The following is a 57,671-nucleotide window of genomic DNA, read 5'->3' as shown; positions in this document are numbered from 1 at the left end:
AACGGGCACCCGGCGATGGTGGTCGCCTCGGGTGCGACCCGTACAAGGGTGCGCGTTGATTGATAAAGGCTAAGAAGCCGCGGCAACTCGCGCTCGGCCCAGCCAGGGCGGGCCGCGTCTTGCCAGTTGCGGGGTGGTCCGGTCAGCAGACCGTAGAGTGCAAAAGCAACAGACTGCGTGGCCGAGTTCGAGCCCACTAGAATTCCCAGAACCAGATACCTTGCGTCAAGCCCCGCAGGCAGATCGGAGCGCCGCCGATAGAGATACTCGATCAGCGTTTCGGGCTTGTCGGGGCTTTGATGCTCTGAAGGATCGGGAAAGGTGCGGATCAACAGACCCACCGCATGTTCGAGTTTGCGCAGAGTGGGCACGGAAAGATAAGGTTCGGTCAGCCGCTGAACCGTCTCGATGGCCCTGAAATGCGCCTCACTTTCGTCGATCTTGAGGCCAAACATCTGCGGCATGACCCGCAAAAACAACGGGATCGTGAAATTGGTGACCAGATCGGGCTTGGGCGCTGCTGCAAGCTGTGCAAGCGCATGGGAAACCCCAGCGTCCAGCATATCTGCCCAGTGCTTCAGCCCGTCTTTGCTGAAAAAGGGCGCAATGACGCGGCGTGTCTTAAGATGATCGTCACCCGTCATGGCAACAAGCGTATTTGCTGACAGGCGGTTGAGGTTTTCGAGCTTGATATCGCTGTTGTCTGACAGGGCTGCAAGATATTGGTCGATCCGAGGCAGCTCTAGGTCCCGAAGCACTGCTGCCGCATCCGATGGGGTGCTGAAAAACGAGGTAGGATCTGCCCAGATGTTGCCGCGCATGGCCGTTATTCCCGCCTGAGAACATCGTTTGGGTTGGCGACATAGGTGTCTGCCAAAACTTGACGGCGTATCTTTCCACTGCTTGTCCGAGGTAGCTCGCCCCGTGGCAGAATACGAATATCATCAAGTTTTATGCTGTACGTGCCAGTAACCGAGCGGCGGATAGCCGACACAAGCTGACGGTGGTCGCGCTGCGGCGTCATGCCTTGCCGAACCTCGATAAACAAAGCTGCATGGCCATTTGGCGCACCGGGCGGCACAAAGATGGCGGCCCCCATCGGATTAAGCGCGGTATCCTCTTTCGCCGCCAACCATTCAATCTCTGCTGCGGCGACATTCTGGCCGTTCGTGATGATGATGTCTTTCAGACGCCCGCTGATAAGAAGAAACTGCCCCGAGACCCGTCCGAGATCCCCCGTGCGCAGCCACGATTCGCCATCCGCCGTTTGCACGAAGGTTTGCGATGTGTCCTTAGTCTGGCCAATATATTCCGCAGCGGCAGATCCCCCGCGCAACCACAACTCTCCTGTCGCACCCTCGGGCAGGACATGGCCACTATTTGGATCGCAAATCCGGATGTTCGCGCGCGTTTCCGCAGATAACAGACAAGGCGCGACGGTGGAGTTGGAAAGCGTGGCCTCGGTTGCCGGGATACCCGGCTCTCCGGCGATGAAGAGCGTGTATTCTGCCATGCCATAGCAGGCAAAGGCGGCTTTTGGATCAAGTCCTTGCTTTGCGAACCGGGTCGAGAAGCGCCCCAAAAGGTCTGCGGGGATGGGTTCTGCGCCGCAAAACGCGCGTTTCCAGCTTGATAGGTCAAGAGTATCGCAGGCGCCTTCAGGAACACGATTCAGGCATTCCTGAAACGCAAACGCAGGCCCGCCACTGAAGGTTGCACGATAGGTTGAAATCGCCTTGAGCCAGGAGAGCGGGCTGCGGATCATTTCAAACGGGCTCATCTGCAGTGATTGCCCGCCGCTGAGAAGGGTGTAAAGAATACCCCCCATCAGCCCCATGTCGTGATAATGCGGCAGCCAGTTGACTGTAACAGTTTCCGCGTTCACGCCCCAAAGCCGTTGAAGCATCGCGCAGTTGGCGCGGATCTGTTGAGAAGTGATCGGAACGGCCTTAGGAAAACGGGTTGAGCCAGACGTGTGCTGTATGATCGGAGCCGCTATCTTGGGTGCGCTATTGAACGTTGCCAGCGGCACATTCGGGCCGTCCACCACATAGACCGGACAAATCTGATTGCCCTCATCATCACACAGCTGGGCAGCAACAGCCGCTTGATGGGCGCTTGTGCATAAAACCACCGTCGCGCCGCAGGTTTGCACAATATGGCGCATCCGGCCCGGTGCATCTGATGGTCGCGGTGGCGCGATGGGCACCAGACAGCCTTCGCCGATCAGCGACGCAAGCAGCGGGAACAAAAACGCCTCGCCAAAAGGGAGAGCGGCGATCATCACCTGCGGCCCGTTCCCCAGACAGGTGGCCCAGTCTTTCAAGCAGTTTTCTGCTTCTTCCAGTAACTGGGATCCGGTGTAGTGGGTTGCGCGATCACCACGCCCCAGCACACTGATCTGGCGCGCATCTGCACGCGCAGTCAGAACATCCAAGATATCCTGTCGCAGACTGACGGTCGTTCCATCGGTGGACTCCCGTCTCGCAAGACGGCCGCCCTGCGTCGCACGTTCCATATCAGGAGACGCGATCAAGCTGAGATGAGCGTATCATGGAGGATCGCTTGATGGCGAAATAGGTATTCAGATATTTGACCAGGATTGGCGAGAGATCCCATGCGATTTCGGGGCGCGCACGTGTCATTTCGTTCACTGCATCAATGACGCGTCTGGCGTTGGGGTCCTTGGCCCCAGACCGCATGAGTTTCAGCATGACACCGGAACCGGCAATCTTTGCCTTTGACTGGCGTCGCAAATGTTCGGGCGCGGGCTTCAAAAGTTTAGCGACATGCTCAAACCGCTTGATCACATTGTCTGGCTCAAAAAGCGCGTCCACAAGCCAGATTGCGCCCTCGGCCAATTGCTTGCGGGTCATGTTCTTGGGGATGATATTGGTCCAGCAATCCGTGCCAGCAAAGCTGATTTCATTGCCGTTCTGAATAAGGCGTCCTTCGGCCTCCATTGTTGCGTAAAGAGGTGTTGCAACCGGCGCGACCAAAACAGTTACCCTGATCGTCACAACCGGAAGGGCCATGCCAAATTCGAACTGGCGTTCAAAGCAGCTAAGATCATCGCTGTCAAAACCGATCATCATCCCAGAGGACACCACGATGCCGGATTCCACCACAGTCTGGGTTTGTTTGACGAGATCCTGCTTCAGGTTCTGACGCTTTTTTGACTCTTGTAGTGCCTCGTCGCTGTTGGTTTCGATGCCAATGAAGATGTCTCGTACGCCAGCTTCGTTGCACAAATCCATGATGCCCTGGTCGCGTGCGATATCTATGGATGCCTGTGTTGAGAATTGGACAGGCTCCCGACCGTCACGCCCATTCCAAGCTGCCAGCACCTCCAGCAACTCTCGCGTTCTTTTGCGATAGACCGTAAAGTTGTCATCCGAAAGGCTGATGTTTCTATAGCCGTGATCATAGAGCAATTGGCATTCTTCGATGACTTTTTCGGGCGGTTTGTGTCGCTGGGTTCGCCCCAGATACTGGATCACATCGCAAAAATGGCATTCAAACGGGCAGCCGCGACTGGTTTGAATAACTCCGGTGACGACACGCTCATTTCGATAAAGATCCCAGCGCGGCAAAGGAGAAAGCGCCATATCCGCCTTGCCACCTACATATCGCGGCTTGAGCGCGCCATTCCGCAGGTCGCGCATGAATTCCTCTGCCGAAGTTTCGAACTCTCCGATCACGAGGCAATCAGCGTCGGCTTCGAAAACCTCTGGGGCCAGTGAAACATGTGCGCCCCCCATGACGACAGTTCGCCCCATTTTCTTGAATTCCTGAGCGATTTCGATGCCGCGCCTTGCTTGGGAAACATTCATGCTGATGCAAACGATCTGTGCGGGATTGGTGAAATCCACATCTTCAATCAGTTCATCACACAGCGTTAAATTTACATCCGGGTCAAAGAACGCGGCGACGGTCACAATGCCCGCAGCAGCCATAAGAGTGAACCGCTCGTCCAGATTGAGGGATGCGTCGGAAATAAGCGTGTCGCGTCCAAATTCCGGTGTTGGAGCAATAAGGTAAACGTCCATTTCAGAAGAACCCCATTTTAACAGACCACCCAGCAAACGGTGGCGTGTCGCCCGACAGGGCTCGATCTCGTTGTTGACCCTAACGGCAGGGTTTGTAGCCTTGGGTTTGTGGGATGCTTCAGCGACATGTGGCCACGAGGTATCGTGGCTTTAATCGGACGATCTGCACCAACCAGAACCTAAGAAATTACGGGTACTTACGAGATAACTAGCAAAGCTATAGTGCGACGATAGCCGCGCGCGCTCAGCATATATAGCTGCTACAATCCCACCAACCCATCCATGAGAGGTAGTAACATCCTCCGGAAGATCGGTTTAAGCTCCATACTCAGTGGTCAACTCAAGCGACTGTACATCTTGACGCGTGGGGCTTGGTTTTTCACGATCTTCAAGGTCGAATTGTGATCGCAGTCCCCACAGCATCTCTCATCTGCGGATGACCCAGCGTAGCGGTCTTGGCGACAAATGTCATCCCTCAAGCGGGCATGGCGCGCTAGAACAGCAGGGGCCACCCCTGCACTGATTCCACCTTGCGCGCCGCAGTTCAGTCGTTTAAACGCCGCTTCGCGTTGCCTCGATTGATCTGTGGGTGGAGCATGTCGTTCGAAATTTGCGGGTCCGCTCGTGAATGACTTGCAAAACCATAGGGTTCAAGGCAAATGAGAAGAACCAGTAGGGCCATAGTAGCGCCCTCAAAGCCCCATTAGCTCAGCTGGTAGAGCAGGTCCTTCGTAAGGACAAGGTCGGCGGTTCGAGTCCGTCATGGGGCACCAGCCTTATTCGCCATTGCCAAATCACCCTCCGGTGGGGCAATGTGACGAACAAAAGCGGAACACGAAGGCAGCAGGCATGAGGCGATGAGCGCGTATGATCCCAGAACAATCGCGAACCTCATGCTGGATGAAGCAGATAAGCGCGGCTGGAAGATCACGAACCTTGCGCTCCAGAAACTACTCTACTTTGCCCACGGCATACATCTGACCCGCAACAAGCGCCCGCTCGTGTCGGGCTACTTCGAGGCTTGGCAGTACGGCCCTGTGCATCCGGCCGTATATCGTGCGTTTAAGCCCTCGGGGGCTGCACCGATCGTCAATCGAGCGGTAGCGAAAGACCCTCTCACTTGCAAGACGCGCGAACTGCCGAAGCCGACAGACGTGGAAATCATTGACCTCGTGTCTGACGTGATGAGGTCATACGGGCATCTGCCACCTGGACGGCTCGTGGACCTCTCGCACGCGAAGGACTCACCTTGGTCGGTAATCGTGGACAAAGCAAGAACAGGCGTTGCTTTTGGGATGCAAATACCGAATGATGTGATCATTGACCGATTCCGCCACCACAAGGTGTCTGTAGGCACCAGCCCTCGTGCAGGAGAACCACCTAGTGACGATACGCCTTTTGCCTGACATTGACCTTGCGCGCATCGCGCCCCAGCGGGATGACATCAAGCGCAAGAGCTTGGAGCAGATGAAGGGAGGTTTCTCGACCTTCTCCTACAAGCCGGTTCGCGCTTGCTTCTCCGACATCTTCAACATCCAGCCCGATCTCGACTTAGGCGCAGCCAAGCCGACGCCTTGGGCTGTGATAGAGGCCGAGTTGCGCAAGCGCAGCCGGTCGGATGAGGAGTTCACCTATAACTTGCGCGTTGCCCGTGGCCTGCACGACTTTGCGTCGTCTGGCCGGGTGTATGGGCGGCGGCAAGAGTTCTATCCGCTGTCGATGGGCATCGGTCAGAAGATCACCCTCTGGCTCCCCATGATCCTCGCCATCGACGAGCAGGCGAGCGCCCTGTTCATCGAACCGCGCCGCACGAGAGGCTTGACCGCTGAGGGCCGCCGGTTCACTTTCTCGATGATGCATGAGCGCATCCGTGCGGCTGACGAGGACTTTGCCAACGTGCGGTTGACTATTGTCCAATTTGGCGACCCCTCTGACGGTCGGCGCGCGGTCAGGCTTCACACGGACGAAGGCGTCGAACTCTACACCCGCGAAGAATTGGAGCAGATGGTGGCGTCGACCTATGAGATGTGGCGCGAGGTGCTGGAAGAACGCGGGCGCAAGGCGCGCGGTCGCGCGACCGGGACCGGCCCACTGATCTGATGCAGTCTTGCAACATCCTTGCAACGCGGCAGATGACCTAGAGAAAACGCTTAGTTGTCAGGTTGGTCAGGCACTTCCCCACGTCATTCGTAATGATGGGGTCGTATGTTCGGGTCCTATCAGCGCACCAGTTCTCTCGGGCAATGCGCTAAATTCTAACCAAAAATCGGCTGATGGCTGCCTCTTTGGGTTCATGTTCGGGTTCTCGGGATCAAAGCGGGGCTTCGGCCAGGCCGGCGCGGTGCAACAGAATTTCCGCACTGTCGTTCCAAACATTCGTTGACGTTATTTTGCCATCCCGCACCACGAACATATCAATGTAACGGTTGGTTTCGAACGGCGTGCCATCCGGCCATTCGCCGTATAGAAACCCAGTGTTGTAGACGTATACGGACCCTGTTTCGGCGTCGTAGGCGGCGTCTGTTCGCAAAAAGCGCTTTTTCACCCATTTGTAGCGTTTGGCGTTAAACGCAGTTGTATCCGCCGGGCCGGTAAACTGACGCCCACCGGTAAAGATGACCTCGAAATCATCAGCGACATAGGCGGCGGCCCCGATAGGGTCTGGCACCATGGAGCGTTCTAGGTAGGCCTCAACGATTTCTTTGGCGGCGGTAACGGGGTTTGACATGGGGTATCTCCAGGTGGGCTTGGTTCGGTAACTTGTGAGGGCGCGATCAGGGGGCGACGCAGCCTTTGATCTGACAGAGGTCTTTTGCGCCAAATATCAGCCGATTGAGAGGGCCGTTCGCCTGTCCGCCCAATCTGGGCCTGTCTCTAAAGGCGCCTGGGCGATCCTCCATCCTCAACGCTTAATGGCTGTGCAATTCAGGCAATGCATGGGTAAACACGGGCTTGCCGCGTTTGAACCCGTACATTGGCTGAGCAAGCTCGGCCACGGCCATTGTCGCATCCCGGGCATCAATTACGACCAGATCTGCGGGTGCGCCTTTCTGGATCCCGTAGTCTTTCAGGTTCAGAAGTTTGGCGGAGCGGGAGGACACCATATCAAGGCATCCGGCCATATCTTCGCGTCGTCCGATCTGTGCGATATTGGCGTAGAGGTTGGCCATTCGGATCAGGGAGCAATCGCCAAACGGAGTGAATGGGTTGAGCACATTGTTTGTGGACAAAGAGCAATTTACCCCTTCGGCGGCCATCAGATGTATTGGCGTTACGCCACGCGGCACGCTCAGATTTTCTGTGTGGTCGCGATGCATCAGGAAAAGATCGGTGGACGGAAGAACCGTGACGGCGACACCTGCATCCGCAAGGCGCCGTGAAAGCGCGGTAAGCCGATGGGCAGACATGTTTGCGAATTTGGTGACATGGCCCACCGCAACCCTGCCGCCCCAGCCATATTCATCCGCCTTTCGGCAGACATAGTCCACGTCGAGGGACGTGGCATCGGACCCGAAATCGAGATGCATGTCGATGTCTACGTCGAAGTCGCGGGCCATCTCGAAAACGCGGTCAATCTGGCCATGTGGGTTCGTGTCTGTGTAGGGTGCTGCCCCTACCGAGCCTGCGCCGTCCTTTAGGGCTGCGACCATCAATTCATCCGTGCCGGGGTTATTGAGCAGCCCATCCTGTGGAAAAACGCAGATTTCCACATCAATGGCCCATGCAAATTCCGCAATTGCATGTTTCACGCCCTCAAACCCCCGCAGACCAACGACAGGATCGACCTCGACATGGGTGCGCATCTGCGTGGTGCCCTTGAGCACACATTTTCGCAGCGTCTTGGCCGCGCGGAAAGCCACATCTTCTTCGGTAAAAGCGGCTTTCAGGCCAACGACCTCGGCGATGGCTTCCTGCAGGCCGCCTTTCATCTGACACCGGTCAAGAATGCATGATTTGTCGAGATGGATATGCGTCTCGACAAAGCCGGGGAGAACGATCCGACCGTTCAGGTGGAGGGCTTTGTCGCCTTGTTCCAGCGTGCCCGCCGCTTTCATCTCGACAATCTTGCCACCGTGCACACCCAGATCAAACGCCTGACCTGGCTCTGAGGGCAGGGTGATATTATGAAATGTCAGATCCATGAGGCTCCCTTTCTTCTCATTGCGCAGCCACCTCGGCACCGAGGTAGGCTTGCTCGATTGATGCATCCTTTTGCAAATCCACCGATGTTCCCGATTTCACGACTTGTCCGCTTTCCAACACATAGGCGCGGTCGGCAATGGCCAGCGCCAGCGTTGCCATTTGGTCCACAAGCAAAACAGTGACCCCTTCGTCACGCAGATCGGCGAGCACATCGTAGAGCTCTGCTATGATAGACGGCGCCAAACCCAGCGATGGCTCGTCCAGCAAAAGAATGCGCGGGTTTGCGATCAGGCCGCGGGCAATCGCGAGCATCTGCTGTTCCCCACCCGAGAGAACGCCAGCGGGCGCGTCGATCCGATCGCGCAGCCGCGGAAAGCGCTGAAGCAGTCTGTCGATCTCTGCCTCGGCGTCAAGATCGGTCCGGTTATAAGCGCCCATCAGAATATTGTCGCGTACGCTCATCAGTGGAAAGACCTGCCGTCCTTCTGGAACAAGCGACAAGCCCGCGCGTGCGATCTGGTGGGCTGGCCGCTCTTCAATGGGCACCATATCAAGCAGGATCGCCCCCGAGACAGGCCTGTGCAGCCCTGCAAGGGATCGCATCATCGTTGATTTTCCGGCACCGTTTGCCCCCAACACGGCGACCATCTCGCCGGGCTGAACATCCATGTCCAAAGAGTCGAGCGCTGCGGCGGCCCCATATCCCGCGGTCAAACTGCGTGTGCTGAGCACGTCCTTTTTGCCGCCTCGTATCCAAGGTGTGCTGCGTTCGCGGCCTTGATAGGCGCTGTCGCCAAGATAGGCCCGACGCACGGCGGGATCATTTTGAACATCACTCGGCGCTCCGGTTTTGATTGGAACACCGGCATCCAGAACGATAATCTCGTCTGAAATGCGCATGATCATCGACATATCATGTTCGACCAGAACAACGGCAACGCCAGCCTCTGCAATCTTGCGGATCAGCAGGCTTAGCGCCTCTTTGTCGCTATGCATCAAGCCAGCCGCAGGTTCGTCCAAAAGAAGAACAGAAGGTTTCGTGGCCAAGGCGCGGGCGATTTCCACCAGACGCTTGTCAACATGGGGCAAATCGCCGGATCGGCGCGCCACGGGGCCTTTGTATCCCACAAAGGCAAGTAGGTCGTCGGCGAGGGCGATCTGAGCATCGCGAGGCGGGCGTCCCAGCAACCAGCCAAGGTGCCCGGTGCCTAGGGCGATCAGGATATTCTCACGCACACTCAAGTCTTCAAAAAGCTGTGTGGTCTGGTAGGTGCGTGCAATGCCAGCGCGCGCTGTGCGCCATGCCGGGCGGCCTGCGATATCCTCTGACATTTCGATGCGGCCGCTGTCAGGTTTGTAAAACCCGCTGATCATGTTCAGCACGGTTGTCTTGCCCGCGCCATTTGGCCCGATCACACTGGTTATGCGCCCTGCGGGGGCGGTGAATGACACATCCTTTGCCGCCTGAACCCCACCAAACTTGATCCCAAGGTCAGTTACCTTTAATCCGCCGGTGTTTTCGTTCAGGCCTGAGAGAAAGTCACCAAGGGCTTTGCCGGATGCCTTTGCTGTGGTTGGATCTTCGGCGCTTAGGTATCCCATCAGCCCACCGATGATCCCTTTTGGTGCCAGCAGAAGCACGCCCATCATGATGCCGCCAAAGATGAGCAATCGGTATTCCGCGAGGCCTGATAAAACCTCGGGCAACAAAACCACGATCAGGCTGCCTATGACTGGCCCCAAAAGACGCCCGGTTCCGCCGACAATCACAGCCAGAAGAAACAGAATTGACTGGAAGAAAGGGAAGGAGCCTGGGCTGATGAAGAGTTGTAGCGGTGTGAAAAGCGCCCCTGCGAGCCCGGCCAAAAGCGCAGAAAGAACAAAGGCCGTGGTCTTGATCGCAAAGGGGTTAAGACCGATGGACTGTGCCGCCACGTCGCTGGAGGCCACTGCGCGCATCGCCATGCCCCACCGGCCCCGTGACAGTTGCAGAAACAACAGCAGGGACACTCCGGCAAGCAGCACCGCAGCAATCGCCACCTCGGTTTCAAAGAATATGCGCCCAGCAAATTCAGGCGACCGGAAGCCCATCAGGCCATTATGCCCACCGGTAAGATCCCGTAATTCGATCGCAGCATGTTCGACGATAAAGGCGAAGGCGATTGTCATCATCGCAAGATAGGGGCCCGCGACACGCAGGGCTGGCATAGCCAGCAACATGCCCGCAAAGCTGCTTATGATGCCAGACACGATGAAAGCCAGCCAATAATCAAAGCCTGCGATCACCATGATCGCCGTCGTGTAGGCACCGATCGCGAAGAACCCGACATGACCAAAGGAAATCTGTCCGGAAAGCCCCAACAGAATGTTGAGACCGACACCAACGACGACATTCAGCGCAAAAAGGGCGAGGATGAAGACAAGGTAACCATTGGCATTGAGTGCCAGCATGATCGTGATGGCGGTCAGAGCCACTATTCCCAAGATTGACGTGCCCGGATGCGCCAAAAGCCGGGTCAAGCGCAGCCGTGCGGATACGTATTCTTGTTCAGCCATGGATCAGACTTTCTTGAGTTCTGCGCGACCGAACAGGCCGTTCGGCACCGTCACCAGCACCAGTATGACAACACTGAATGAGACGATCTGCGTATAGCTCGAACCAATGTAAGCGGTGGTCAGGGCCTCGACGCAGCCATAAAGCACGCCAGCAATCATGACGCCCCAAGCGCTGCTGATCCCGCCGAGAATAGCAGCCGCAAACGCCTTGATACCAAAGACGACACCCATGCCTGCCGACACGTTGAAAAGCGGAGCGATCAGCAATCCCGCGACACCGGCAAAAACTGCCGAAATTGCAAAGGATGCTGCGATAACCGCTTGTGTATTCACGCCTGTCAGACGTGCCGCCTCTGGTCGTTGCACAGAGGCCAGCATGGCTTTGCCAAGTCGGGTTTTGGTCGTCACAATCGTCAAGGCCATTGCAATCGCAAGACCGACGACCGGAATGATCAGCTGCAACGGATAGGCGCCAGCGCCAAAGATATCGATCGCATTTTCAACAAACGGTGACGGCAGGCTGCGGGGTTCTTTGCCGAAGGTGAACAGAATGATGTTATCAAGGACAATCCCGCCTGCAACCGTCGCCATGAGCCAAGCGTCAGAGCCGCGCGCGGCGAAAGGGCGAACCAAGAACCGTTCCACCGCGAGACCCAGTATCGCACAACAGGCCAAAGCCGCCGGAATTCCAATCCAGAACGGCCAACCCAGCGTCACCATGAAAGTATACCCCATGACAGCGCCGAACATCATCGATGAACCCTGACTGAAGTTGACTGTTTTTGACACCGCATAGGTAATGTGAAAGCCCAGAGCCATCAGCCCGTACATCGAGCCAAGCGCCAGTCCGGTAATGAGTGTGGACGCGATCATGATCCTCTCCCGCAAGTGATACGGAAGGCCCTTTGGCCTTCCGACGTTTTGTTTCGGGGGCGTTACTTGATGGGGATGATCTCGCCGTCAATAAATCGCGTGAACACGTAGTCTTCTGCTCCAAGCGCGTCGTGCTGCTCTGGCGTGAAGGGGGTGGAATAGGTTTTGATCAACCCGTCATAGCTGTCGATGTCATAGAACCCTTGGCGAATTGCCGGACCGTCCGTTGAACCTGCGTTCTGAATGGCAAGAGCCGTAAGATGCATCGCGTCATAGGCATTCGCGATGCCCACTGCCGGGGTGACATCCGCCGGACCTTTGATTTCGGGAAACTTGGCCATTAGCGCGTCCAGAGTTGCCGCAGCTTTGGGCGAGTCGTTGCCTGAGAAGGTGAAGGTTTGGATCATTTCCACGTCTTTGGCACGCGGCCCGGCCAGTTCAGAGAAGCGGCCTCCGGCTGGTCCCCAATGGGATATGACCGGAACGTCCCAGCCCATGCGCTCCAGTGATTTCATGACCTGCGCAGACGGGCCCACATTGGCAACCATAAAGATCGCATCGGCACCGGCCTCTTTTAGTCGGGTCAACTGTGGAACGACGTCGATATCGTTTGCTTCAACCCGCTCAATCCCGGCTGTGGGCATTCCCTTTGCCTCAAGGGCGGCGGTCAATCCTTTCTCGTTTGACTCGCCCCAAGGGTTGTTGATCAGCATCATGCCGGGGTTTTTTGACCCATGAACTGTCACCGCGCGTTCGACGAGAGCGACGTCTACCATTTCATCCACGGCAGACACCCGGAAGACATAGTTCTCTTCGGCACCGTTTTGGGTGATTGGGGTGCCAGCGGCCCATGGCCCCATGAACGGAACTTTGGCTTGGTTCATGTAAGGCACCAAGGCGAGTGAGACAGGCGTTTGCAGGCCGCCAAACAACACCACGACCCCTTCGCGCTGGACCAGTTCACGCGCTGCGGTCAGACCTTTGCCGGGGTTGTCCTCGTCATCGCGGCGGATCATCTCGACCTGTTTGCCCAACAGCCCGCCGGCTGCGTTGATCTCATCAATCGCCAGCGCCATACCTCGGGTGATTGCTTCGCCGGACTTGGCAGAGGGGCCGGAGAGAGAGGCGATCAGCCCGATCTTGATGGTATCCTGCGCCAGGCCGGGTGTAGCAAACGCTGTGACCGTGGCGAGCGCAAGCCCGGCAAAGGAGCGGCGCGTGAACTTTTGGTTCAGAATGGTCTTCATGTGGTTTCCTTTCGGGTCTGGTTGAAGGGTTAGGTCAGTCGCCATTGATGCGCGCGGATCGTCGCGCGCTCAGTCATCCATCACGGACACAGGGACGCGACGATGTTGCGCCGATCCGGCGGGTGCGCCCAAGGATGACTTTGGCGACCGATCCTATGGGTAGAAGCTCTGGTGAATTCAGCGATGTGCGCGCCGCCGAGAAGTTTGTGGGCGGCACCGAACCGGATGATCTGAGTGCTCGTCCAAAAGAGCCTGTCCAATGCGCTGCCATCACTGCCCATGAGAGCTGCCGCATCGTCATCAAAAGACGTTGTTACCTCTTCACCAGTCTCTGTGATGTTAACTTTCATGCCTTATTGAGCCCCCGGACGAAACGTCAGAACGCGCGTGCTCTAGACAGGTCCGAGCGCGCGTCTGTTTTGAGGTCCACGCAAAAGGCGCGTCGTTGCAACTTGTTTGCAGGTTCAGCTCTGGCAATTCCGCAAGGGGTGGTGAGTAATTGCTTACTTACTATGCAAGTGCCTAAATATTGCTCGATTTTGGGGGCGGCGATTGGGGTGGAATTCGACCTTCAGAGTTTAATCACTTGCGGCTTCGGCCGAGATTGCGCGGTCTTCTTTGAAAATACCTTAGAAAGACACCGCCGCCGTGCCGGTGATTTTGGGCTGCATGGCCATTGCTCAATACGCTACCGCTCCACAAACTGCAGAGACGCTCTGCCGACAACGAAACGGGGCGCAGGGTTCAAGTGCTGATATCACTTGAAAGCAAAGCGAGTACTGCTTGTGTCACGTGCCTTTTTCGCTCTGCTAAAAATTCCGGTGATGACATATCCACGCCAAAGGTTGCCGTGAGAGTGAATCTGTTGGTGATGTGAATGAAACTGAGGCCCAGAATTGTGAGGTAGAGATTAAGCGCATCTGGCCGATACGGAAACTCGCCCGATGCATGACCTTGCGAAATCAGCTTATCTATCTTGGCGATGAAGGGCGCTGATGCTGTTCTGATCGAGTCGGCAATATTGACCGCTGCGCGCCCCTTGTTGAGGTTCTCATTGATGATCATGCGCGGGAAACTTTGGTTTCTTAGCATGTAGTCAAAGGTGAAATGCGTCAGGGCGATGATTGCTTGTTTAGGGGGCAGATTCCAGAAATTCGCAGAGGCTTCGCTGCTGCGCAGATGTTGGTAGACGCGTGTCAGAGCGGCAAGGTAGAGGCCATCTTTGCTTTCGAAATAATGGTACAGCATCCGGATATTGCAGCCGGCTGCACGGACAATATTCGTTGTGCTCGCGCCAGCATATCCGTGCTCGCAGAACTCTTCGATCGCTGCGAGCAATATCTTCTCTTTGGTTTGCGATGCGCTTCGACCTTCACTTCTGGGCGCGACCTCTGGGACTGCTGAAATTCTATTGCTCATGAGCGTTCCTCGGTGATTGGCCCAGCCCATCATAAACAGATTTTGTTTGCAGGGAACTATAAGTAATAGTTGACTTACTATTTTAACCCATGCCTCATATTTCCAAGTGCTCACTTAGAGGTGAAGAGATTGCTAAGCACAGCATTGGGATTTAACGGCGCATTCAGTGCCCCCCACCGAGCGGCAGCCTTGGCGGGGCGGGATGTGCTGAATGCAGGCGGCACTGCGATTGAGGCAATGGTTGCCGCGGCTGCAACCATTGCGGTCACATACCCCCATATGAACGGCATCGGAGGTGACGGGTTCTGGCTCATTCATCGGCCGGGAATGGCGCCTGTCGGAATATCGGCCTGCGGTCGGGCTGCCTCTTTGGCTACGCCCGGCTGGTATGCCGCGCAGGGCGTAACAGGTGCAATCCCTGCGCGGGGTGCCTTGGCCGCTCTGACAGTGCCGGGCACGATTGATGGCTGGGCCAAAGCGCTGGCACTGGTGCCGGACCGACGCCGGATGCCGCTAAAGGATCTGCTTGGTGCCGCGATTTCGCAGGCCCGTGACGGAATCGCGGTCACCGGCAATCAATCTCGTACGACGTTGGAAAAGCTGGATGGGCTCAGGGATGTGCCGGGCTTTGCCGAAACCTATCTGGTCGGGGGCAGGCCGCCTGCGCCGGGGCACAGACTGCGACAGTCAGCTCTCGGGGATACGCTCGCCCGTTTGGCAGAGGCCGGGCTGGACGACTATTACCGTGGCGACATTGCACAGACCCATGCCGCCTTTCTGGACGCGAAAGGTAGCCCGCTGCGACTGGAGGATTTCAACGCCTTCTCGGCAGAGCTGGTGACACCGCTCACAACGCAGATTGGCGCGGGGCAACTCTGGAATATGACGCCACCCACGCAGGGGATTTCATCGTTGATGATCCTCGCGATATTTGACCGGCTTGGCGTGACCAAGGCAGACGGTCTTGAACATCTGCATGGATTGGTCGAGGCCACAAAGCAGGCCTTCATTCAGCGCAATGCAGAGCTTGGCGACCCTGACTTTATGGAGCGCCCAGCCCAAGACTGGCTGCACCCGGATCATATAGCCGACCTTGCGGGCCGAATTGATCCTGCGCGGGCCTTGCCTTGGCCGCACCCGGCAAAGCCGGGCGATACAATCTGGATGGGCGCGGCCGATTCAGAGGGAACGATTGTCAGCTTCATTCAATCCGTGTTCTGGGAATTTGGCTCTGGGCTGACTTGCACCGATACGGGTGTTTTCTTTCAGAACCGAGGCGCGGGTTTCTCGTTGGACGCTGGTCCAAATCAATTGCGCCCTCGCGCGCGCCCGTTTCACACCCTCAATCCCGCACTTGCCGCGCTGAACGATGGCCGCATCATGGCCTATGGCACGATGGGGGGCGAAGGGCAGCCACAGACGCAAGCGGCAGTTTTCACGCGCTACGCAGTTTTCGGTCAAGACCTACAGCAGGCGGTCAGCGCGCCGCGCTGGCTCTTGGGCAAGACCTGGGGTGAAACAACCACAACGCTCAAACTTGAGGACCGCTTTGATCCCTCTCTTGTCGCGGGTCTACGTGCGGTCGGTCATGACATCGAGATGATTTCCCCATGGTCCGATCTTGCTGGGCACGCAGGGGCCGTGGTGCAGCATTGCACAGGGCTGATGGAGGCCGCGAGCGATCCGCGCGCTGATGGTGCGGCCCTTGCGTTCTAGAGGTTCAGCGAGTGCCCAAAAAGCAATCACCGTGCCGTTTTCCGGGGCAATAGTCTTTTAGCCCGCAGCCAAAAGGACACCAGAATTGCAAAGTAATTGTGCCCTTACCAAGTGTCGCTCACAGATTCGCGCGTCAGACAGAAACTTGTCCTACAGGAGAACGAAATGAATAAGAGAAAGATTACAATTGGTTGCCTTACTGCACTTGTGCTGAGTATGACATCGACTGTCGCTCTCGCAGAGGTCATCAAGTTTCACCATGACCTGCCAGACACCTCGGCACAGCACAAAGGTGCTGTAAAATTCAAAGAGCTTGTAGAGGCCGCATCGAACGGGGCCTATGAGGTTGAAATCTATGCCAACAACGCGCTTGGCGACGATGTTGAGGTTGCTCAGCAAATGCAATTTGGTGCGGTACAGGCTGCGCCCATTCCCACTGCCAAGCTTGCGAACTTTAGCCCGTCATTGCAGTTGATCGACCTGCCTTTCCTCTTTCCGTCAGTCGAGGCGACCTATGCACTGCTCGATTCAGAAGAGGTTGGTGGCGCGATGCTCAAATCGCTTGAAGAGTCGGGTTTCGTGGGCGCAAAATTCTGGGAATCGGGATTTAAACAGCTGACCTGCAACCATCTCGTCAGCAAACCCGAAGACTATGTTGGGCGCAACGTCCGCGTGATGGAAAGCCCGCTTCTGATTGCTCAGTTTGAAGCCTTGGGTGCAACGGCCATCCCCGTGGCCTTTTCCGAAACCTACACGGCCCTTCAGCAGGGCGTGGTAGAGTGCCAAGAGAATCCGATCGTATCAATCAACTCGATGAAGTTCTACGAAGTGCAGGACTACATGATGTTGTCGAACCACGGCTATATCGGGACCGCGTTTATCTTTTCCAAGGTGTGGTTCGATGCGCAGGCCCCCGAAATGCAAGACATACTGATGACCGCCGCGCGCGAGGCCGGCGATTACCAACGCCAGGTTTCGGCAGAGGACAATGGGCGCCTGCTTCAGGAAATCATTGATGCGGGCACCACCGAAGTGGTCGAAATGACACCGGAACAATTGGCCCTCTTCGCAGAGGCCATGCAGCCGGTACACGAGAAATTCGCAGACCGCATCGGCAGTGATCTACTCGAGGCGGCTTATGCGGAGATTAACTCCTTCTCCAAGTGATCTGATGCAAAGGGCCCTGTCGGTATGACAGGGCCTTGGGATCGGCCCTAGGCCCGCTGGGCTTTGCGGGCCGATCCAGGTGCTTGGGCTGAGCCCCGGCTTTTTGCCCCGTCAACAAGGACTTTGCCGATGCTGAAATGGCTGACACGGATCGACGCCACGCTGACATTTCTGGAACGTACCTCAGTCGCAATTCTACTGCTGGTTGCCGTTATAATCTTGGTCGCAGACGTTGCATTGCGTGCGTTCTTTGGTGTCGCGCTCGCTTGGGCGGCTGAGTTGACCCGTTATTCCATCGTCTGGCTTGTGTTTATCGGCGGGGCGATTGGGGCCCGCTCTGGGGCGCATATCTCGATTGATGTGCTGGGGGCTATTTTGCCGCCCGGCATGGCGCATCGTTTGGCACAGATCGCAGCGCTGATTGCCGCTGGCACCACGGCGATGCTGGCCTGGTATGGCTGGACCCTTGTCAGCCAGATGAAACAGTTTGGCCAAACATCCGCGTCGCTCGAATGGCCCATGTGGGTTGTCTACCTCGCCATTCCGACGGGGTGCACGCTCATGTCGGTGCGGTTTGTCCAGAACGCCTTGTTACTGTCAAAAGATGCGCGCCGTCTGACGGCTGCTCAAAGTACAGCCTAAGGATACCCAGATGCACGCCATTTTCTTTGGATCCCTCGTTGCTCTGCTTCTTGTGGGTGTTCCCGTCTTTGTCGTGTTGCTGTTGCCTGTGATGGTGGCGCTGGAAACCACGACTTCGACTCCGCCTGTGCTGATCATTCAGCGATTGTTTTCCGGCATTGATAAGTTTCCGCTGATGGCGATCCCGTTTTTCATCTTTGCGGGCAATATCATGGCCCAGGGTGGAATTTCCAAGCGTCTGATAAGATTGGCAAATGCCTTGGTGCGCCCGTTGCTGGGCGGATTGGGGATCACAACTGTTACAAGTTCGATGTTCTTTTCCGCGATCTCGGGCTCTAGCCCCGCAACCGTGATCGCGGTGGGCAAGATCATGCTGCCCGCCATGGAAAAGGAAGGATACAAACGCTGGTTTTCCATCGGCCTGCTGATGAGTTCCGGATCCATGGGCATCATTATCCCGCCGTCGATTTTCATGATCGTCTATGGCGCGGTCACGGGCGTGTCGATCGGGGCACTGTTTCTGGCGGGCGTAGGCGCAGGATTGGTCTATGGTGTGGCGTTCATCGGCGTTTGCGTTGTGTACGCAAGGGCCACAGGCATGGCCCGCGAGGCGCGCTGGGACACGACCGAGATACTCACTGCGGCGCGTGGATGTTTCTGGGGCCTTGCCACGCCGTTCATCATTCTCGGGGGCATCTATGGGGGCATATTCACCCCGACAGAAGCGGCGGCAGTCGCGGTCATCTATGCCGTCTTGGTTTCGGCCTTGATCTACCGCGAAATGACCCTGTCCGACATTCTTGATTCAGCAGTCGACAGTGCCATCACGACGGCGCAAGTCATGATCATTATCGCTGCGGCCTCAGCCTTTGCTTGGTATCTGACGACCTCGGGTGTCGCCAGCGGACTGACAGGCTTGCTGGCGGGTATCGGCAATAACCCGATTTACGTTCTATTGACGATCAACTGCCTCATTCTTTTGGCTGGCATGGTCCTTGATCCGAATTCGATCATCATCATCCTTGTGCCGTTCATCGTACCCGTGGCCGTTGCGGCGGGTATTGATCCCATTCATCTGGGCATCGTTCTTGCGGTCAACGCGGCAATCGGCATGTTCACGCCGCCCTTTGGGCTGAACCTCTTTGTTTCGGGGGCGCTTGGCGTGAGTTTCAACGAAGCCATAAAGGGCGCGTTGCCTTTCATTCTGGTCGGATTGATCGCCCTGTTCGTGATCACCTATGTACCGATCACGTCGCTCTGGCTGCCTGCGCAATTCTACCCGAATATCTCAACAACCTTCTAAGGAGGCACAAGATGTTGCCGACATGCGACCCATTCATAGCGAGATTTGACAGCCCGCTGAAAGGACAAAGCCCTTCTGGCGCACTTGCAGGCTTGCGCGTTGGCGTCAAAGACGGGTTTGACATTGCAGGGCATGTAACCGGGGCTGGATGCCCAGAGTGGGGCCAGTTCCACGGCGCAGCGACCGCGACCTCTCCTGTCGTGCAGGTTTTGCTGGATTCGGGCGCAGAGATTATCGGCAAAACCCAGATGGATGAGCTGGCCTATAGTCTGATGGGGGTGAATGCGCGCTATGGTACGCCCTTGAATCCCGCTGCTCAGGACCGCGTACCGGGGGGGTCCTCCTCTGGCTCGGCGGCCAGTGTGGCTGCCGGGTTGGTGGATATCGGCCTTGGAAGTGACACCGGCGGTTCCGTTCGTTTGCCTGCATCCTTTTGTGGCGTTTACGGCTGGCGGCCAACCCATGGGCTTATGTCTGGGGACAGCCTTGTGCCATTGGCACCCAGCTACGATACACCCGGCTTTTTTACGCGTGATCTGATGACCATGGCGACTGTCGCTTCTGTTTTTCAGGATGCGCCTGCGACGGTGAAGCCGATCAAGTTTTGGTTGCCCTCAGACCTGTGGTCCTTGGCTGAGAGCGGCGTTTCTGCGGCCCTGCGCGATGCACTTCCCGTGGTTGATCATCGCTCAGACCCAATTTTGCCAGACGGGGATCTAAGCGACTGGTTAGGGGCGTTCCGTATCCATCAAGGCTATGAAATCTGGCAAACGCTTGGCCCTTGGATCACGCAAAACCAACCTGATTTTGGTCCGGGGATACGAGAGCGGTTTGAAACCGCGAGCCGGATCACACGCCAAGACTTTGATAGCGCCGTTGAAAAGCGTTGCGCCATCCGTGAGCATCTGGAAAAGGCGATTGATCCCGCAACGATCCTTGTTTTCCCAACCTCGCCGGGTGCTGCTCCGCTGCGATCAACCCAACAGAGTGATCTGGAATTGTTCCGCAATGCCGCTTTGACCATGCTCTGCGTTGCAGGGCATGCGGGTTTGCCGCAGATCAGCATCCCGCTCGCGACCTATACCGGGGCGCCGGTTGGGCTGTCTCTGGCAGGGGCGAAGGGGGCGGATCATCTTCTCATCAAGACAGCGCAGATCTTTGAACCAAAGCCACAGGATCGCGCATGACCGAGCTGAGCTATATCAACCGCCCAGAGGTGCACGCCGAAGTGACAGAGGTTTTCTATCGCTACGAGACGGCCCTTGTCACAAATGATGTAGAGACGCTTGATGCCTTGTTTTGGTCCAGTGATCACACGATCCGGCTGGGTGCCTCTGAAAATCTGTTCGGGCAGGATGAAATTCTTGCATTCCGAAAGGCGCGGCCGGGTGTGGGCCTTGCGCGCAGTCTTCTGCGCGTGGTCGTCACAACATTTGGCGATGATTGTGCCACAACGAACGCGATATTCACCCGCGCGGGATGGCCTGCGTCCCGAACGGGACGGCAGAGCCAGACTCTGATCAAGCTTCCTGAAGTAGGTTGGCAAATTGTCTCAGCCCATGTGTCCATCGTCGATCTTGAGTAGTCAGCTTTGCAACGCCTTACTCTCATTGTCGCGCAGCCTATCGTTGGGGTCAGCCTCAACCTGTGTCGCGCAGACGTGGCAACCCGCGAGAACGACTGGGATGGCAGGCCAAGGTTTGCAGAACGGGCTTTAGGGTCACGCGATAAGGCGCAGGCGTGAACCCCAGCACCCCGAGACAATAGCCTTCATCCTCCGACTTCACCAAGGTGACACCTTGGCATCGTGGACGAGCCGAGCGCGGGGGAACCTCAGTTTTGCAGGATTTTTGACAGAAAGTCCTGTGCGCGTTCACTTTCGGGCGCGTCGAAGAATTCTTTCGTTGGGCGATCCTCTACGATGGCCCCCGCATCCATGAAGACGACACGGTCCGCGACCTTGCGCGCAAAGCCCATCTCATGGGTGACCACCATCATGGTCATGCCGTCGTCACGGGCCAGCCCAACCATAACGTCGAGAACCTCTTTGATCATCTCGGGATCAAGCGCGGATGTCGGTTCATCAAAGAGCATCGCGATCGGGTCCATGGCAAGGGCACGTGCAATGGCGACGCGCTGTTGCTGACCGCCCGACAACTGGCCGGGATATTTGGCGACGTGGTCAATCATTCCCACGCGCGTCAAGAGCGTCTCGGATCTCGCCTCTGCCTCTTTGCGGGTCCGGCCCAACACCTTTTCCTGCGCAAGGCACAGATTATCGCGCACGCTCATATGGGGATAAAGCTCGAAATGCTGAAACACCATGCCAATCTTGGCGCGCAGCTTGGTCAGTTTTGCTCCGCTGCCTGTCACTTCGGCGCCATCCACGACGATCCGCCCCTCCTGAACCGGCTCAAGCCCGTTCACACATTTGATCAGGGTGGATTTTCCCGAGCCAGAGGGCCCACAGACCACAACGACCTCGCCCTTTGCAACTTTTGTCGTGCAATCGGTGAGAACCTTGAAGTCCCCGTACCACTTGCTCACATTTTTCATTTCGATCATGTCGTCATCCGCGCTTGAAGCCGACGCACGAACAGCGAACCTGAAAAACAGATCACGAAGTAAACGAGCGCGGCAAAGAGATACATTTCAACGAGGCGGCCCTCGGTTCGGGCCACGATGGAAGAGGCGGTCATCAGGTCGCGAAGCGATACGACAAAGACCAATGAGGTATCCTGAAACAGGATGATTCCCTGTGTCACAAGGATTGGGATCATGTTGCGGAATGCCTGCGGCAGCACGATGTAACGCTGAATCTGCCAGTAGCCGAGACCGGTGGCCTGTCCCGCGTGTACCTGACCCGTCCGAACGCTTTGAATACCGGCGCGCATGATCTCGGAATAATAGGCGGCCTCGAACATGACAAAGGCGATGAGCGCTGAATAGAAGCCGCCGATGGGCCGGCCAAGCGCCAAAGGCACAAGGAAGTAGAACCAGAAAATCACAAGGATCAAGGGCACGGACCGGATCAGGTTTACATAGGCCGCAGCGAATATCGCCAGCGGCTTGATCCCCGAGAGCCGCGCAAGCGCGAGCAAAGTGCCCAAAGCGATACCGCCCAAAACCGCAAGAAAGGTAAGCCATAAGCTGAGTTGCAACCCCTGCCAGAGGAACGGCAGGTTGTTCAGGATGACGTCGAAATCAAAATCGCCCATCTCAGTTCCCCTTGCCAACATAGCCCGGAATGCGCGTGTAGCGTTCCAGGACAGTCATGACGATTGTGGCGCAGAGCGCGATGAACACGTAGATGACGGTGGCTGCCGTATAGGCCTCGAAACTCTGGAATGTGTATTCTGCGATCTGCTGGCTTTGCGCCGTCAGTTCGAGCAGCCCGATGGTCAGCGCGAGCGATGAGTTCTTGAAGACGGTCAGGAATTCCGATGTCATTGGCGGCACGATCAGGCGGAAAGAAATCGGCAAAAGAACGTATCGGTAGACCTGCGCCACGCCCATACCCTGTGCGGTTGCCGCTGATTTGAGGCCCGATGGCACCGCCTCAATCCCGGCACGCACCTGTTCTGCCACGCGGCTTGCGGTATAGAGGCCCAAGGCCACAACTGCCGTGACAAACTCGGGTTGTGGCATGTCGCGCTTCATCCAGCGCCCGGCATCCTCGGGCAACATCTCGGGGACGGCGAAATACCAGATGAACATCTGCACCAGCAGCGGAACGTTGCGAAACAGTTCGACATAGGTGGTGCAGAGTGTGCTTACCACTTTATTGGGCAGGGTTCGGCCTACGCCCACCAGCGATCCCACGACTATCGCGATCACCCAAGCGCAGAGCGCTACGGACACGGTCCAGCCAAGGCCACTCAGGAGCCAGCCGAAGTATTCCGGTTCCCAAAGAACGCTCCAGTTCCAGTTATAGTTCATCTTGGCCGGTCCCCCGATCTTGCGCGGCCCGCCCAGTCACGAGCGGGCCACAGGTCTTTTACTCAGGCAGGGCACCAAGCTGGAATGCGGCCTGCAGGAGCGGGTCGGCAGGCACGCCCATCGGGTCGAACCACTTTGAATAGATCTCGTTGATCTCGCCCGAGCGGAACACGTTGGCCAGCGCGGTCTTGCCCACAAGTTCAAAGGCACTGTCGTCACGACGGACCATCAGCGCATAGGGATCGAAGGACAAAAAATCACCGACAACGGCAAATTCATCCGGTGTCTTGGACTTGGCAATCAAACCGAACAGCAAAATGTGGTCTGTGGAGTAGGCATCAACCCGGTCGGTCTCTAGCGAGAGCATGCCTTCGGCATGGTCACGTACCGGCAGGATTTTCACCTCTAGCCCCTGGGCTTCGACCGCTGCCTTGACGGCGCGTTCGTTGGTTGTGCCCTGTGCCAGCGCGATGGATTTACCGTCGAGATCGGCAACCGAGGAAATGCCCGAATCCTTTCGGGTCAGGATCTTGGTGCCGGTCACAAAGGTCACGGGCAGATATTCAACCTGCTGCTGGCGCGTCAGGTTGTTGGTGGTGGACCCACATTCCAGATCAATTGTCCCGTTCGCCATAAGCGCGATGCGGGTCTTGGGATTGACGGGCACATAGCGGACTTCGATATCCTTGCCGAGCGTCTTTTCCACTTCCTCGACCACCTTCATGCACAGGTCAATCGAATAGCCCTCGGGCTGCTGCTGATCATTCAGATAGGAAAATGGCACCGAGCTTTCGCGATGGCCGATCACGATTTCTCCGCTGTCATTTATCTTGGCGAGAGTTCCCGTCAGATCCTGAGCCCAGAGCGCGGCAGGCGCCAGCCCGGTTGTCAAAGCCGCGACAGCAAGCACGCGGCGGGCAAGTTTAAAGTCCATGGTCAAATTCTCCCTCTTCTCATTGGTGGTTAGTTTGCCTGATAGCCTGGCAGGTTAAACGCGCCGGTGTATCCGAACAGCGCGGCTGATCCGCCAGTATGCAGAAAGACGACATTCTCCATGTCGCCAAAGGCGCCCTTGCGGGTCAGGTCAATCAGACCGTCAAGCCCTTTGCCGGAATAGACCGGATCGAACAGCAGGCCTTCAAGCTCGGCCAGAAGCCTGACGCTTTCGACCATGCCTTGCGTGGGAATGCCATATCCCGCCCCCACGTAATCGCAGTTGGCCCTTACGTCTTCACGACGGATGGCCTCTTCACAGCCGATGCGCGCACCGGTGCGTTTCGCAAGCTCAAAGACCATGCTTTCCTGCTTGTCCTGAGGGGCCCGAACGCCAATACCAAGGAGCTGGATGTCACTTTCCAGCGCCGCAAGGCCAGCCACCAAGCCCGCTTGGGTGCCCGCGCTGCCCGTGGCGTGGATTAATGCGTCGATCTTTAACCCCATGGTCGCGGACTGTTCGCAAAGTTCCAAGGCGCAATTCACATACCCAAGCGCGCCGGTGCTGTTCGAGCCACCTCCTGGAATGACATAGGGTTTCCGCCCGTCGGCGCGAAGCTCTACCGCCAGAAGCTCCATCTCTGCCGTCATGTCGGCGCCGCCCCGCCGCTTGGCCACTGTTGCGCCATGCAGCCGGTCAAGAAACACATTGCCGCTCAGCGTATATTCTGGGTCGGCAGAGCCGGTCCGATCTTCGAGCAGGATATGGCAGGCCATGCCCAGTCGTGCCGCTGCGGCCGCTGTCTGGCGCGCGTGATTGGATTGGGTGGCACCTTGGGTAATGATCGTATCCGCACCCTCTCCCAATGCATCGGCCATCAGGAATTCGAGCTTGCGGGTCTTGTTACCGCCAGAGGACAACCCTGTGCAGTCATCACGCTTTACCCAAAAGCGGGGTCCACCCAAATGCTCGGTTAGCCGATCCATGGGTTCCAGCGGGGTGGGAAAATGCCCCAGACGCACTCTGGGAAATGCCGCAAGCGCGCTTGCCAGATCCTTTCGGCGCGCGGCCGACGGCCACGCACTTTGTCGGATATGCCGAGCAGCCCCCGAAATATGCCCTTCGCCCATGAATGACCCTCACCCAATATCGGAAACAGGCTAACCCCCCTTTACAGCGGTGGAAAATGCTATTTTCTTGGACTACTCATATCAAAAGTATGGGTGAGGGATGAAAAATGGATCTCAACATCTTCGATGACGTGCTTGTTCTTTTGGAAGAGGGCAATATGAGCCGTGCCGCACGACGCCGAAATGTCACGCAACCAGCTTTTTCCCGACGCATCCAGAGCTTTGAGAATTGGCTTGGTCGGCCGATCGTCAAACGTGCAGCCAACCGCGTCGAGATTGAACCGGCGTTGTCTGAAAACATCGTCGAGCTTCAGGCGCTGATCCGGCATGTTGAGGCCCTCAGACAGCGGATCGCCAAATACAATGCCGCAAGATCGACCGTAACAGTCGCGGCGCAGCATTCGCTGATCGTCTCGATTTTCCCTGATTTCGCTGCGGGCGCACGCGACGCGCAGCCGGAGGTTGATTTTCGCCTAAGGGCGGCAAACCACAATGACTGCATCTCGCTTTTCCTGAGCGGCGAAGCCTCGCTGCTCATGTGCTATGAGCGCGATGGCGGAGAGCCGATGCCATTCGATGACCGTATCGTTCGTGCAACTTGGGGCCGCGATCGGCTTGTCCCGGTGATCGGCGGCGCGCTGCGCTTCACGCTTGATCGCAAGGGGGCCCCACCCGAGGATACACCTATGATCCGCTATCCACCCGGCAGCTTTTTCGCGGATATGCTTGCGGGTGCGAGTACCTCCTATTCCAACCACTCTGGCAGCACCTTTGCTGAGAGTGCATTCACCGTTGGGGTCAAGGAAATGGCCCTGATGGGATTTGCCCTCGCTTGGTTACCGATGAGCCTCGTCTACAGCGAGGTCCAAAGTGGTGCGCTGATCGTGTGCAATGGAGATACCGAAACCCTGCCGCTGCGTATCTCGCTCTTTGCCCGACCAACTGATCCAGTTGCAATGCGCCTTTGTAGCCTGCGACATGACAGTGTGGAACCATCGCGGATTTAGAACAGCACCGCGTAGCAAGGCCGTACCATTTAAACGGGGCCTTCATGGCTAGGCTATCCCGTTGCCCTTGAAATATTCGCCCGGTTGATGCGCCTAGCGCCGGGTAAACGATAAGCGGGTGGCCTGACCGTGGTCTAATTTCGCAGAATCATGATGGGCGTGTTGGCAAGAAGCTCCTGAAATGTCGTGCTGCTTCCGGTTTTGCCGAAACGTTCGTTCGCATTCAGCCCCGCGCCGATCAGTTGCACCACCTCCGGAGAGCCGGCGAACTTGGAATGGCTGCCGGAATTGGAATCCTCGATTTTGGACAGGTCAATCACGGTCACACCGAGTTTTTCCAACTGGAGCGCGTCTGCTGCGCCGACACGCGGCACGCCCCCCGCAATCCGGCGTGACAGCCGCAGTGCCGCGTCATCCTTGGAAATCAGAAGAAACATCCGCTGCTTGATCGACGGGTGCAGGGCCGAAATCTGAGTGCGAAACAGATCTATGTCGATGTCAGGAGAGGCCAGAATAATGTGATCAATCGGAATTCCCTTGCCAAGTCTGCCGGTTTGCTGCTGGTGGACAAGCCCCTCCATCGTCAGGAAGGTGCCCATCGAATGCGCAAAAACATCCACACTTTCGGCCTTGGTCCGGTTCAGGATGGCGGCCAGATTCCCTACTTCGGGGCGGGCGATGAGCGCGCTGTTGAGGTCGTAGACATAGCGCGTTCCCTTCGCCGCCGAGGCCCAGGTGAACAGCACAGGCACGCCTTGAAAGTCGGTGTCCTCTACAAATTGCGATAGGCGCAGGACGGCGTCGCTTGCGGTGTTGTTAAAGCCATGCACAAAAATCAGAAGTTTGCGGTCTCCGGGGGCGCGTTTGGCCAGCTCACGATTTATGCCCGAGATGAAGGCCGCATCGGTGCTGTAGACGATTGGGTTAACGACGGTGAATTCGGTGCGCGGATCAGGAGGCAGGCGCTTTGGCCGCTCCAGCACGCCGACAACATGGGTTGGGGGCACAGTGGCATCAACCGAGGCCATGCCAAGTTCTGGTGCCCGAACAGAGGAGTAAAAGGCCCCAGCCACCTCGGATGAGCCGCGCGTCGACATGATGAAAATACGGTGCTTTGTCAGGTCCTCGACAGATTCAACGGGGACATTCGCGTTTCTGATGCCAATGATTTCCGGCGCTGCCGAACATCCGACCAATACCAGCAAGACCAACGTGGAAATCAGGGATCGGGTGCCAAAATGACGTTTCATGACTTCTCTCAAATGGGGCGTCTCGCGCGCAGAGGCCGGACAGGGGCAGCGTTTTGTGAGTCAAAACTCGTTATTTCAGCATGCCCTTGGTTCCCACTTGGATCAACAGATTTGAGAGCCGCAGAGCACTTTGCTCTGGGCGCAGTCTAGCGCGTTGGGTGTGGGTGCGGCGGGGGTGCTCCCGCGCACAAGCCCTCGCAGGCTTAAGGGGCGGTGTCAGTGCAACCGACGATTTGGGTTTTGAGTGTCGCGGTCTGGTGTCACGTCTTCATACTCGGTCTCAACCACATCATCGCGCGCGGGCGGCGGTCGGCCGCCCATCTCAAAGTGCTGGACATGCACGCGCTGTCGGATTTGCCGGAAAACCCAACGGCGCACCGGCGGCATCAAAAGCGCAAAGCCCAAACCATCGGTAAAAAAGCCGGGTGTCAGTAGCAGCGCACCCGCAAAGAGGATCATCGCCCCATGCGCCAGCGGTTCCGACGGATCATCAAGATCCGAGAACGAGCGGCGCAGGTTCGACATTGCAACCGCCCCCTGCTTGCGCAAGAGCGATGTGCCGATCACAGCGGTCAGGACCACGATCGCCAAGGTGGGCCATAGACCGATCAGCCCGCCCACCTGAATGAACAGTGCGATCTCGATCAGCGGAACGGCGAGGAATGCCAGAAAAAGCCACATGAGCGGCCCCCCTTTGTTTTATGCCCCTTACGGTGGACTTGACCCTGTCCAGCCCCTACATAGGACTGAGCGCTGACGCTTACCATGCCCCGCACAACAAGAGGTGTCCATGAATTCGCCCATCTTGCAGTTACTGGTACTCGCCGGTATCGCCATTTTTCTGATTTTGCGGCTCAAGAGTGTTTTGGGCACCCGTGACGGATTCGAGGGTCCGACGCGCAGCGCGCCCGCGCCCGAGACCCGCCGCCGCAGAGAGTTCGAGGTGATCGAGGGCGGTCCAGATCATGACATCGTTGATCATGTGCCCGAAGATTCTGATGCCGCAGCGGCCTTGGCTGAAATGAAGCGCATTGAGCCAGATTTCAGTGTCACGACCTTTTTGCAAGGGGCGCGTGGTGCTTATGAGATGATCCTGATGGCGTTTGAGCGCGGCAAGCTGGATGAGGTAACGCCGTTTCTGGATCGCGATGTCTACGAGACCTTTGCGCAGGTGGTCGATGCCCGCGAACAGCAGGGGCTGACGATTGAGGCCGAATTCATCGGTGTGCGCGAATTGACACTGGCGGATGCCCGCTTTGATGCCGACACGCGGCGCGCGGAAATCTCTGTGCGGTACGTGGGCGAGTTGATTTCGGTTGTGCGCGATAGCACGGGCGAGATCGTCGAAGGGGTGCCGGGCCAGTCGAAGCGTCAAAAAGACGTCTGGACCTATGAGCGTGTAATGGGTGCGGATGATCCCAACTGGCGGCTTGTCGCAACGGGCGAATGATCCGGGGGCTGTGGCGATTGGGGCTGAGCTTGTGGCTGGTGTGTGTTGCACCAGCCAAGGCGCAGGACGTGACCCACGAGATCCTGAGCTTTGACGATCTGGATGGATGGGCCGAGGATGATCATGCCGCGGCCCTTTCTGTTTTCCTCAACACCTGCCCAGATATGAAAGACCTCGATTGGCGGTCGCTCTGTGCCTTGGCGCAGCAACGCCCCGACGCACGAGGATTTTTCGAGCTGTTCTTTCGCCCCGTGATGATGTCTGAGGGCAAGCCCGCGCTTTTTACCGGCTATTTCGAACCGGAATTGCATGGCGCGACGCGCCCCGATGGGCGCTATCGCTATCCGGTTTACCGCGAGCCGCCCGAGGCACGGCTTTCTAACCCTTGGCTTACCCGTCGCGAGATTGAGACAACGGATGTCATGCGCGGTCGCGGGCTTGAGATTGCGTGGGTCGATGATCCGGTCGAGTTGTTTTTTCTGCAAATCCAAGGCTCTGGGCGGATCAGGCTTGAGAATGGGCAGGTGATCCGCGTGGGCTATGCCGGGGCCAATGGCCATCCTTATCGCTCGATCGGGGTCGAACTGGTGCAGCGCGGGATTTATTCGGTGCATCAGGTGTCCGCCGAGGTGATCAAGAACTGGGTGCGGCGCAATCCCGAGGCCGGGCGCGAACTGCTCTTTCACAACCCGTCCTATGTGTTCTTTCGCAGAATTGACGATGTGCCCGCCGAGCGTGGCCCTTTGGGAGCGATGAACCGGTCGGTCACGACCCTGCGCACCGTGGCGGTTGACCCGGCCTTTGTGCCCTTGGGGGCGCCGGTCTGGGTGGAAAAGGATGGCGATGGCCCGATCCGCCGCCTGATGATGGCCCAGGATACCGGGTCGGCGATCAAGGGCGCGCAGCGCGCCGATATTTTCTTTGGCACTGGCGATGCGGCGGGGCAGGCGGCGGGACGGTTGCGCGATCCGGGGCGAATGGTTGTGCTTATGCCCATTCAGCGCGCCTATGCCATGCTGCCGGAGCAGGAACCGTGAGTCGCAGGCGCATCAAGCCTGAGGAGTTGGAGCTTTGGCAACAGGTCGCCCGGACCGCGCAGCGCCTTCGGCCTGAGACGCCCGGCCGCGTTTCGCCCTTGCCGCCCGAGCCGATGATCCGCAATCCGCGCAGCGCGCCGCCTACGCCGCGGTTGGAGGATTTTCAGATCGGCCAGAGGGCTCTGGGTACGCCCCCGGCGCATGATCTTCTGCCCGGTCTTTCGGAGCGTGTGGCAACTGTGCCGGTGCAGATGGATAAAAAAGCGTTTCAGCGGATGAAGCGCGGCAAGCTTTTGCCCGAGGCCAAGATCGACTTGCACGGCATGACGATGGATCGCGCGCATCCGGCGCTGACCGGGTTCATCCTGCGCTCACATGCGGCGGGGCTGCGGCTGGTTCTGGTGGTCACGGGCAAGGGCAAGGATCGCGATACCGGCGGGCCGATCCCGGTGCGGCACGGGGTCTTGCGGCACAATGTGCCACAATGGCTGCGGATGCCGCCGCTGGCACCGCTGGTGTTGCAGATCACCGAGGCGCATCTGAAACACGGCGGTGGCGGGGCCTATTACGTCTATTTGCGGCGGCAGAAATAAAAAGGGCGGCCCATTGGGCCGCCCCTTGTTGTGTTACTGTCCCACGATCATCTCGGATTGTTTGACGATCACCTCGGCCTGTTTGATCGAGGCGATATCGACAAGGCGGCCTTTGTAGGTGGTCGCGCCCTCGCCGCGCGCCTTGGCCTCTTCCATTGCCTTCAGGATTTCGCGGGCCTCTTGCACGGCGGCCTCAGAAGGCGTGAAAATCTCATTGGCGAGCGCGATCTGTTTGGGGTGAATCGCCCATTTGCCAACCATACCAAGCGTGGCCGAGCGCCGCGCCTGCGCGCGAAATCCCTCATCATCCGAGAAATCGCCAAACGGGCCATCGACCGGCAAGAGGCCGTGGGTGCGACAGGCGGCCACGATAGCGGTCTGTGCCCAATGCCACGGGTCAGACCAATAGCGCTGGCCCTCGCGCAGCATATAGTAATCCTCTTGCGTGCCGCCGATGCCGGTGGTTTGCATCCCCATGGAGGCCGCGAAATCCGCAGCCCCAAGGCTCATTGCCTCAAGCCGGGGCGAGGCGGCGGCGATTTCCTCGACATGGGCGATGCCAGCAGCAGATTCGATGATGACCTCGAAAGCGATCCGCTTCTTCCGGCCTTTGGCGGCCTCAATCGCGGTAACAAGCGCGTCCACCGCATAGATATCCCCGCCGCAACCCACCTTGGGAATCATGATCTGATCCAGCCGGTCGCCCGCCTGTTCAAGCAAATCCACCACATCGCGATACCAGAACGGGGAATCGAGGCTGTTGATCCGCACCGACAGGGTTTTCTTGCCCCAATCAACCGAATTGATTGCCTCAATCGTGTTTTTGCGGGCGATATCCTTGTCAGTTGGGGCAACCGAATCCTCAAGGTCGATATTCACCACATCCGCCGCCGAGGCCGCCATTTTCTCGAACAGTTTGGTATTGGAACCGGGGCCAAACAATTGGCAGCGGTTGGGGCGGGCAGGGGCGGGCGGTTGCAGGCGAAAGCTCATGGGCGGGTGGCTCCGTTACATAAGGAAATTGCGGGATTGTCGCGGCTGTGGTTATGAAATTGCGCAAGGCTCTGCAAGGCGCTTTTCCCGGCGCAGGGATTGGGCGGTTCGCGGGTAGAGGAAAGAAAATTCGATGATTTCACTCATTTGTCGAAGGAACATGTGTCACTTAAGAAATTTACATGAAATCAAACAGAAAATCGCAAGTAAATCGTTGGAAACTGCCGCCAAGCTATAGCGAAAGGATGCGCCATGATCGAGACCCCCTATCTGTTGTTCTTGGGCGACGCGCCCGACATGCTGGCAGCCAAGGTTGCCATTGGCATTCGTGACTGGCGGCCCGAGAATGCGCTGGGTCAATTGCGCCTGCCCGGCTGCGGGGCCGATCTGGGCCTGCCCGACATGACATTGGCCGAGGCCAAGGCGGCGGGCGTCAAGACCGTGGTGATTGGCGTGGCCAACCGGGGCGGTGTCATCAGCCAAGACTGGAAAAAGGTGTTGGTGGCGGCGCTGGAAGAAGGGTTTGATCTGGCGGCAGGCCTCCATAACCTCTTGCGCGACGAGGCAGATCTGCGCGCGGTGGCCGAGGCGACGGGGCGCACCCTGCATGATGTGCGGGTGCCGTCGGTCAAATACCCCATCGCAGATGGCAAGAAACGGACCGGCAAGCGCTGTTTGGCGGTGGGCACGGATTGCTCGGTGGGCAAGATGTATACCGCCATGGCGATGGAGCGCGAGATGATCGCCGCTGGGATGAAGGCCACGTTCCGGGCGACCGGACAAACGGGGATTCTCATCACCGGCGATGGCGTGCCGCTGGATGCAGTCATCGCGGATTTCATGGCCGGATCGGTGGAATGGCTGACACCTGACAATGACCCGGATCATTGGGATCTGATCGAAGGGCAAGGCAGCCTGTTCCACGTCTCCTTTTCCGGGGTCACGATGGCGCTTATTCATGGCGGTCAGCCCGATGCGCTGATCCTCTGCCACGAGCCGACGCGCACGCATATGCGTGGTCTGCCCGATTACACGCCGCCAACACTCGAGGCGCTGCGTGACATGGTTCTGCCCATCGCGCGGATTGCCAATCCGGCCTGTCAGATCGTGGGCGTTTCGGTGAATACGCAGCATATGACCGAGGAGAGCGCGCGCGCCTATCTGGCACGTGTCGAGGCCGAAATGGGCCTGCCTGCAACCGATCCTTACCGATTTGGAGCAGCGCCGCTGGTGGCTGCCTTGGCGGCGGTTTGAGTATGTTTGAAACGATGAAAGGGGGCGCGTGTGCAGATTGATGTAACGCGGGATGTGTTCCGGTTGGCGCAGGTGTTCACCATCAGCCGGGGATCGCGGACCGAAGCCAAAGTGCTGACCGTGCGTGTGACCGATGGGGGCGTGACCGGCTGGGGCGAATGTGTGCCCTACGCCCGTTATGACGAGACATTGGAGAGTGTGACAGCCCAGATCGAGGGTCTGTCGGGGGATTTAACGCGCGCCGCGCTCTATGATCTGTTGCCTGCCGGGGCAGCGCGGAATGCGCTGGATTGCGCGATCTGGGATCTGGAGGCCAAGCGCGCGGGACGCCGCGTTTGGGAACTGGCGGGTTTGCCTGCGCCGGTGCCGGAAATCACGGCCTACACGCTCTCACTTGATACGCCCGAGACGATGCAGGCGCAGGCCGCGAAACATGCACATCGGCCCTTGCTCAAGATCAAGCTGGGCACGCCAGACGACATGCCAAGGTTAGAAGCGGTGCGCCGTGGCGCGCCGCAGGCCAAGATCATCGTCGATGCCAATGAAGGCTGGAGCGCGGCGGTTTATGCTGATCTCGCCCCGCATCTGGTGCGATTGGGCGTCGCGCTGGTGGAACAACCGCTGCCCGCCGGAGACGATGAGGCGCTGATAGGCATGGCGCGTCCGGTGCCGGTCTGTGCCGATGAAAGCTGCCATGACCGCGCCAGCCTGCCCAAGCTCAAGGGCAAATATGACGTGGTCAATATCAAGCTGGACAAGACCGGCGGTCTGACCGAGGCGCTGGCCTTGCGCGAAGCGGCACGCGCCCAAGGGTATGGAATCATGGTGGGTTGTATGATCGGAAGCTCGCTTGCGATGGCGCCTGCGGTGCTTGTCGCCCAAGGCGCGATGGTGACAGACCTTGACGGCCCGCTGCTTCTGGCCGAAGACCGCGAGGATGCTTTGATTTTCGATGCTGCAGGCGTGCATCCGCCGCGGCCAGAGTTATGGGGATAAGACCATGCGCACTGTCTATGTAAACGGCGAGTATCTGCCGGAAACCGAAGCCACCGTTTCGATTTTCGACCGGGGGTTTCTGATGGCCGATGGCGTTTACGAGGTGACAAGCGTGCTGGGGGGCAAACTGATTGATTTCGGCGGGCATCTGGCGCGGCTGGAACGATCTTTGAATGAACTCGATATGAAAAAGCCAGCAGCCTTCGACGATCTGTTGGAAATTCACCGCGAATTGGTGCGGGCGAATGACATTACCGATGGTCTGGTCTATCTGCAGGTGACGCGCGGCAGCGATGGCGACCGCGATTTCGTGTTTCCCAATGCCGAAACGACCGAGCCGACGCTGGTCCTCTTTACCCAGTCTAAGCCGGGTCTGGCGCAAAACCCTGTTGCCCAAAAAGGCATCAAGGTGATCAGCATTGAGGATATTCGCTGGGGTCGGCGGGATATCAAGACGGTGCAGCTTCTCTATCCTTCCATGGGCAAGATGATGGCCAAAAAGGCTGGCTGCGATGACGCCTGGATGGTTGAGGATGGTCATGTGACCGAAGGCACCAGCAACAACGCCTATATCGTCAAGGGCAACCGGATCATCACGCGGCAATTGTCCAACGACATCCTGCACGGGATCACCCGCGCCGCTGTCCTGCGCTTTGCGCGTGAGGCGCAGATGGAGGTTGAGGAACGCGCCTTTACGATTGACGAGGCCAAGGATGCCGATGAGGCGTTTGTGACTTCGGCCAGTGCCTTTGTCATGCCGGTGGTCGAGATTGACGGCGCGGCCTTGGGTGATGGCACACCGGGGCGGGTGGCTGCGCGGCTGCGCGAAATCTATCTGGAAGAGAGCCTGAAAGCGGCGGTCTGAGACACGCATTCGCGCACAGAAGCTGGGCAGAATCGGGGAATTGAGCACGGGGGCGGTTGCGGCCATTTTAGGGGAAACCTGAGATTGGAGCCGCAAATGACCCCTGTTCACCCTGAGGCCCGCATCGGCCATGTACATCTGAAAGTGGCCGATCTGGACCGCGCCATCGCATTTTATTCCGGTGTTCTGGGCTTTGAACTGCAACAGAAATTCGGCACCCGCGCTGCTTTTTTATCGGCGGGGGGCTATCATCATCACCTTGGCCTGAACACATGGGAGAGCCTTGGCGGCACGCCTGCGCCCAAGGGGCACACGGGCCTCTATCACACCGCGTTTCTCTATCCGGACCGGGCGCAATTGGCAGATGCCCTGCGGCGGGTGGTCCGGGCCGGGATCACGATCGAAGGCGCGGCAGATCACGGGGTGAGCGAGGCGATTTATGTGAGTGACCCGGATGGCAACGGGGTGGAACTATACCGCGACCGCCCTGAATCCGAATGGCCCCGCGATGCGGCGGGCAATCTGGCGATGGTGAATGATCCCATTGATTTGACAGAGCTTTTGTCACACGCTCCTGCAGAGGGCTAGACGCGGCGCAAAGCAAGGCCTAGGCTCTGCCTGACCGCAAGGGAGGGCAGAGCAGATGGCGACGGGCACGAATATTCGCACCTATTTCAACGGGGCCTGGCACGAGGGCGATCCGGCAGTGATCCGGGCGGCGGATCACGGGGCCTGGCTTGGAACGACGGTGTTTGATGGCGCGCGCTATGTCGATGGAATTGCCCCCGATCTTGATCGGCATTGCGCCCGCGTCAATGCCTCGGCTCGTGCCCTGATGATCACGCCAACGGTCGAGGCGGCAGACATGGTCGAGAGGGTGTGGGAGGGGTTGCGCGCCTATCCCAAGGAGGCGGCGGTTTATATCCGGCCGATGTATTGGGCCCTAGAGGGGGGCGATCTGGGGATTGTGCCCAAAGAGGGTGCCACGGGCTTTGCCATCAGTCTTGAGGAAATCCCGATGCCGCCGCAGGGATTCAGCACAACACTTGGGCGCACGCGGTTCCGGCGTCCGGTGCTCGAGGACGCGGTGGTCAATGCCAAGGCGGGCTGTCTTTATCCCAACAACGCGCGGATGCTGAAAGAGGCGCGCGGGCGTGGTTTTGGCAATGCGCTGGTGGCGGATGCGCTGGGCAATGTGGCCGAAACCGCAACCGCAAATGTGTTTGCCGTCAAGGATGGTGCGGTGTTCACCCCCATTCCCAACGGCACGTTTCTGGCCGGGATCACCCGCGCGCGCCATATTGAGAATATGCGCCGCGAGGGGATCGAGGTGCATGAAACGGTGATGAGTTTCGACGATTTTCACGCGGCGGACGAGGTGTTCCTGTCCGGCAACCTGATGAAGGTGACGCCCGTTTCGGCCTTTGAAGAGACACAGTATGCCCTTGGGCCGGTCACCGAAAAGGTACGCCAGATGTATTGGGATTGGGCGCATTCCGCGAATTGAGAATTGGGGGGCAGTGCCCCCCATCCCATTCAGAAATCCAGATTTGCGACGTTGAGCGCGTTATCTTGGATGAACTCGCGACGCGGTTCGACGACGTCGCCCATCAGCTTGGTAAAGAGATCGTCGGCCTCGGCCACATCGTCGATCTTGACCTGAAGAAGCGTGCGCGCCTCGGGGTCAAGCGTAGTTTCCCAAAGCTGATTGGGGTTCATTTCGCCCAAGCCTTTGTAGCGTTGCAGGCTCAGGCCCTTTTCGCCCTCTTTCAGGATCGCATCCAAGAGGTCGAGAGGGCCATATATGGCCTGCGCCCGGTCCTTGCGGATGAGCGTGGCGCGCTCGCGGTAGATATCGCGCAGCGGCGCAGTCAATTGCGCCAGCTTGCGCGCCTCGCCGCCGCGCAGAACGGGGCCGTCGAGCGTGCGCATTTCCTCGACTCCGCGGACGGTGCGCGACAGGCGCAGGCCCTTGTCCTGGGTCGGGCGCCCCTGCCAGCCGCGTTCGTATTCGTTGGAAATCATGTCGAGCCGGGCCGCCACGGTATCCGCCACGCCTTGCAGGTCACTGTCCACGCGACCGGGCAAGAACGCCTCGGCAATCGCGGCCTGTTCAAGGATGTGGCGGGGATAGTGGGTTGGGAAGGCCTCTAGGATACGGCGCGCCTGCCGCGCTTCTTCGACCACGCGCACGAGGTCGGGGCCGGCGATCTCCTCGCCCGAGCCAAGGCGCAGCGCGGCATCGGTGGTGCCTTGGGCAATCAGATAGTCCTCCAGCCCGCCCTGATCCTTGAGATACACCTCGGACTTGCCGCGCATCACCTTGTAGAGCGGCGGTTGCGCGATATAGAGGTATCCGCCTTCGATCAGCTCCGGCATCTGCCGGTAAAAGAAGGTAAGCAGCAGGGTACGGATATGCGCGCCGTCCACATCGGCATCGGTCATGATGACGATCTTGTGGTAGCGCAATTTCTTGATGTCGAATTCGTCCCGGCCAATGCCGGTGCCCAAAGCCATCACCAGATTGCCGATTTCCTGACTGCCCAGCATCCGGTCAAAGCGGGCACGCTCGACATTGAGGATCTTGCCGCGCAGGGGCAAAACCGCCTGCGTGCCCCGATCACGGCCAGTCTGAGCAGAGCCACCGGCGCTGTCACCCTCGACGAGGAAAAGCTCGGTCTTGGAAGGGTCCTTGGACGAGCAATCCTTGAGTTTCCCCGCAAGGAAATTGACATCCATCGGATTCTTGCGCCGCGTCAGTTCGCGCGCCTTGCGCGCAGCCTCGCGGGCATGGGCCGCCTCGATGATCTTGCCCACGATGACGCGGGCCACCTGTGGGTTTTCCTCGAACCATTCGGCAAGTTTTTCGCCCACCAACCCCTCGACCGCCGGTCGCACCTCGGAGCTGACAAGTTTATCCTTGGTCTGGGATGAGAATTTCGGATCAGGCACCTTGACCGAGAGAACACAGGTCAGACCCTCGCGGGCGTCATCGCCGGTAAAGGTGACTTTTTCCTTTTTGGCGATGCCGCTGGTCTGGGCATAGGTGTTGATGGTGCGGGTCAGCGCACCACGAAAGCCCGCCAAATGGGTGCCGCCATCGCGCTGCGGGATGTTGTTGGTAAAGGGCAGAACCGTTTCGTGATAGCTGTCATTCCACCACATCGCCACTTCGATGCCGATATCGTCGCGCTCGCCGGTGATAAAGATCGGGTCTGGCATAGCGGGGGATTTGTGACGGTCGAGGTATTTGACAAATTCCTTGACGCCGCCTTCATAGAACAACTCCGAGCGGAGCGGCTCTGTCGGGCGCTCATCCGTCAGGATGATCCGCACCCCGGAATTGAGAAAGGCCAGTTCACGCAGACGCTTTTCCAGTGTCTCAAAGATGTATTCGAGATTAGAGAAGGTTTCTGTTGAGGCGAGAAAGCGTACCTCGGTGCCCTTGCGCCCGTTGGCATCGCCCACCACACGCAGGGATTCAACGGTAAAGCCCCCCTCGAACCGGGCATAGTGTTCCTTGCCGTTGCGCCAGATGCGCAATTCCAGCCATTCAGACAGGGCATTCACAACCGACACGCCCACGCCGTGCAGACCACCCGACACCTTGTAGGAATTGCTGTCGAATTTGCCGCCTGCGTGCAGTTGGGTCATGATGACCTCTGCCGCAGATACGCCCTCGCCTTCGTGAATATCTACCGGAATGCCACGCCCATTGTCGCTGACTGAAACCGAAGAGTCGGCATGGATCGTGACGTTGACGGCATCGGCATGACCGGCCAAGGCCTCGTCAATGCCGTTGTCCACGACCTCATAAACCATATGGTGCAGACCAGAGCCATCATCGGTATCCCCGATATACATCCCCGGACGCTTGCGGACTGCCTCTAACCCCTTGAGAACCTTGATGGAATCAGCACCATATTCTTCGGGTGCGGCGGCGGGTTCGGACATGCGGTTTTTCCTTCGGAAGTTTTGCCATTTTATACGAAGTCTGGGGGGGAATGTCACGCCATTCCCCCATATTTTGCGCCACCTCTGGTGCGCTCCTCTTTCCTTCAGCGGCGTTTCGCGCGAACAAGGCACATGCCGATTCTCGCCTTTCTCCGTGACAATGCGCCCTGGCTCACCGCCGGGGTCTTGCTGACCTTCCTGAGCAGTTTCGGGCAGACCTATTTCATCTCGATTTTTGCCGGTGAAATCCGCGAGAGTTTTGGCCTCAGCCATGGGCAATGGGGTGGCATCTATATGCTGGGCACCACGGCATCGGCGCTGGTGATGGTTTGGGCCGGGGGGCTGACGGATCTTTTTCGTGTGCGCAGGCTGGCGCCGCTGGTTCTGCTTCTCATGGTCGGCGCATGTCTCTTTATGGCGGCCAATCCGGTCTGGTGGCTGTTGCCGCTGGTGATCTTTGCGCTGCGCTTTACCGGACAGGGCATGCTGAGCCATCTGGCCGTGGTTGCCATGGCGCGCTGGTTCGTGGCCGCGCGCGGCAAGGCGCTCTCTGTCGCGACCTTGGGCTTTGCGCTGGGCGAGGCGTTTTTGCCGCTTATCTTCGTGTCACTCTTGGCGATTTATGATTGGCGCGTGCTTTGGGTTGGCGCGGCGCTGGTGGCGGCATTGGGCATCCCGCTCTTGCTGGTGCTCTTGGCCAAGGAACGCACCCCGCAAAGCTGGGCTGAAAGCAGCCAGTCGCTGGGTATGGATGCGCGCCACTGGACCCGCCGCCAGACGCTGCGGCACTCTCTCTTTTGGTTCATGGTGCCTGCGCTCTTGGGCCCTTCCGCCTTCAACACCGCGTTCTTTTTCCATCAGGTGCATATCGCTGAGGTCAAAGGCCTAAGCCATGTGGCACTGGTGGCGATGTTCCCGGCCTATACGGCGGTGGGTATTGGCGCGATGATCCTGTCGGGCTGGGCGTTGGACCGGCTGGGGACAGCACGGCTTTTGCCCTTCATGCAACTGCCGATGGTCGCTGCGTTCCTGCTCTTTGCCGTCTCGGGGGGGCCTGGCCTCTTGCTGTTGGGGTTCGTGTGTCTGGCGCTGACCACGGGGGCCAATAGCACCTTGCCCAATGCCTTTTGGGCGGAATTCTATGGCACCGCCCATCTGGGAAGCATCAAGGCCATGGCCGCCGCCGTCATGGTTCTTGGATCGGCTATCGGGCCGGGGCTGACCGGGCTTGGTATTGATCTGGGTCTTGGCATCGAGACGCAATTCGTGCTCATCGCGGGCTATTTCGTCTTTGCCAGCGGGATGATGACCATCGGGGTCTTGCGCGCACGCGGGGCGCTGACGGTCTAGCAGGCTTGCTGGCCCTATTCCGCCGCCACCGTGATCACCGGCTCCATCTGGTTGAACATCTCTTGCGACAGGTGGCATTTCACCTGATGCCCCGGCACCAGTTCGCGCACCGGCGGCACCTCGCGTTCGCACAGGCCCCCCGGCACCTCTGATTTCCATCGGCACCGTGTCTGGAACGGGCAGCCGGGTGGCGGGTTCATGGCCGAAGGCACATCACCCTCAAGCACGATATGTTTCTTGGTGATCCGCGTATCGGCAATCGGCACGGCCGAAAGCAGCGCCTCGGTATAGGGGTGATAGGGGGGGGCGAACACCTGATCGGTGGTGCCCAGTTCCACGACATGCCCAAGATACATCACCATCACCCGATCACTCAGATAACGCACGATGCTAAGGTCGTGGCTGATGAAGAGCAGGGTTGTCTTTTGCTTGCGCTGAATCTCCATCAAGAGATCCGTCACCGCCGCCTGCACGCTCACATCCAGCGCCGACACCGGTTCATCCGCCACCACGATGCGCGCACCGCCGGCAAAGGCGCGGGCGATGCCCACGCGCTGTTTCTGCCCGCCCGACAGTTGACGCGGCATACGTTCGGCAAATTCCCTCGGCAGTTTCACCAGATCAAGCAGGCGCAGCATCTCGTCGCGGCGCGCCTGATCCGTGTCGCCGATGCCAAACACCTCGAGCGCGCGGATGATCTGGCGGCCCACCGTCATCGACGGGTTGAGCGTATCGAACGGGTTTTGAAACACCATCTGCACATCCGCCACGGTTTGCGTATCGCGCTTCTCAATCGGGATCTGCTCGATATTGCGGTTATCCAGCAGGATTTGCCCCTCGGTCGCGGTCTCTAGCCCCATCAAGACCTTGGCGAATGTGGATTTGCCACAGCCCGACTCGCCCACAATCGCCAGCGTCTCGCTTTCGCGGGCCTCGAAACTCAGGGTTTCATTGGCCTTGACCACCTTTTTGCCGCTGCTCCCACCAAACAGCGCATTGGCTGCCACCTCGTAATACTTCTTGAGGTTCTCCATCTTGAGCACGACCTTGCCCGGCGCGGTCGCCTCATGTTGCGCCATGGCCTCGATCGGGGCGTTCCAATCAATGTCGGCAAACCGCAGACAGCGGGTGAAATGCCGGTCATCGCCCCTGATCCCCGCCATGGGAATATCGCCGCCATCGCACAGGCCCGCCTGAAAATAATCGCAGCGTGGACCGAAATTGCAGCCCTCTGGGCGTTCATGCGGCAGGGGGAAATTGCCCGGAATAGCCTTGAGTGGTCGCGTGTTCTTGTCCGCGCCGGGCAGGGGGATCGACCGGAATAGCGCCTGCGTATAGGGATGCTGCATCTTGTCGAACACATCCTTGATGCTGCCGGTTTCAACCGCCTCGCCGGAATACATCACGCAAATCCGGTCGCAGGTTTCCAGCACCAGACCAAGGTTGTGACTGATGAAGAGCATCGAGGTGCCGTATTTCTTGCCCAGATCCTTGACCAGCTCCACCACTGCCGCCTCGACCGTCACATCAAGCGCGGTCGTCGGCTCGTCGAGGATCAAGAGCGACGGTTTTGACATCAGCGCCATGGCAATGACGATGCGCTGTTGCTGTCCGCCGCTCAGCTGATGGGGATAGCTGCGCATGATGCGTTCGGGATCGGGCAGTTTCACATCGCGCACCACCTCCAGCGCCCGCGCCCAAGCCTCGGATTCGGAAATGCCCTCGTGGATCATGGGCACTTCGATCAGTTGCTTGCCGATCCGCATCGCCGGGTTCAGGCTCGCCATCGGTTCCTGATAGATCATCGCGATTTCATTGCCGCGAATATCGCGCAATTCGGCGGCGCTCATCTTGGCCAGATCGCGGCCTTTGAACCGCACCGATCCGCCAACGATGCGGCCATTCACGCCCAGATCCTGCATCACGCCCAGCGCCACGGTGGATTTGCCGCAGCCGGATTCGCCCACCAGCCCCACCGCCTCGCCGGGTTGCACCGTCACGGAAAAATCCATCACCGCCGGAATTTCGCGCAACCGGGTGAAAAAGGAAATCGACAGGTTCTCGATCTCGAGGATCGGCCCGTCATAGTCCAGCTTGGCCATGTCCATCTCCCTTGTCACCGGGGCGCTGCCGCCCTCTTTCAGCGTCCTTCAAATACTCATCTTCAATCACGCAGGCTTTCTTCGCGCAGACCATCCGCCAAGAGGTTGAGGCCCAGCACCAAAGACAAGAGGGCAAAGGCCGGCGGAAGTGCGGGATGCAGATACATCGTCAGCAATTTACGCCCGTCATTGATGGTGCTGCCCCAATCCGGGCTCTCGGGGCTGAGCCCCAGACCAAAGAACCCGAGCGTGCCCAAAAGGATCGTCGTATAGCCAATCCTCAGGCAGAAATCGACCAAGAGCGGCCCGCGCGCATTGGGCAGGATTTCCCACAGCATGATGTACCAAGGCCGCTCGCCCCGTGTCTGCGCCGCCGCCACGTAATCGCGCGTTTTGATATCCATGGTCAGGCCGCGCACGATCCGGAACACCGTGGGTGAATTGACGAACACAACCGCCACGAACACCACCAAGAGGTTGGGCGGAAAGCTGACCAGCCCCAGCGGATCGGCATCCCAGGCAATCCCGGAATAGAGCCAGAGGCCAATCACCAACGTGACCCCCACATAGACGTTCCGCCGCGACGGTTGCGTGTGATAGCGCGAATTCCACAACAGCAGCAGAAATATGATCGGAAAAAGAAACAGCACCGCCGCCATATAGACGGGGATCCCGGTTTGCACGATTTCGGGCGTGACCAGCAGGTAAAACAACAGGATCACCGGAAAGGCGAGGATCAGGTTAGCCATGAACGACAAAAGCGTGTCCAGTCGCCCACCATAATAGCCCGCGGGCAGGCCCAGCGTGATCCCCACCATGAATGAGAACATGCTGGCAAAGGGCGCGATCTTGATGACCTCCCACGCGCCCGCGATCATTCGGCTAAAGACATCCCGGCCCAGATTATCCCCGCCCAAAAGGTAATAGGGATAGGCCCCCGGATCGGGCGTGCCCATCATCTGGGTAAAGGGCGTGCCCGGCCCTTTGTTCTTCATTGTGGCGGATTGCGACAGCACGTCATGCGTCAGGATCATGTCAAAGGCACCGCCAAAGATGCCGGTGAACACCCAGAACATCACCATGGCAAAGCCGACCATCCCGATGGGGCTGTCAAACAGCTTGCCATAGAGACCCAGACGCCGCTTGAAGGTGATCGACAGCGCAAAGGTCACAATCAGCGCGATCCAGACCGGCAGGAACAGCCCCAGCATCCGCAGGGCAATCTCGCTCCAGCTTAATGGTTCCATGGTCCCGATACCCCCTAGCGCACGCTGATGCGCGGATTGAGAAAGACATAGCCGATGTCTGAAATCAGCTGCGTCACCAGCACCACCACCACAGAGATCACGGAAACCCCCAGCAGCAATTCGATGTCATTGTTGCCCGCCGCCTGCACCAGCGTCCAGCCAAAGCCCTTGTAGTTGAACAGGGTTTCAACAATCACGACCCCGTTCAAAAGCCATGGGAATTGCAGCATGATCACCGTAAAGGGCGCGATAAGCGCGTTGCGCAGCGCGTGTTTCATCACGACATTCGGGAAACTCACGCCTTTGAGGCGCGCGGTGCGGATATATTGCGCGGTCATCACCTCGGCCATAGAGGCCCGCGTCATCCGCGCGATATAGCCCATACCATAGAGCGCGATGGTCAGAACCGGCAAAAAGAAATTCTCGAACGTTGGGTTATCCATCGCCGCCGTCGCCGTGCCCTTGAACCATTTGAGGCCCACGGCAGTGCTGGCAAACACCGCGATGAAAAGCACGCCCGACACATATTCCGGTGTTGCCGTGGTGGTGATGGCAAAGGTCGACAGCGTGCGGTCGGTGCGCGACCCCTCACGCATCCCCGCCAAGATGCCAAGGATCAGGGCCGAGGGCACCATCAACACCATCACCCAGAACATCAGCCTGCCTGTCAGCGCCAGCTTGTCGCCAAGGATCTTGCCCACATCCTCGCGGAACACGGTCGAATAGCCCCAGTCGCCTTGCAGAATGCCGCAGAACCTTGGCGCATCCTCAGGGGCGGTGCCCGGTTCGATGCACTGCCCGCGCGTCACCCCGTCGCGATCAAGGATCACGAAACCCGGCACCACGCCCAGCCATTGCCCATATTTCACCGCCATCGGCTGCAAATAGCCATTGCGGCCCAGATAACTGGCCACTTCCTCATCGCTCATGCGAAAGTCGCCTTGGGTCTTGGCCAGCTTTTCGAGGTTGGGATAAAGATTGGTCAGGAAAAAGACGATAAATGTCAGACAGAGCGCCGTCAGGATCATGACCCCAACACGGCGCAGGATGAACATGGCCATAATCGCCCCCTGTTGGCGTTTTCAATGACGCTAGTCGACGGGGGGCAGGCGGTCCAGCATCATTTGCGACGTGGTCTTGTCAGAAAACGCCCCCAGCCTTTTCGGACTGGGGGCGCTGTCCGTTAGATCAGCGATTTGGGATCAACCGTGGCTATCCCCAGCGCCTCGCCGACAGCGGCATAGGTCAACTGACCGGCATGCACATTCAGACCGTTGAGCAAATGCACATCCTCGGCACAGGCGCGTTTCCAGCCCTTGTCGGCCAGCGCCAGCATAAAGGGCATCGTCGCATTGCCCAGTGCCAGCGTCGAGGTGCGCGCAACGGCCCCCGGCATATTGGCCACGCAGTAATGCATGATCCCGTCGACCTCATAAATCGGGTCTTGGTGCGTTGTGGCGCGCGAGGTTTCAAAGCATCCGCCTTGGTCAATCGCCACATCCACCAGCACCGATCCCGGCTTCATCATGCCGAACTGATCGCGGCGCACCAGCTTGGGTGCGGCGGCACCGGGGATCAGAACCGCGCCGATCACCATATCCGCCTGCGGCAGCAATTCTTCCAGCAACCCGGCCGAGGAATAACCGGTCTTGAAGCTGCCCCCAAACACATCATCGAGATAGCGCAGACGCGGCAAAGAGCGATCGAGCACGGTCACATCCGCGCCCATGCCTGCGGCGATTTTGGCCGCATGCGTGCCCACCACGCCGCCGCCGATCACGATCACCCGCGCCGGTCCGACACCGGGCACACCGCCCATAAGCACGCCGCGCCCGCCGTTGGCCTTTTGCAGCGTCCACGCGCCCACTTGGGGCGCCAAGCGCCCGGCAACTTCCGACATTGGCGCAAGCAGAGGCAAACCGCCTGCGCGATCCGTCACCGTTTCATAGGCGATGCAGGTCGCACCCGAGGCCAACAAATCCTTGGTTTGTTCGGGGTCTGGTGCCAGATGAAGATAGGTGAACAGAACCTGCCCCTCGCGCAGCATCTTGCGCTCGGCGGCCTGCGGTTCCTTGACCTTCACCACCATGTCGGACTGTGCGAAAATCTCTGTGGCGGTGCCAACAATCTTGGTGCCTGCCGCCTCATAAGCGGCATCGTCAAACCCTGCTCCAAGGCCTGCGCCGGATTGGATCAGCACCTCATGGCCATGACCCACCGCTTCTTTTGCGGCATTGGGCGTCATGCCTACGCGGAATTCTTGTGGCTTGATTTCCGTCGGACAACCTATTTTCATATTATACTCCTCCCTGTGTTGTTTTGCGCGGAGTCTGCAACAGAATGCGCGCAAGGAGATTGAAATTTCGCTCGCCTTTTACGGGATTTTGTGAATATCCTTCGGAAATTATGTGATTAGTGGGAAAGGTCTTGCGCAAATGTCCCTCGATCCGACAGATCGTCGCTTGTTGCATGTCCTTCAGCGGCGCGGGCGCATTTCCAACGCCGACCTCGCAGAAGAGGTCAATCTCTCAGCCTCTGCCTGTCACCGCCGCGTGCAGCGCCTTGAATCCGATGGGTATATCAAGGGCTATGTCGCTCTGCTTGACCCGCGTAAAATGGGCGTGCCCGCCACGATTTTTGTCGAGATTACGCTTACCACGCAGGCAGACGAGGTGCTCGACGCCTTTGAAAAGGCGGTGGCGCGGGTGCCCGATGTGCTGGAATGTCACCTCACCGCCGGCACTGCCGACTATATCCTCAAGGTCGTCGCAGAGGATACCGAGGATTTCGCGCGTATCCACCGCCAATACCTGACCCGGCTGCCCGGCGTGGCGAAAATGCAATCAAGCTTTGCCCTGCGCACCGTGTTCAAGACCACCGCGCTGCCGCTCTGATCCCCTACCAGTCCATCACCACCTTGCCCGAATTGCCCGAAATCATCGCGGCAAAGCCCTGCTCGAAATCATCAATTCCGATCCGGTGGGTGATAAGGCCCGACACATCCAGCCCCGATTGCACCAGCGCGATCATCTTGTACCAAGTCTCATACATCTCGCGGCCATAGATGCCCTTGATATGCAGCATCTTGAAAATCACCGCGTTCCAATCCACCGCAAATTCCGTGGGTGCAATCCCCAACAGCGCCAGCTTGCCGCCATTGTTCATCCGCGCGATCATCTGCTGCATCGCCGGGGCCGCACCAGACATCTCAAGCCCCACGTCAAAGCCTTCGGTCATGCCGATGTCGGCCATCACATCGCGCAGGTGCTCTTTGCCCACATCAACCACATGCTGCACCCCCATCCGCTGTGCCAGATCAAGACGGTAGGGGTTGATATCGGTGATCACCACCTTGCGCGCGCCCACCTTTTGCGCGACCAGCGCCCCCATGATGCCAATCGGCCCCGCGCCTGTGACAAGCACATCCTCACCCACCAGATCGAAACTGAGCGCGGTATGCACCGCATTGCCAAAGGGATCAAAGATTGCTGCAATCTCGTCGGGAATATCCTCTGGAATTGGCACCACATTGCTTTCGGGGATACAGAGATATTCGGCAAAGGAACCGGGGCGATGTACGCCCACCCCTTTGGTATTGCGGCACAGATGCCCTCGCCCCGCGCGACAGTTCCGACAGGTGCCGCAGACGATATGCCCCTCGCCGCTCACCCGCTGACCAATCCGGTATTTCACCGCCGCAGGTCCGGTATCGACAATCTCGCCGACGAATTCATGGCCCACAACCATCGGCACCGGCACGGTCCGGGCCGAGAACTCGTCCCATTTCCAGATATGCACATCGGTGCCGCAAATCGCCGATTTGCGCACCTTGATCAGCACATCCGATGGCCCAACCTCGGGCACCGGCACGTATTCCATCCAGAGCCCCGGCTCGGCCTTGGCTTTGACCAGCGCCTTCATCTCGTTCTGCATCAGATCACTCCTAGGTCGCGGCCCACGACCGCAAAAGCGTCAATCGCCCGGTCCAGCATATCGCGCGTAAGCCCGGCACTCATTTGCGTTCTGATCCGGTCCTGCCCCTTGGGCACCACCGGAAAGCTGAAGGCCGTCACATAAACGCCGCGATCATTCAGCCGCGCTGCCATTTCTTGCGCCAGCTTCGGATCGCGCAACATGACCGGGATGATCGCATGTTCGCCGGGCAGCATTTCAAACCCCAGTGCGCCCATCCTCTCGCGGAAATACGCTGCATTGTCCCAGAGCCGCGCACGCCGCTCCGCGCCGTCCTCCAGCATATCAAAGACTTTGAGCGAGGCCCCCGCAATCACCGGCGCCAGCGTGTTGGAAAAAAGATACGGGCGCGAGCGTTGCCGCAGCCAATCCACCACCTGCGCACTTGCCGCCGTATACCCGCCCGAGGCCCCGCCCAGCGCCTTGCCCAGCGTGCCGGTCAGGATATCCACACGGTCCATCACCCCGAACCGCTCGGGTGTGCCGCGCCCGGTCTCGCCGACAAAGCCGGTGGCATGGCAATCATCCACCATCACCATTGCATCATAGCGCGCGGCCAAATTGCAAATTTCATCCAAGGGCGCATAAGTTCCATCCATCGAGAACACGCCATCCGTTGCAATCAGCCGATGCCGCGCGCCCTTCGCCTCGCGCAAACACCGCTCCAGATCGGCCATGTCCCGATTTGCATAGCGATAGCGCTCCGCCTTGCAGAGCCGGATACCGTCGATGATGCTCGCATGGTTGAGCGCATCGCTGATGATCGCATCCTCTGGCCCCAAGATCGTCTCGAACAAACCGGTATTCGCGTCAAACGCCGCCGCATAAAGGATCGCATCCTCACACCCTAAAAACCCGGCGATCCGCGCCTCTAGCTCTTTGTGCTCTTCCTGCGTTCCGCAAATAAACCGCACGCTCGCCATGCCAAACCCGTAACGGTCCAGCGCCGTATGCGCCGCCGCGATCACTTCGGGATGATCTGCCAGACCCAGGTAATTGTTGGCGCAGAGGTTCACCACCGCGCGCCCATCCGCCAGCCGCACCTCGCCCGCCTGCATCGAGGCGATCACCCGCTCGCCCTTATAGAGCCCCTCATCGCGCAACCCGTCCAGTCGCCCTGCAATATCCGCGTCAAACCGATCTGCTGCTGTCATGTCGCCCTCCCGTTCAGTGTTCCCGAACTGCTCCGGGACCGGGGGCAGCGCCCCCACACCTCAGACGGCGATACGAGGCCGTCCACTCGCCTCTACCACGATTTCAGCTTCCAAAAACACCCGTCGCGCCTCGGCCTGCGCTTCTTTTACGGCACGGCGCGCGGTAACATGAATATCCACTGCCCCGGCCGCCTCGGCTTCGGCTTGTGCTTCGGCCCGCAAAACCGCCTCTAGCGCCGCCATCGCGGTGTCGGACGCGGCATAATCCTCTGGACCGCTTTCAAGATGCACGCGGTATTTGCCCTCAGAGGGTGATGTCACCGTGCCGCCCCGCCGGATCGTCACACGGCCCACCACCGCGCCAATCGCATTGGCCACGCCGCCATGCGCAGGCAGGATCATCTCGCAGCCCAGCCGCGAACCCACCGCGCCGTAATAGCTCGCCGCCGACGCACCGAGACCAATCACCGGCACCGCCAGCCCGCTTTCGATTCGCACCAAACCGCGATGCCCATCCAACCCTTTTTGCATCAGCACATGCTCGGCCAGCGCCGTAGGAGACAGGCCAAAGTCCATGTCTTCTTCGGCAAAAGCAGTCTCTAACAAGGCTAAACTTGTCTGATGCGTCAGGCGATCCACGATCATGCGCGCCAAATGCTCTGGCCCCTCCGCCAGCCGGTTGCCCGACCCGGTTCGCTTGCGCGCCACCAGTTCCAACGCCATGCGCGCGGCCTCTGCATCCCAACTGTCCAGCCCGCCCAGCACATGGCTTGCATCCGACGGCGTGATACCCGCCACCTGCACCAGCCCCCGGCGCACCAAGCGTGTCAGCGCCGCGCCATCCATGCGCGTCTTAAGCACCTTGCCGACGGGGCGCACATCGACACCAATCCGGCTCAACAAAGCTTCTTCGCGCTCGCCTAATCCCCCGGCCTCGATCCCCGGTACCGCGCGCACGAACCGCGCGTCATGCTCGCCGGGGGCCACTGCCCGCAATTGTTCCTCCAACACGCCATGCACCGCCTCGCGTGCCTCTGCCGCCATCAGGCTCACCGGCACCACGCGCCGCGGGCCGAGGATCACGCCGCCCTCTAGCCCTTCGTCGCGCACATGAACCTCACTGTCACCACCCAGCCCAAAGGTTCGCATCGCGACCGCTTCGACCATGGTGCGCCATGGGCCCACACGCGCGCCTTCGGGATCAATCGCCGGTCTCCCCTCGCGCAGGACCGCCACATCGGTCGTTGTTCCGCCAATATCCGACACCAGCGCATGCGCCGCCCCGGTCAGCCAGCGCGCGCCCACGATGCTTGCCGCAGGCCCGCTCAGAATGGTCTCGATGGGGCGTTCCCGCGCTTGATCGGCACTGATCAACGCCCCGTCTCCCCGCACCACCATCAGCGGCGCGTGTATCCCCAACTCGCCCAGTTTGCCCTCGGCTCGGTCGATCAGCCGCGCAATCATCCCGATGAGCCGCGCGTTCAGCAGCGCGGTCAGCGCCCGTTTCGGCCCGTTGAGCTTGGCCGACAGATGATGCGACAGGCTCACAGGCCGTCCCGTTACCGCGCGGATCGTCTCTGCCGCCGCCAATTCATGCGCGGGGTTTCTGGTGGCAAAGAGCGATGCCACCGCATAGGCCTCTGCCCCTGTTCTAGTCTCTAACCAAGCCAAAAGCGCCTCTTTATCCAGCGGCATTGCCTCGCCTCCGGCGTGGTTATGGCCACCACTCAGCACAATCGCCGGGTCACCGCCCAGCGCCTCGGCCAGCCCATGTGCCTGCAAATCTGCCGCCCGAAACCCGATATAAACTAGGCCTGCGCGCCCGCCTTGCCCCTCGACCAGCGCGTTGGTCGCCAAGGTCGTCGAGAGGGAGGCAAGGCCGATATCGCCCACATTCGCGCCGCTTTCGCGCATCACGGCCTCGACCGCAGCACCAATTCCTACGGCCAGATCGGCCCGTGTCGTCAGCGCCTTGGCGCTCGCAATCACCTCGCGCTCATCCCGGATCAGAACGGCATCGGTATATGTGCCCCCGGTGTCCACGCCCAACAACAACGCCATCTGCCTGCCCTCTTTGACTGTCAGGCTAGGGGTGTAGCGGGTTTCTCGCGCTATGCCAGCCCGTTTGCGTCACGATCCAGTCGTTTGACCGCCCACCGCGCCGCATCCGCGACGGCCGCATCCGCATCCTCGCACTGCGATTGCGCCACCGCGCGCAGGCTGGGATCTGCGGAATTGCCAATCGCGTAGAGCACGTTGCGCAAAAACCGATCCCGCCCGATGCGCTTGATCGGGCTGCCGGAAAATCGCGCACGGAACGCGGTATCGTCCAGCATTGCCAGCTCCGCCAGCCGTGGGGCCACCAGATCGTCGCGCGCGTGATACTTCACTTCACGCGCCGCGACCGCAAACTTGTTCCATGGGCAGACCGCCAGACAATCGTCGCAGCCATAAATCCGGTTGCCCAGACCGGGGCGCAGGGCTTCATCCACGGGCCCCTTATGCTCGATCGTCAGATAGGAAATACAGCGCCGCGCGTCCAACTGATAGGGCGCGGGAAAGGCATCGGTGGGACAGATGTCCAGACAGGCGCGGCAAGACCCACAATGATCGATTTCCGCCGGATCCGTCTCTAGATCCAGTGTCGTAAAAACGGACCCAAGAAAAAACCAGCTTCCCAACTCACGGCTCACCAGGTTGGTGTGCTTGCCCTGCCATCCCAGCCCCGCCGCTTGTCCAAGCGGCTTTTCCGGCACGGGGGCCGTATCAACAAACACCTTCACCTCCCCGCCGCCCGCGTCGATCAGCCAGCGCGCCAAGCGTTTCAACCGCTTCTTGACCGTGTCGTGATAGTCTCTGTTACGTGCATAAACCGAGATGTTGCCGCAATCGGACCGCTTCAACCCGGCCAAGGGGTCTTCCTCGGGGGTATAGCTTTCGCCCAACATGATGACGGTGCGCGCCTCGGGCCAGAGCGCCTCAGGCGCGCCGCGCCACTCGCTGCGCTCTGCCAGCCAGCCCATCTGCCCGTGATAGCCCTGCCCAAGAAATGCGGCCAAACGCTCGGGCACATGCCCCACATCCCATGGGCGACACATCCGACAGGCGTCAAACCCTTCGGCTAGCGCTTGATCAATCAGTCTCTGTTTCAGCCCAACATTCATCTGGCGCAAAATACCTCGGGGGAGTCGCCGCTTGCGGCGACGGGGGCAGCGCCCCCAACCTAAAAGTCGAGATCAGCATAATGCGCAGGCGGCGGAAATCCCGACACTTGATCCGCCAGAATCCCGCGGAACGCCGGGCGCGACTTGATCTTGGCATACCAATCCTTGACCGCCTCGCTGCGCGTCCAGTCTACATCGCTGATGTAATCCAGCGCGCTAAGATGCGCGGCCGCCGCAAAATCCGCCAGCGTCATCACATCGCCCGCCAGCCAGCGCCGGTGATCCAACAGCCACGCCATGTAATCCAGATGATATTTGATCGCCTTGGCGCCGTCCTTGACATTGCGACTGTCGGGAAAGCCTAGCTTCATCACCTTCTTGTTCACCCGCTCATAGACCAACTTGCTGGTCACTTCGCTATGAAACTTGTCGTCAAACCACCCCACCAGCCGCCGCACCTCATAGCGCGCATCGGTGCCTTTGGGCATCAGGGACGGTTCGGGATACTTCTCTTCGAGATATTCGCAGATCGCGGCACTCTCCGACATGGTCTTGCCGTCGATCCGCAGCACGGGCACTTTGCCAGCCGGGTTGCGGCGCAGAAAGTCCGGATCCTGCTCCCAATAGCGCTCTTCCACCAGCTCACATTCGATCCGCTTTTCCGCCAGACTCAGCCGAACCTTGCGGCAAAAGGGCGAGAGCGGGACATGATAGAGCTTGGCCATGAACGATTACCTGTGGTCTCGGGGGTCGCCCCTCAATGCCCCCTTTGGCTGCGGTTTTCAATCCTCGAAACAGGTGGCGCGCCCATCTCGGTCAATCGTTGCCGCTCCATCAAGGATACCAGCGGCCCGGTTGCGCAATGCCTGCGATGGTTTTGACGCGGAGCGTCCCTTGGGATCAGGCAGCACCGCCGCCAGCCGTGCCGCTTGCGTGGCGCTCAGGTCGGCGGCGCTCACGCCGAAATAGTGCCGCGCGGCGGCCTCAACCCCGAAAACCCCCTCATCAAACTCTGCGACGTTAAGATAGACCTCGATGATCCGTCGTTTCGACCAAAGCGTTTCGACCACCGGAGTAATGCTGGCCTCCAGCGCCTTGCGCGCCCAATTGCGCCCATGCCAGAGATAGACATTCTTGACGACTTGCTGACTGAGCGTCGAGGCCCCGCGCCCTGATCCCTCGGCGATCGCCGTGCGAATGGCCGCCATATCAAACCCCCAGTGCTGGCAAAAATTGGCATCCTCTGCCGCCACCAGGGACCGCGCCATCACTGGCGCAATTTGCGCCATTGGCACCCAGTCCTGCGCGATGCGGCCCAGTCGCCGCTCTTCCTGACCCATGTAATAGGTCTTGGGCGGTGCAATCTCACGGTGGGCTGCGATCACTCCGATCACGATCAGCACGGCCACAAGCGACCAGCGCACCAGCCATGTGGTCGGCGTCCATCGGGATTTCGCCCGTAAGGGTGGGGATTTGCGCGCGCGTGCCATGGAACAGCTATAACGCCCTGCGCGGGCACGCAAAACACCTTTGGCGCGGGTCGGGTTCTTCTTGGCGAAAATACTCCGGGGGTCCGGGGGCAGAGCCCCCGGATTTCGTCTCTATTCTGCCGGAATAGCCTCTGGCACCATGCCAAGCGGATGGCTCAGCTTGTTGAGCATCTCCTTGGGGCAAAGCTGGATGAAATGCGCCCGCTCTTGATCCCAGTATTGCAGGATGTCCTGCCCCCGGCGGCTGCCGGTTTCCGCGACATGCCGCTCGATCAGCCCTTTCAGCTCGGCCTCCCAATGCGGCTCTGTTACGGCACAACTGACCAGGGTTTCGCCATTGACCAGTGTCGGCGCGCGGCCCTGCGGATCATAGAGATAGGCCATGCCGCCGGTCATGCCTGCGCCAAAATTGGCCCCGATATCGCCAAGGATCACCGCAACGCCGCCGGTCATGTATTCACAGCCATTGCTGCCGCAGCCCTCGATCACCACCTTTGCACCCGAATTGCGCACGGCAAAGCGTTCGCCAGCACGGCCCGCGGCAAAGAGATAGCCATCGGTCGCGCCATAGAGCACGGTATTGCCGATGATCGTGTTTTCGGCGGCAACCAGCGGGCTGGCCATTGGTGGGCGTACCACGATGGTTGCCCCCGACAGGCCCTTGCCCACATAGTCATTGGCGTCGCCCGAGACCTCGATCTTGAGGCCCGGCGCGGCAAAGGCCCCAAGGCTCTGCCCCGCACTTCCCGTCAGCTTGACCGTCAGGTGATCCGGCTGAAGGCTATTGCGCATTCCGAACTTGCGCACGATATGGCTGGATACCCGCGTGCCCACGGTGCGATGCGTGTTCTGCACCGCATAATGCAGCTGCATCTTCTCACCATCGTTCAGGAACCGCGCGGCATCGCGCACGATCTCTGCATCCAGCGTATCGGGCACCTCGTTGCGCGGCTTGAGCCGGTCATAGCGCTGGTGTTGTGCCCCATCGACGGTGATCAGCATCGGGTTGAGGTCAAGATCATCCAGATGCGCCGACCCGCGCGACACCTGCGTCAGCAGATCCGCCCGCCCGATCACCTCATCAAGGCTGCGCGCACCGATAGAGGCAAGGATTTCCCGCACCTCCTGCGCGTAGAAAGTGATGAGGTTCACCACTTTGTCGGCATTGCCGGTGAACTTGGCGCGCAGCGCCTCGTCCTGCGTGCAGACGCCCACGGGACAGGTGTTCGACTGGCACTGACGCACCATGATACAGCCCATCGCGATCAGCGCTGCGGTGCCGATGCCATATTCCTCGGCCCCCATCATCGCCGCCATGACGATATCGCGCCCGGTACGCAGCCCGCCATCGGTGCGCAGCGTGATCCGCTCGCGCAGATTGTTCATGCTCAGCACCTGATGCGCCTCGGTCAGGCCCATTTCCCACGGCAGGCCGGCATATTTGATGCTCGTTGCGGGGGATGCGCCGGTGCCACCATTATGCCCGGAGATCAGGATCACATCCGCCTTGGCCTTGGCCACACCGGCGGCAATCGTGCCCACACCGGATTGCGCCACCAGCTTGACGCATACTTTGACGCCCGGATTGATCTGCTTGAGGTCATAGATGAGCTGCGCCAGATCCTCGATACTGTAGATATCGTGATGCGGCGGCGGCGAAATCAGCGTCACGCCTTCGGTCGAATGGCGCAGCCGTGCAATCAGCTTGGTCACTTTCATGCCCGGCAACTGCCCACCCTCGCCGGGCTTGGCCCCTTGCGCGACCTTGATTTCCAACTCTTCGCAATGGTTGAGATATTCCGCCGTCACGCCAAAGCGGCCTGATGCCACCTGCTTGATCTTGGCCGATGGGTTGTCACCATTGGCCTCTGGCGTGAAATGCGCCGGGTCTTCGCCGCCTTCGCCACTGTCCGAGCGCGCGCCGATCCGGTTCATTGCCACGTTCAGCGTCTTGTGCGCCTCGGGGCTTAGCGCCCCAAGCGACATGCCCGGTGTCACGAACCGCTTGCGGATCGCGGTTACGCTCTCGACCTCTTCAATCGGGATCGCCTTGCCCAGTGGCTTGATCGCCATCAGGTCGCGCAGATGAATGGGCGGATTGGCCTGCATCGCGGCGCTGTAGCGCTTCCAGAGCTCATAGCTTGCCTTGTTACAGGCGGTTTGCAGGATATGCATTGTCTGCGCACCCCAAGCATGGGTTTCGCCCGATTTCCGCGCCTTGTAAAAGCCGCCGATCGGCAGAATATCCTGCCCGCCGGCATAGGCGCGGCCATGCACCTCTTCCAGCTTGGCCTGAATCCCTGACACACCGATGCCACTGATCCGGCTGGTCAGACCGGGGAAATACTCTGCGCACATCGCACGGCTCAGCCCGACCGCTTCAAAGTTCAAACCACCACGATAAGAGGAGATCACCGAAATCCCCATCTTCGACATGATTTTGAGCAGACCCTGATCAATCGCTGTCCGGTAGCGGGCCACTGCTTCGGTCAGGCTCCCCTCGATCAATCCGCGCGCGATCCGGTCGGCGATGCTGTCCTCGGCCAGATAGGCGTTGACCACCGTGGCACCCGCGCCAATCAGCACCGCGAAATAATGCGGGTCGATACATTCGGCAGAGCGCACGTTGAGGCTCGAGAATGTGCGCAGCCCCTTGCGTGTCAGATGGCTATGCACCGCACTGGTCGCCAAAATCATTGGCATGCCGACGCGGGCCTCGTTCTGGTGTTGATCCGTCAGGATGAGATGCCCGGTGCCCGAGCGGATTGCATCCTCTGCCTCGGCGCGGATACGCTCTAGCCCGTCTTGCAGCGCGTTCTTGCCGGGCGCAAAGGTGCAGTCGATCTCGGTCACATCGGCGTTGAACTGTTTGATCATCTCGGCCCATTGGGCATTGCCCACGAACGGGCTTTCGAGGACCAGAATCTCGGTTTGCGCGCTCGATTCATCCAGCACGTTCTTGAGGTTGCCGAACCGCGTCTTCAGGCTCATCACCCGGTATTCGCGCAAGCTGTCAATGGGCGGGTTAGTCACCTGACTGAAATTCTGACGGAAGAAATGGCTCAGGGGGCGATACTGTTTGGATAGAACGGCACTTGGCGTGTCGTCGCCCATGCTCGCCACCGCCTCTTTGCCATCCTCGGCCATGGGGGCCAGAACCTGCTCCAGTTCCTCGATGCTATAGCCCGCTGCGATCTGCCGCTTGCGCAGGTCCGAACCGGAATAAAGCGGGGCCTCTGTTGCCCCCGAAAGCGCCTCATCCAGCTCGTTGATCTTGCCGACCCATTCGCCAAAGGGCTGCGCGTCCGCCAAACGGTTCTTGATTTCCGCATCGTGATAGAGCTTGCCTTGGGTCATATCCACGGCCAGCATCTGGCCCGGCCCAAGTGCGCCCTTTTCCTTGACCGTGCGCTCGTCAATCGGGACCATCCCGGCCTCTGACCCGGCAATCACCATGCCGTCACCTGTAACCACATACCGCATCGGCCGCAGCCCGTTGCGGTCAAGCCCGGCGCATACCCAGCGGCCATCGGTCATCGCCAGCGCGGCGGGGCCATCCCACGGCTCCATCACCGAATTGCAATAGGAATACATATCGCGCCACGACTGCGGCAGCTCTTCGGCCTGCTTGGACCAGGATTCAGGCACCAGCATCGTCTTGGCCATCGGCGCGGAACGTCCGGCGCGCACCAGCACCTCGAACACGGCATCCAGCGCGGCACTATCGCTTGATCCTTGCGGGATGATCGGCTTGATATCTTCGGCCAGATCGCCAAAGGCCCCGCTTGCCATGCGGATCTCATGGCTTTTCATCCAATTGGTATTGCCCTTGAGCGTGTTGATCTCGCCGTTATGCGCCAGCATGCGGAACGGCTGCGCCAGCCACCATTGCGGGAAGGTGTTGGTCGAATAGCGCTGATGATAAATGGCAAAGGCGCTCTTGAACCGTTCGTCCATCAGATCGGGGTAGAACACCGCCACCTGCTCGGCCAGCATCATCCCTTTGTAGATGATGCTGCGGCAGCTCAGGCTTGCCATGTAAAATCCCATGATCCCGGCAGCCTGCACCGCCTTTTCGATCCGGCGGCGGATCACATAAAGTTCCCGCTCGAATGTTTCCTCGTCCAATCCCTTGGCATCGGAAATCAGGATCTGTTCGATCTCCGGCCGGGTTGCGTTGGCCTTTTCGCCAAGACAGGAAATATCCACCGGCACATGCCGCCAGCCATAGATCGTATGCCCCATGCGGAGCACTTCGGTTTCCACGATGGTCCGGCACTGTTCTTGCGCGCCAAAATTGGTGCGCGGCAAGAACACCTGACCCACGGCAACCAACCGGCTCTCGTTCGGCTCGTGGCCAGTGCGGCGGATTTGATCGTAAAAAAACGACACCGGGATTTGCAGATGAATGCCTGCGCCATCGCCGGTCTTGCCATCGGCGTCAACGGCACCCCGGTGCCAGATCGCCTTGAGCGCGTTGATCCCTGCCTCGACCACGCGGCGCGACGGTTTGCCGTCAATCGACACGACAAGGCCCACACCACAAGAGGAATGCTCCTCTTCTTCGGCATACATGCCATTGGCTGCCAACCACTCGCGCTTGGCTTGCTGTTCTTCGGCCCAGTTAAGATCAAATGTCGTCATCGGTCTTTACCCTTCCTTAATCTGGTGGGTC

Annotated in this window: 49 protein-coding genes and 1 tRNA gene (1 of these 50 cut by a window edge); 20 read left to right on the top strand and 30 right to left on the bottom strand. The window is 59.1% G+C overall.

Annotated features, from left to right (window positions below):
• From RAK1035_RS20130 to RAK1035_RS05150, 3 genes are all read right to left on the bottom strand, one after another.
• Nucleotides 1-821: the beginning of a cytochrome P450 gene (locus RAK1035_RS20130; RefSeq protein ID WP_008282695.1), read on the bottom strand. Its footprint begins 1,333 nt before the window's first position; only the first 821 of its 2,154 coding nucleotides appear in the window; its start codon is at nucleotides 819-821; the stop codon falls past the left edge of the window.
• 5 nt (nucleotides 822-826) lie between these two features.
• Nucleotides 827-2,326 (bottom strand): AMP-binding protein, encoded by a 1,500-nt coding sequence (locus RAK1035_RS05155; RefSeq protein ID WP_254683689.1) that lies wholly within the window; start codon nucleotides 2,324-2,326, stop codon nucleotides 827-829.
• 193 nt (nucleotides 2,327-2,519) lie between these two features.
• Nucleotides 2,520-4,049: a radical SAM protein gene (locus RAK1035_RS05150; protein WP_008282693.1), complete on the bottom strand. Its 1,530-nt coding sequence runs from the start codon at nucleotides 4,047-4,049 to the stop codon at nucleotides 2,520-2,522.
• Nucleotides 4,050-4,746: 697 nt separating this feature from the next.
• On the opposite strand from RAK1035_RS05150, the gene RAK1035_RS05145 reads away from it, so the two are divergent.
• The 3 genes from RAK1035_RS05145 to socB all read left to right on the top strand — a co-directional run bounded on the left by RAK1035_RS05145 (nucleotide 4,747) and on the right by socB (nucleotide 6,149).
• A tRNA-Thr gene (locus RAK1035_RS05145) sits at nucleotides 4,747-4,822 on the top strand.
• A gap of 84 nt (nucleotides 4,823-4,906) precedes the next feature.
• Complete coding sequence (gene socA, locus RAK1035_RS05140) at nucleotides 4,907-5,455, top strand: type VI toxin-antitoxin system SocA family antitoxin (RefSeq protein WP_008282692.1); 549 nt, start codon at nucleotides 4,907-4,909, stop codon at nucleotides 5,453-5,455.
• Nucleotides 5,433-6,149 carry a type VI toxin-antitoxin system SocB family DNA replication inhibitor toxin gene (gene socB, locus RAK1035_RS05135; protein ID WP_037298640.1) on the top strand — a complete coding sequence of 239 codons (717 nt, stop codon included), beginning with the start codon at nucleotides 5,433-5,435 and terminating at the stop codon, nucleotides 6,147-6,149. The genes socA and socB overlap by 23 nt, the downstream gene beginning before the upstream one ends.
• 211 nt (nucleotides 6,150-6,360) lie before the next feature.
• Here the strand turns inward: socB and RAK1035_RS05130 are convergent, their stop codons facing one another.
• From RAK1035_RS05130 to RAK1035_RS05100, 7 genes are all read right to left on the bottom strand, one after another.
• A complete protein-coding gene (locus RAK1035_RS05130) occupies nucleotides 6,361-6,777 on the bottom strand; it encodes a nuclear transport factor 2 family protein (RefSeq protein WP_008282690.1) in 417 nt (138 codons plus the stop codon).
• 181 nt (nucleotides 6,778-6,958) lie between these two features.
• Complete coding sequence (locus RAK1035_RS05125) at nucleotides 6,959-8,191, bottom strand: amidohydrolase family protein (RefSeq protein ID WP_037298637.1); 1,233 nt, start codon at nucleotides 8,189-8,191, stop codon at nucleotides 6,959-6,961.
• Nucleotides 8,192-8,207: 16 nt separating this feature from the next.
• Complete coding sequence (locus RAK1035_RS05120) at nucleotides 8,208-10,748, bottom strand: branched-chain amino acid ABC transporter ATP-binding protein/permease (protein ID WP_008282688.1); 2,541 nt, start codon at nucleotides 10,746-10,748, stop codon at nucleotides 8,208-8,210.
• 3 nt (nucleotides 10,749-10,751) lie between these two features.
• Entirely contained in the window at nucleotides 10,752-11,621 is an 870-nt protein-coding gene (locus RAK1035_RS05115; RefSeq protein ID WP_008282687.1) for a branched-chain amino acid ABC transporter permease, read from the bottom strand.
• A gap of 62 nt (nucleotides 11,622-11,683) precedes the next feature.
• Nucleotides 11,684-12,868 (bottom strand): ABC transporter substrate-binding protein, encoded by a 1,185-nt coding sequence (locus tag RAK1035_RS05110; protein ID WP_008282686.1) that lies wholly within the window; start codon nucleotides 12,866-12,868, stop codon nucleotides 11,684-11,686.
• Nucleotides 12,869-12,948: 80 nt separating this feature from the next.
• The gene (locus RAK1035_RS20685) at nucleotides 12,949-13,218 is read right to left on the bottom strand and encodes an AtzH-like domain-containing protein (RefSeq protein ID WP_008282685.1); all 270 of its coding nucleotides are present in this window, start codon (nucleotides 13,216-13,218) and stop codon (nucleotides 12,949-12,951) included.
• A gap of 394 nt (nucleotides 13,219-13,612) precedes the next feature.
• Entirely contained in the window at nucleotides 13,613-14,287 is a 675-nt protein-coding gene (locus tag RAK1035_RS05100) for a TetR/AcrR family transcriptional regulator (RefSeq protein WP_037298635.1), read from the bottom strand.
• Nucleotides 14,288-14,416: 129 nt separating this feature from the next.
• On the opposite strand from RAK1035_RS05100, the gene RAK1035_RS05095 reads away from it, so the two are divergent.
• From RAK1035_RS05095 to hpxZ, 6 genes are all read left to right on the top strand, one after another.
• On the top strand, nucleotides 14,417-16,003 hold the full coding sequence (locus RAK1035_RS05095; protein WP_037298633.1) for a gamma-glutamyltransferase family protein: 1,587 nt from the start codon (nucleotides 14,417-14,419) through the stop codon (nucleotides 16,001-16,003).
• Between the two features lie 165 nt (nucleotides 16,004-16,168).
• Complete coding sequence (locus RAK1035_RS05090; protein ID WP_237183430.1) at nucleotides 16,169-17,170, top strand: TRAP transporter substrate-binding protein; 1,002 nt, start codon at nucleotides 16,169-16,171, stop codon at nucleotides 17,168-17,170.
• Nucleotides 17,171-17,299: 129 nt separating this feature from the next.
• The gene (locus RAK1035_RS05085; RefSeq protein ID WP_008282681.1) at nucleotides 17,300-17,812 is read left to right on the top strand and encodes a TRAP transporter small permease; all 513 of its coding nucleotides are present in this window, start codon (nucleotides 17,300-17,302) and stop codon (nucleotides 17,810-17,812) included.
• Between the two features lie 10 nt (nucleotides 17,813-17,822).
• Nucleotides 17,823-19,115 carry a TRAP transporter large permease gene (locus RAK1035_RS05080; protein ID WP_008282680.1) on the top strand — a complete coding sequence of 431 codons (1,293 nt, stop codon included), beginning with the start codon at nucleotides 17,823-17,825 and terminating at the stop codon, nucleotides 19,113-19,115.
• Between the two features lie 11 nt (nucleotides 19,116-19,126).
• Nucleotides 19,127-20,302: an amidase gene (locus RAK1035_RS05075; RefSeq protein ID WP_083803349.1), complete on the top strand. Its 1,176-nt coding sequence runs from the start codon at nucleotides 19,127-19,129 to the stop codon at nucleotides 20,300-20,302.
• Nucleotides 20,299-20,700 (top strand): oxalurate catabolism protein HpxZ, encoded by a 402-nt coding sequence (gene hpxZ, locus RAK1035_RS05070; RefSeq protein ID WP_008282678.1) that lies wholly within the window; start codon nucleotides 20,299-20,301, stop codon nucleotides 20,698-20,700. The genes RAK1035_RS05075 and hpxZ overlap by 4 nt, the downstream gene beginning before the upstream one ends.
• A gap of 248 nt (nucleotides 20,701-20,948) precedes the next feature.
• On the opposite strand, the gene RAK1035_RS05065 is transcribed toward hpxZ, so the two are convergent.
• The 5 genes from RAK1035_RS05065 to RAK1035_RS05045 are packed head-to-tail and all read right to left on the bottom strand — an operon-like array spanning nucleotide 20,949 to nucleotide 25,118.
• The gene (locus RAK1035_RS05065; RefSeq protein WP_008282677.1) at nucleotides 20,949-21,680 is read right to left on the bottom strand and encodes an amino acid ABC transporter ATP-binding protein; all 732 of its coding nucleotides are present in this window, start codon (nucleotides 21,678-21,680) and stop codon (nucleotides 20,949-20,951) included.
• Nucleotides 21,677-22,333, bottom strand: a complete 657-nt coding sequence (locus RAK1035_RS05060; RefSeq protein ID WP_008282676.1) for an amino acid ABC transporter permease — start codon at nucleotides 22,331-22,333, stop codon at nucleotides 21,677-21,679. Before RAK1035_RS05060 ends, RAK1035_RS05065 begins: the two co-directional genes overlap by 4 nt.
• 1 nt (nucleotide 22,334) lies before the next feature.
• On the bottom strand, nucleotides 22,335-23,054 hold the full coding sequence (locus RAK1035_RS05055; RefSeq protein WP_037298631.1) for an amino acid ABC transporter permease: 720 nt from the start codon (nucleotides 23,052-23,054) through the stop codon (nucleotides 22,335-22,337).
• Between the two features lie 58 nt (nucleotides 23,055-23,112).
• Nucleotides 23,113-23,988 (bottom strand): amino acid ABC transporter substrate-binding protein, encoded by an 876-nt coding sequence (locus RAK1035_RS05050; protein ID WP_008282674.1) that lies wholly within the window; start codon nucleotides 23,986-23,988, stop codon nucleotides 23,113-23,115.
• A gap of 29 nt (nucleotides 23,989-24,017) precedes the next feature.
• Nucleotides 24,018-25,118 (bottom strand): D-cysteine desulfhydrase, encoded by a 1,101-nt coding sequence (locus RAK1035_RS05045; protein ID WP_008282673.1) that lies wholly within the window; start codon nucleotides 25,116-25,118, stop codon nucleotides 24,018-24,020.
• A 107-nt stretch (nucleotides 25,119-25,225) separates the two neighbouring features.
• Here RAK1035_RS05045 and RAK1035_RS05040 point away from each other — a divergent pair, with 107 nt between their 5' ends.
• Nucleotides 25,226-26,125: a LysR substrate-binding domain-containing protein gene (locus tag RAK1035_RS05040; protein WP_008282672.1), complete on the top strand. Its 900-nt coding sequence runs from the start codon at nucleotides 25,226-25,228 to the stop codon at nucleotides 26,123-26,125.
• 134 nt (nucleotides 26,126-26,259) lie between these two features.
• Here the strand turns inward: RAK1035_RS05040 and RAK1035_RS05035 are convergent, their stop codons facing one another.
• A complete protein-coding gene (locus tag RAK1035_RS05035) occupies nucleotides 26,260-27,375 on the bottom strand; it encodes an alpha/beta hydrolase (RefSeq protein WP_008282671.1) in 1,116 nt (371 codons plus the stop codon).
• Nucleotides 27,376-27,591: 216 nt separating this feature from the next.
• The gene (locus tag RAK1035_RS05030) at nucleotides 27,592-28,056 is read right to left on the bottom strand and encodes an FxsA family protein (RefSeq protein WP_008282670.1); all 465 of its coding nucleotides are present in this window, start codon (nucleotides 28,054-28,056) and stop codon (nucleotides 27,592-27,594) included.
• Nucleotides 28,057-28,165: 109 nt separating this feature from the next.
• Here RAK1035_RS05030 and RAK1035_RS05025 point away from each other — a divergent pair, with 109 nt between their 5' ends.
• The 3 genes from RAK1035_RS05025 to RAK1035_RS05015 are packed head-to-tail and all read left to right on the top strand — an operon-like array spanning nucleotide 28,166 to nucleotide 30,455.
• On the top strand, nucleotides 28,166-28,825 hold the full coding sequence (locus tag RAK1035_RS05025) for a Tim44/TimA family putative adaptor protein (RefSeq protein ID WP_008282669.1): 660 nt from the start codon (nucleotides 28,166-28,168) through the stop codon (nucleotides 28,823-28,825).
• Nucleotides 28,822-29,862 (top strand): murein transglycosylase A, encoded by a 1,041-nt coding sequence (gene mltA, locus RAK1035_RS05020; RefSeq protein WP_008282668.1) that lies wholly within the window; start codon nucleotides 28,822-28,824, stop codon nucleotides 29,860-29,862. Before RAK1035_RS05025 ends, mltA begins: the two co-directional genes overlap by 4 nt.
• A complete protein-coding gene (locus RAK1035_RS05015; protein WP_008282667.1) occupies nucleotides 29,859-30,455 on the top strand; it encodes a Smr/MutS family protein in 597 nt (198 codons plus the stop codon). The genes mltA and RAK1035_RS05015 overlap by 4 nt, the downstream gene beginning before the upstream one ends.
• Nucleotides 30,456-30,488: 33 nt before the next feature.
• On the opposite strand, the gene RAK1035_RS05010 is transcribed toward RAK1035_RS05015, so the two are convergent.
• A complete protein-coding gene (locus RAK1035_RS05010; RefSeq protein ID WP_008282666.1) occupies nucleotides 30,489-31,448 on the bottom strand; it encodes an L-malyl-CoA/beta-methylmalyl-CoA lyase in 960 nt (319 codons plus the stop codon).
• 252 nt (nucleotides 31,449-31,700) lie between these two features.
• Between RAK1035_RS05010 and dgcN the strand changes: the two genes are divergently transcribed.
• The 5 genes from dgcN to RAK1035_RS04985 all read left to right on the top strand — a co-directional run bounded on the left by dgcN (nucleotide 31,701) and on the right by RAK1035_RS04985 (nucleotide 36,070).
• The gene (gene dgcN, locus RAK1035_RS05005) at nucleotides 31,701-32,702 is read left to right on the top strand and encodes an N-acetyltransferase DgcN (protein WP_008282665.1); all 1,002 of its coding nucleotides are present in this window, start codon (nucleotides 31,701-31,703) and stop codon (nucleotides 32,700-32,702) included.
• Nucleotides 32,703-32,732: 30 nt separating this feature from the next.
• A complete protein-coding gene (gene dgcA, locus RAK1035_RS05000) occupies nucleotides 32,733-33,698 on the top strand; it encodes an N-acetyl-D-Glu racemase DgcA (RefSeq protein WP_008282664.1) in 966 nt (321 codons plus the stop codon).
• A gap of 4 nt (nucleotides 33,699-33,702) precedes the next feature.
• Nucleotides 33,703-34,563 (top strand): D-amino-acid transaminase, encoded by an 861-nt coding sequence (locus RAK1035_RS04995; protein WP_037298628.1) that lies wholly within the window; start codon nucleotides 33,703-33,705, stop codon nucleotides 34,561-34,563.
• 96 nt (nucleotides 34,564-34,659) lie between these two features.
• Nucleotides 34,660-35,151: a VOC family protein gene (locus RAK1035_RS04990; protein WP_008282662.1), complete on the top strand. Its 492-nt coding sequence runs from the start codon at nucleotides 34,660-34,662 to the stop codon at nucleotides 35,149-35,151.
• A gap of 55 nt (nucleotides 35,152-35,206) precedes the next feature.
• On the top strand, nucleotides 35,207-36,070 hold the full coding sequence (locus RAK1035_RS04985; protein WP_008282661.1) for a branched-chain amino acid aminotransferase: 864 nt from the start codon (nucleotides 35,207-35,209) through the stop codon (nucleotides 36,068-36,070).
• 29 nt (nucleotides 36,071-36,099) lie between these two features.
• On the opposite strand, the gene gyrB is transcribed toward RAK1035_RS04985, so the two are convergent.
• On the bottom strand, nucleotides 36,100-38,517 hold the full coding sequence (gene gyrB, locus RAK1035_RS04980) for a DNA topoisomerase (ATP-hydrolyzing) subunit B (protein WP_008282660.1): 2,418 nt from the start codon (nucleotides 38,515-38,517) through the stop codon (nucleotides 36,100-36,102).
• Between the two features lie 132 nt (nucleotides 38,518-38,649).
• Here gyrB and RAK1035_RS04975 point away from each other — a divergent pair, with 132 nt between their 5' ends.
• Nucleotides 38,650-39,867, top strand: coding sequence for an MFS transporter (locus RAK1035_RS04975; RefSeq protein ID WP_008282659.1), 1,218 nt, complete (start codon nucleotides 38,650-38,652; stop codon nucleotides 39,865-39,867).
• Between the two features lie 14 nt (nucleotides 39,868-39,881).
• Here RAK1035_RS04975 and RAK1035_RS04970 read toward each other — a convergent pair whose 3' ends face one another.
• The 4 genes from RAK1035_RS04970 to ald form a co-directional block, all read right to left on the bottom strand.
• On the bottom strand, nucleotides 39,882-41,969 hold the full coding sequence (locus RAK1035_RS04970) for a dipeptide ABC transporter ATP-binding protein (protein ID WP_037298692.1): 2,088 nt from the start codon (nucleotides 41,967-41,969) through the stop codon (nucleotides 39,882-39,884).
• Between the two features lie 62 nt (nucleotides 41,970-42,031).
• Nucleotides 42,032-43,216: an ABC transporter permease gene (locus RAK1035_RS04965; protein ID WP_008282657.1), complete on the bottom strand. Its 1,185-nt coding sequence runs from the start codon at nucleotides 43,214-43,216 to the stop codon at nucleotides 42,032-42,034.
• Nucleotides 43,217-43,230: 14 nt separating this feature from the next.
• Entirely contained in the window at nucleotides 43,231-44,277 is a 1,047-nt protein-coding gene (locus RAK1035_RS04960; RefSeq protein ID WP_008282656.1) for an ABC transporter permease, read from the bottom strand.
• Nucleotides 44,278-44,399: 122 nt separating this feature from the next.
• Nucleotides 44,400-45,512, bottom strand: coding sequence for an alanine dehydrogenase (gene ald, locus RAK1035_RS04955; protein WP_037298625.1), 1,113 nt, complete (start codon nucleotides 45,510-45,512; stop codon nucleotides 44,400-44,402).
• Nucleotides 45,513-45,651: 139 nt separating this feature from the next.
• Between ald and RAK1035_RS04950 the strand changes: the two genes are divergently transcribed.
• A complete protein-coding gene (locus RAK1035_RS04950) occupies nucleotides 45,652-46,110 on the top strand; it encodes an Lrp/AsnC family transcriptional regulator (protein ID WP_008282654.1) in 459 nt (152 codons plus the stop codon).
• A 4-nt stretch (nucleotides 46,111-46,114) separates the two neighbouring features.
• Here RAK1035_RS04950 and tdh read toward each other — a convergent pair whose 3' ends face one another.
• The 7 genes from tdh to gltB form a co-directional block, all read right to left on the bottom strand.
• On the bottom strand, nucleotides 46,115-47,137 hold the full coding sequence (tdh, locus tag RAK1035_RS04945) for an L-threonine 3-dehydrogenase (RefSeq protein WP_198133616.1): 1,023 nt from the start codon (nucleotides 47,135-47,137) through the stop codon (nucleotides 46,115-46,117).
• An 11-nt stretch (nucleotides 47,138-47,148) separates the two neighbouring features.
• The gene (locus RAK1035_RS04940) at nucleotides 47,149-48,342 is read right to left on the bottom strand and encodes a glycine C-acetyltransferase (RefSeq protein ID WP_008282652.1); all 1,194 of its coding nucleotides are present in this window, start codon (nucleotides 48,340-48,342) and stop codon (nucleotides 47,149-47,151) included.
• A gap of 60 nt (nucleotides 48,343-48,402) precedes the next feature.
• Nucleotides 48,403-50,403 (bottom strand): hydantoinase/oxoprolinase N-terminal domain-containing protein, encoded by a 2,001-nt coding sequence (locus RAK1035_RS04935; protein ID WP_008282651.1) that lies wholly within the window; start codon nucleotides 50,401-50,403, stop codon nucleotides 48,403-48,405.
• Nucleotides 50,404-50,453: 50 nt separating this feature from the next.
• A complete protein-coding gene (queG, locus tag RAK1035_RS04930; protein WP_008282650.1) occupies nucleotides 50,454-51,506 on the bottom strand; it encodes a tRNA epoxyqueuosine(34) reductase QueG in 1,053 nt (350 codons plus the stop codon).
• A 59-nt stretch (nucleotides 51,507-51,565) separates the two neighbouring features.
• Nucleotides 51,566-52,231, bottom strand: coding sequence for an FtsZ-binding protein FzlA (gene fzlA / locus RAK1035_RS04925; protein WP_008282649.1), 666 nt, complete (start codon nucleotides 52,229-52,231; stop codon nucleotides 51,566-51,568).
• A 57-nt stretch (nucleotides 52,232-52,288) separates the two neighbouring features.
• Nucleotides 52,289-52,996, bottom strand: coding sequence for a monofunctional biosynthetic peptidoglycan transglycosylase (mtgA, locus tag RAK1035_RS04920; RefSeq protein ID WP_008282648.1), 708 nt, complete (start codon nucleotides 52,994-52,996; stop codon nucleotides 52,289-52,291).
• Nucleotides 52,997-53,107: 111 nt separating this feature from the next.
• Complete coding sequence (gene gltB, locus RAK1035_RS04915) at nucleotides 53,108-57,640, bottom strand: glutamate synthase large subunit (protein WP_008282647.1); 4,533 nt, start codon at nucleotides 57,638-57,640, stop codon at nucleotides 53,108-53,110.
• Nucleotides 57,641-57,671 lie beyond the last annotated feature (31 nt).

It is taken from the genome of Roseovarius sp. AK1035 (genome assembly GCF_003288315.1).
Lineage (GTDB): Bacteria > Pseudomonadota > Alphaproteobacteria > Rhodobacterales > Rhodobacteraceae > Roseovarius > Roseovarius mucosus_A.
The sequence above is the reverse complement of the archived record's forward strand: the minus strand, read 5'-3'. Positions and strand labels throughout refer to the sequence as shown.

Bases quoted from the DNA above. Each gene is read 5' to 3' on its own strand.
- RAK1035_RS05150 (WP_008282693.1), bottom strand. From the start codon at position 4,049: ATGGACGTTTACCTTATTGCTCCAACACCGGAATTTGGACGCGACACG.
- socA (WP_008282692.1), top strand. From the start codon at position 4,907: ATGAGCGCGTATGATCCCAGAACAATCGCGAACCTCATGCTGGATGAA.
- RAK1035_RS05130 (WP_008282690.1), bottom strand. From the start codon at position 6,777: ATGTCAAACCCCGTTACCGCCGCCAAAGAAATCGTTGAGGCCTACCTA.
- RAK1035_RS05125 (WP_037298637.1), bottom strand. From the start codon at position 8,191: ATGGATCTGACATTTCATAATATCACCCTGCCCTCAGAGCCAGGTCAG.
- RAK1035_RS05120 (WP_008282688.1), bottom strand. From the start codon at position 10,748: ATGGCTGAACAAGAATACGTATCCGCACGGCTGCGCTTGACCCGGCTT.
- RAK1035_RS05115 (WP_008282687.1), bottom strand. From the start codon at position 11,621: ATGATCGCGTCCACACTCATTACCGGACTGGCGCTTGGCTCGATGTAC.
- RAK1035_RS05110 (WP_008282686.1), bottom strand. From the start codon at position 12,868: ATGAAGACCATTCTGAACCAAAAGTTCACGCGCCGCTCCTTTGCCGGG.
- RAK1035_RS20685 (WP_008282685.1), bottom strand. From the start codon at position 13,218: ATGAAAGTTAACATCACAGAGACTGGTGAAGAGGTAACAACGTCTTTT.
- RAK1035_RS05100 (WP_037298635.1), bottom strand. From the start codon at position 14,287: ATGAGCAATAGAATTTCAGCAGTCCCAGAGGTCGCGCCCAGAAGTGAA.
- RAK1035_RS05090 (WP_237183430.1), top strand. From the start codon at position 16,169: ATGAATAAGAGAAAGATTACAATTGGTTGCCTTACTGCACTTGTGCTG.
- RAK1035_RS05085 (WP_008282681.1), top strand. From the start codon at position 17,300: ATGCTGAAATGGCTGACACGGATCGACGCCACGCTGACATTTCTGGAA.
- RAK1035_RS05080 (WP_008282680.1), top strand. From the start codon at position 17,823: ATGCACGCCATTTTCTTTGGATCCCTCGTTGCTCTGCTTCTTGTGGGT.
- RAK1035_RS05075 (WP_083803349.1), top strand. From the start codon at position 19,127: ATGTTGCCGACATGCGACCCATTCATAGCGAGATTTGACAGCCCGCTG.
- hpxZ (WP_008282678.1), top strand. From the start codon at position 20,299: ATGACCGAGCTGAGCTATATCAACCGCCCAGAGGTGCACGCCGAAGTG.
- RAK1035_RS05065 (WP_008282677.1), bottom strand. From the start codon at position 21,680: ATGATCGAAATGAAAAATGTGAGCAAGTGGTACGGGGACTTCAAGGTT.
- RAK1035_RS05060 (WP_008282676.1), bottom strand. From the start codon at position 22,333: ATGGGCGATTTTGATTTCGACGTCATCCTGAACAACCTGCCGTTCCTC.
- RAK1035_RS05055 (WP_037298631.1), bottom strand. From the start codon at position 23,054: ATGAACTATAACTGGAACTGGAGCGTTCTTTGGGAACCGGAATACTTC.
- RAK1035_RS05050 (WP_008282674.1), bottom strand. From the start codon at position 23,988: ATGGACTTTAAACTTGCCCGCCGCGTGCTTGCTGTCGCGGCTTTGACA.
- RAK1035_RS05045 (WP_008282673.1), bottom strand. From the start codon at position 25,118: ATGGGCGAAGGGCATATTTCGGGGGCTGCTCGGCATATCCGACAAAGT.
- RAK1035_RS05040 (WP_008282672.1), top strand. From the start codon at position 25,226: ATGGATCTCAACATCTTCGATGACGTGCTTGTTCTTTTGGAAGAGGGC.
- RAK1035_RS05035 (WP_008282671.1), bottom strand. From the start codon at position 27,375: ATGAAACGTCATTTTGGCACCCGATCCCTGATTTCCACGTTGGTCTTG.
- RAK1035_RS05030 (WP_008282670.1), bottom strand. From the start codon at position 28,056: ATGTGGCTTTTTCTGGCATTCCTCGCCGTTCCGCTGATCGAGATCGCA.
- RAK1035_RS05025 (WP_008282669.1), top strand. From the start codon at position 28,166: ATGAATTCGCCCATCTTGCAGTTACTGGTACTCGCCGGTATCGCCATT.
- mltA (WP_008282668.1), top strand. From the start codon at position 28,822: ATGATCCGGGGGCTGTGGCGATTGGGGCTGAGCTTGTGGCTGGTGTGT.
- RAK1035_RS05010 (WP_008282666.1), bottom strand. From the start codon at position 31,448: ATGAGCTTTCGCCTGCAACCGCCCGCCCCTGCCCGCCCCAACCGCTGC.
- dgcN (WP_008282665.1), top strand. From the start codon at position 31,701: ATGATCGAGACCCCCTATCTGTTGTTCTTGGGCGACGCGCCCGACATG.
- RAK1035_RS04995 (WP_037298628.1), top strand. From the start codon at position 33,703: ATGCGCACTGTCTATGTAAACGGCGAGTATCTGCCGGAAACCGAAGCC.
- RAK1035_RS04990 (WP_008282662.1), top strand. From the start codon at position 34,660: ATGACCCCTGTTCACCCTGAGGCCCGCATCGGCCATGTACATCTGAAA.
- RAK1035_RS04985 (WP_008282661.1), top strand. From the start codon at position 35,207: ATGGCGACGGGCACGAATATTCGCACCTATTTCAACGGGGCCTGGCAC.
- gyrB (WP_008282660.1), bottom strand. From the start codon at position 38,517: ATGTCCGAACCCGCCGCCGCACCCGAAGAATATGGTGCTGATTCCATC.
- RAK1035_RS04975 (WP_008282659.1), top strand. From the start codon at position 38,650: ATGCCGATTCTCGCCTTTCTCCGTGACAATGCGCCCTGGCTCACCGCC.
- RAK1035_RS04970 (WP_037298692.1), bottom strand. From the start codon at position 41,969: ATGGCCAAGCTGGACTATGACGGGCCGATCCTCGAGATCGAGAACCTG.
- RAK1035_RS04965 (WP_008282657.1), bottom strand. From the start codon at position 43,216: ATGGAACCATTAAGCTGGAGCGAGATTGCCCTGCGGATGCTGGGGCTG.
- RAK1035_RS04960 (WP_008282656.1), bottom strand. From the start codon at position 44,277: ATGGCCATGTTCATCCTGCGCCGTGTTGGGGTCATGATCCTGACGGCG.
- ald (WP_037298625.1), bottom strand. From the start codon at position 45,512: ATGAAAATAGGTTGTCCGACGGAAATCAAGCCACAAGAATTCCGCGTA.
- RAK1035_RS04950 (WP_008282654.1), top strand. From the start codon at position 45,652: ATGTCCCTCGATCCGACAGATCGTCGCTTGTTGCATGTCCTTCAGCGG.
- tdh (WP_198133616.1), bottom strand. From the start codon at position 47,137: ATGAAGGCGCTGGTCAAAGCCAAGGCCGAGCCGGGGCTCTGGATGGAA.
- RAK1035_RS04940 (WP_008282652.1), bottom strand. From the start codon at position 48,342: ATGACAGCAGCAGATCGGTTTGACGCGGATATTGCAGGGCGACTGGAC.
- RAK1035_RS04935 (WP_008282651.1), bottom strand. From the start codon at position 50,403: ATGGCGTTGTTGTTGGGCGTGGACACCGGGGGCACATATACCGATGCC.
- queG (WP_008282650.1), bottom strand. From the start codon at position 51,506: ATGAATGTTGGGCTGAAACAGAGACTGATTGATCAAGCGCTAGCCGAA.
- fzlA (WP_008282649.1), bottom strand. From the start codon at position 52,231: ATGGCCAAGCTCTATCATGTCCCGCTCTCGCCCTTTTGCCGCAAGGTT.
- mtgA (WP_008282648.1), bottom strand. From the start codon at position 52,996: ATGGCACGCGCGCGCAAATCCCCACCCTTACGGGCGAAATCCCGATGG.
- gltB (WP_008282647.1), bottom strand. From the start codon at position 57,640: ATGACGACATTTGATCTTAACTGGGCCGAAGAACAGCAAGCCAAGCGC.